Origin of the sequence: Streptomyces sp. cg35, from assembly GCF_050410835.1 — a bacterium.
Taxonomy (GTDB): domain Bacteria; phylum Actinomycetota; class Actinomycetes; order Streptomycetales; family Streptomycetaceae; genus Streptomyces.
This window is the reverse complement of record NZ_CP191268.1, coordinates 3969814-4027484: the sequence shown is the minus strand read 5'-3', so window position 1 is coordinate 4027484 and position 57671 is coordinate 3969814. Positions and strand designations below refer to the sequence as shown.

General features: G+C 70.1%; 46 protein-coding genes and 3 rRNA genes (1 of these 49 running past the window's edge). 37 read left to right on the top strand and 12 right to left on the bottom strand.

Features of this window, described 5'->3' with window-relative positions:
- Positions 1-640, bottom strand: the 5' portion of a protein-coding gene (locus ACQUQD_RS18245; RefSeq protein ID WP_428953159.1) for a phosphatase PAP2 family protein. 26 nt of this gene lie to the left of the window's left edge; only the first 640 of its 666 coding nucleotides appear in the window; the start codon lies at positions 638-640; the stop codon falls past the left edge of the window.
- A 186-nt stretch (positions 641-826) separates the two neighbouring features.
- Between ACQUQD_RS18245 and ACQUQD_RS18240 the strand changes: the two genes are divergently transcribed.
- Positions 827-1633, top strand: coding sequence for a hypothetical protein (locus ACQUQD_RS18240; protein ID WP_428953158.1), 807 nt, complete (start codon positions 827-829; stop codon positions 1631-1633).
- A 95-nt stretch (positions 1634-1728) separates the two neighbouring features.
- On the opposite strand, the gene disA is transcribed toward ACQUQD_RS18240, so the two are convergent.
- Positions 1729-2850 (bottom strand): DNA integrity scanning diadenylate cyclase DisA, encoded by a 1122-nt coding sequence (disA, locus tag ACQUQD_RS18235; RefSeq protein ID WP_428953157.1) that lies wholly within the window; start codon positions 2848-2850, stop codon positions 1729-1731.
- 75 nt (positions 2851-2925) lie between these two features.
- Positions 2926-4335 (bottom strand): DNA repair protein RadA, encoded by a 1410-nt coding sequence (gene radA, locus ACQUQD_RS18230; RefSeq protein ID WP_428953156.1) that lies wholly within the window; start codon positions 4333-4335, stop codon positions 2926-2928.
- Positions 4336-4527: 192 nt separating this feature from the next.
- Between radA and ACQUQD_RS18225 the strand changes: the two genes are divergently transcribed.
- Positions 4528-6261 (top strand): BACON domain-containing protein, encoded by a 1734-nt coding sequence (locus ACQUQD_RS18225; RefSeq protein WP_428953155.1) that lies wholly within the window; start codon positions 4528-4530, stop codon positions 6259-6261.
- Positions 6262-6276: 15 nt separating this feature from the next.
- On the opposite strand, the gene ACQUQD_RS18220 is transcribed toward ACQUQD_RS18225, so the two are convergent.
- Positions 6277-7155, bottom strand: coding sequence for a hypothetical protein (locus ACQUQD_RS18220; protein WP_428953154.1), 879 nt, complete (start codon positions 7153-7155; stop codon positions 6277-6279).
- Positions 7156-7307: 152 nt separating this feature from the next.
- Here ACQUQD_RS18220 and ACQUQD_RS18215 point away from each other — a divergent pair, with 152 nt between their 5' ends.
- The 4 genes from ACQUQD_RS18215 (at position 7308) to ilvD (ending at position 11958) form a co-directional block, all read left to right on the top strand.
- Positions 7308-8240, top strand: coding sequence for a Ppx/GppA family phosphatase (locus ACQUQD_RS18215; protein ID WP_428953153.1), 933 nt, complete (start codon positions 7308-7310; stop codon positions 8238-8240).
- Between the two features lie 318 nt (positions 8241-8558).
- Positions 8559-9383, top strand: a complete 825-nt coding sequence (locus ACQUQD_RS18210; RefSeq protein ID WP_428953152.1) for a sugar phosphate isomerase/epimerase family protein — start codon at positions 8559-8561, stop codon at positions 9381-9383.
- A complete protein-coding gene (locus tag ACQUQD_RS18205; RefSeq protein ID WP_428953151.1) occupies positions 9380-9997 on the top strand; it encodes a TetR family transcriptional regulator in 618 nt (205 codons plus the stop codon). The genes ACQUQD_RS18210 and ACQUQD_RS18205 overlap by 4 nt, the downstream gene beginning before the upstream one ends.
- 107 nt (positions 9998-10104) lie before the next feature.
- Positions 10105-11958, top strand: coding sequence for a dihydroxy-acid dehydratase (ilvD, locus tag ACQUQD_RS18200; protein WP_428953150.1), 1854 nt, complete (start codon positions 10105-10107; stop codon positions 11956-11958).
- A 10-nt stretch (positions 11959-11968) separates the two neighbouring features.
- On the opposite strand, the gene ACQUQD_RS18195 is transcribed toward ilvD, so the two are convergent.
- Positions 11969-14107: a protein kinase domain-containing protein gene (locus ACQUQD_RS18195; protein ID WP_428953149.1), complete on the bottom strand. Its 2139-nt coding sequence runs from the start codon at positions 14105-14107 to the stop codon at positions 11969-11971.
- 162 nt (positions 14108-14269) lie between these two features.
- On the opposite strand from ACQUQD_RS18195, the gene ACQUQD_RS18190 reads away from it, so the two are divergent.
- The 17 genes from ACQUQD_RS18190 (at position 14270) to ACQUQD_RS18110 (ending at position 31676) form a co-directional block, all read left to right on the top strand.
- On the top strand, positions 14270-14569 hold the full coding sequence (locus ACQUQD_RS18190) for a hypothetical protein (RefSeq protein WP_428953148.1): 300 nt from the start codon (positions 14270-14272) through the stop codon (positions 14567-14569).
- Between the two features lie 30 nt (positions 14570-14599).
- Positions 14600-15115, top strand: a complete 516-nt coding sequence (locus tag ACQUQD_RS18185; RefSeq protein WP_428953147.1) for an EamA/RhaT family transporter — start codon at positions 14600-14602, stop codon at positions 15113-15115.
- A 59-nt stretch (positions 15116-15174) separates the two neighbouring features.
- Entirely contained in the window at positions 15175-15948 is a 774-nt protein-coding gene (locus tag ACQUQD_RS18180) for a class I SAM-dependent methyltransferase (protein WP_428953146.1), read from the top strand.
- Between the two features lie 305 nt (positions 15949-16253).
- Positions 16254-17042, top strand: coding sequence for an ABC transporter ATP-binding protein (locus tag ACQUQD_RS18175; protein WP_428953145.1), 789 nt, complete (start codon positions 16254-16256; stop codon positions 17040-17042).
- Positions 17043-17062: 20 nt separating this feature from the next.
- A complete protein-coding gene (locus ACQUQD_RS18170) occupies positions 17063-17800 on the top strand; it encodes an ABC transporter permease (protein ID WP_428953144.1) in 738 nt (245 codons plus the stop codon).
- A gap of 104 nt (positions 17801-17904) precedes the next feature.
- Positions 17905-18744: a pyrroline-5-carboxylate reductase gene (proC, locus tag ACQUQD_RS18165; protein WP_428953143.1), complete on the top strand. Its 840-nt coding sequence runs from the start codon at positions 17905-17907 to the stop codon at positions 18742-18744.
- A gap of 690 nt (positions 18745-19434) precedes the next feature.
- Positions 19435-20960 (top strand): 16S ribosomal RNA (locus ACQUQD_RS18160).
- Between the two features lie 312 nt (positions 20961-21272).
- A 23S ribosomal RNA gene (locus ACQUQD_RS18155) occupies positions 21273-24393 on the top strand.
- Between the two features lie 89 nt (positions 24394-24482).
- Positions 24483-24599: ribosomal RNA gene (gene rrf, locus ACQUQD_RS18150) — 5S ribosomal RNA — on the top strand.
- The 16S, 23S and 5S rRNA genes sit together here, the layout of an rRNA operon.
- A gap of 65 nt (positions 24600-24664) precedes the next feature.
- On the top strand, positions 24665-25309 hold the full coding sequence (locus tag ACQUQD_RS18145) for an HAD family hydrolase (RefSeq protein ID WP_428957594.1): 645 nt from the start codon (positions 24665-24667) through the stop codon (positions 25307-25309).
- A gap of 91 nt (positions 25310-25400) precedes the next feature.
- Entirely contained in the window at positions 25401-26615 is a 1215-nt protein-coding gene (locus ACQUQD_RS18140) for an MFS transporter (RefSeq protein ID WP_428957593.1), read from the top strand.
- Positions 26566-27741, top strand: a complete 1176-nt coding sequence (locus tag ACQUQD_RS18135; protein WP_428953142.1) for an acetoin utilization protein AcuC — start codon at positions 26566-26568, stop codon at positions 27739-27741. Before ACQUQD_RS18140 ends, ACQUQD_RS18135 begins: the two co-directional genes overlap by 50 nt.
- Positions 27742-27845: 104 nt before the next feature.
- Positions 27846-28661, top strand: a complete 816-nt coding sequence (locus ACQUQD_RS18130; protein WP_428953141.1) for a phosphatase — start codon at positions 27846-27848, stop codon at positions 28659-28661.
- Between the two features lie 128 nt (positions 28662-28789).
- Positions 28790-29002, top strand: coding sequence for a helix-turn-helix domain-containing protein (locus ACQUQD_RS18125; protein ID WP_428953140.1), 213 nt, complete (start codon positions 28790-28792; stop codon positions 29000-29002).
- A 172-nt stretch (positions 29003-29174) separates the two neighbouring features.
- The gene (locus ACQUQD_RS18120; RefSeq protein WP_236538798.1) at positions 29175-29273 is read left to right on the top strand and encodes a 30S ribosomal protein bS22; all 99 of its coding nucleotides are present in this window, start codon (positions 29175-29177) and stop codon (positions 29271-29273) included.
- Between the two features lie 268 nt (positions 29274-29541).
- A complete protein-coding gene (locus ACQUQD_RS18115; protein ID WP_428953139.1) occupies positions 29542-30612 on the top strand; it encodes an NAD-dependent epimerase/dehydratase family protein in 1071 nt (356 codons plus the stop codon).
- A 14-nt stretch (positions 30613-30626) separates the two neighbouring features.
- On the top strand, positions 30627-31676 hold the full coding sequence (locus tag ACQUQD_RS18110) for a lysophospholipid acyltransferase family protein (RefSeq protein WP_428953138.1): 1050 nt from the start codon (positions 30627-30629) through the stop codon (positions 31674-31676).
- Between the two features lie 92 nt (positions 31677-31768).
- Here the strand turns inward: ACQUQD_RS18110 and ACQUQD_RS18105 are convergent, their stop codons facing one another.
- From ACQUQD_RS18105 to ACQUQD_RS18095, 3 genes are all read right to left on the bottom strand, one after another.
- Positions 31769-32995, bottom strand: coding sequence for a DUF5667 domain-containing protein (locus ACQUQD_RS18105; protein ID WP_428953137.1), 1227 nt, complete (start codon positions 32993-32995; stop codon positions 31769-31771).
- A 251-nt stretch (positions 32996-33246) separates the two neighbouring features.
- Entirely contained in the window at positions 33247-34041 is a 795-nt protein-coding gene (locus tag ACQUQD_RS18100; RefSeq protein WP_428953136.1) for an ECF subfamily RNA polymerase sigma factor, BldN family, read from the bottom strand.
- Positions 34042-34356: 315 nt separating this feature from the next.
- Complete coding sequence (locus ACQUQD_RS18095) at positions 34357-35337, bottom strand: HAD family hydrolase (RefSeq protein WP_428953135.1); 981 nt, start codon at positions 35335-35337, stop codon at positions 34357-34359.
- Positions 35338-35454: 117 nt separating this feature from the next.
- Between ACQUQD_RS18095 and ACQUQD_RS18090 the strand changes: the two genes are divergently transcribed.
- From ACQUQD_RS18090 to ACQUQD_RS18060, 7 genes are all read left to right on the top strand, one after another.
- The gene (locus ACQUQD_RS18090) at positions 35455-35733 is read left to right on the top strand and encodes a glutaredoxin family protein (RefSeq protein ID WP_428953134.1); all 279 of its coding nucleotides are present in this window, start codon (positions 35455-35457) and stop codon (positions 35731-35733) included.
- Positions 35734-36065: 332 nt separating this feature from the next.
- Positions 36066-36851, top strand: a complete 786-nt coding sequence (locus tag ACQUQD_RS18085; RefSeq protein ID WP_428953133.1) for a redox-sensing transcriptional repressor Rex — start codon at positions 36066-36068, stop codon at positions 36849-36851.
- Positions 36848-38491, top strand: a complete 1644-nt coding sequence (locus ACQUQD_RS18080) for a glutamyl-tRNA reductase (RefSeq protein ID WP_428953132.1) — start codon at positions 36848-36850, stop codon at positions 38489-38491. Before ACQUQD_RS18085 ends, ACQUQD_RS18080 begins: the two co-directional genes overlap by 4 nt.
- On the top strand, positions 38488-39453 hold the full coding sequence (hemC, locus tag ACQUQD_RS18075; RefSeq protein ID WP_428953131.1) for a hydroxymethylbilane synthase: 966 nt from the start codon (positions 38488-38490) through the stop codon (positions 39451-39453). The genes ACQUQD_RS18080 and hemC overlap by 4 nt, the downstream gene beginning before the upstream one ends.
- Positions 39450-41126 carry a uroporphyrinogen-III synthase gene (locus ACQUQD_RS18070; RefSeq protein ID WP_428953130.1) on the top strand — a complete coding sequence of 559 codons (1677 nt, stop codon included), beginning with the start codon at positions 39450-39452 and terminating at the stop codon, positions 41124-41126. The genes hemC and ACQUQD_RS18070 overlap by 4 nt, the downstream gene beginning before the upstream one ends.
- Positions 41127-41216: 90 nt before the next feature.
- Entirely contained in the window at positions 41217-42206 is a 990-nt protein-coding gene (gene hemB, locus ACQUQD_RS18065) for a porphobilinogen synthase (protein WP_428953129.1), read from the top strand.
- Between the two features lie 33 nt (positions 42207-42239).
- Entirely contained in the window at positions 42240-43409 is a 1170-nt protein-coding gene (locus tag ACQUQD_RS18060) for a winged helix DNA-binding domain-containing protein (protein WP_428953128.1), read from the top strand.
- Positions 43410-43483: 74 nt separating this feature from the next.
- Here the strand turns inward: ACQUQD_RS18060 and ACQUQD_RS18055 are convergent, their stop codons facing one another.
- The 3 genes from ACQUQD_RS18055 to ACQUQD_RS18045 form a co-directional block, all read right to left on the bottom strand.
- A complete protein-coding gene (locus tag ACQUQD_RS18055) occupies positions 43484-43840 on the bottom strand; it encodes a hypothetical protein (protein ID WP_428953127.1) in 357 nt (118 codons plus the stop codon).
- Positions 43841-44045: 205 nt separating this feature from the next.
- Positions 44046-44234, bottom strand: a complete 189-nt coding sequence (locus tag ACQUQD_RS18050; RefSeq protein WP_428953126.1) for a hypothetical protein — start codon at positions 44232-44234, stop codon at positions 44046-44048.
- A gap of 213 nt (positions 44235-44447) precedes the next feature.
- Positions 44448-47432, bottom strand: a complete 2985-nt coding sequence (locus tag ACQUQD_RS18045; protein WP_428953125.1) for a BTAD domain-containing putative transcriptional regulator — start codon at positions 47430-47432, stop codon at positions 44448-44450.
- A gap of 234 nt (positions 47433-47666) precedes the next feature.
- On the opposite strand from ACQUQD_RS18045, the gene ACQUQD_RS18040 reads away from it, so the two are divergent.
- The 7 genes from ACQUQD_RS18040 (at position 47667) to ACQUQD_RS18010 (ending at position 57243) form a co-directional block, all read left to right on the top strand.
- Complete coding sequence (locus ACQUQD_RS18040; RefSeq protein WP_428953124.1) at positions 47667-48926, top strand: amidohydrolase family protein; 1260 nt, start codon at positions 47667-47669, stop codon at positions 48924-48926.
- A gap of 233 nt (positions 48927-49159) precedes the next feature.
- On the top strand, positions 49160-50086 hold the full coding sequence (locus ACQUQD_RS18035; protein WP_428953123.1) for an LLM class F420-dependent oxidoreductase: 927 nt from the start codon (positions 49160-49162) through the stop codon (positions 50084-50086).
- A gap of 12 nt (positions 50087-50098) precedes the next feature.
- Complete coding sequence (locus ACQUQD_RS18030; protein WP_428953122.1) at positions 50099-50881, top strand: SDR family NAD(P)-dependent oxidoreductase; 783 nt, start codon at positions 50099-50101, stop codon at positions 50879-50881.
- 108 nt (positions 50882-50989) lie between these two features.
- Positions 50990-52111 (top strand): LLM class flavin-dependent oxidoreductase, encoded by a 1122-nt coding sequence (locus ACQUQD_RS18025; RefSeq protein ID WP_428953121.1) that lies wholly within the window; start codon positions 50990-50992, stop codon positions 52109-52111.
- A gap of 150 nt (positions 52112-52261) precedes the next feature.
- Positions 52262-54001: an N-acyl-D-amino-acid deacylase family protein gene (locus tag ACQUQD_RS18020; RefSeq protein WP_428953120.1), complete on the top strand. Its 1740-nt coding sequence runs from the start codon at positions 52262-52264 to the stop codon at positions 53999-54001.
- A complete protein-coding gene (locus ACQUQD_RS18015) occupies positions 53998-55458 on the top strand; it encodes an aldehyde dehydrogenase family protein (RefSeq protein WP_428953119.1) in 1461 nt (486 codons plus the stop codon). The genes ACQUQD_RS18020 and ACQUQD_RS18015 overlap by 4 nt, the downstream gene beginning before the upstream one ends.
- Positions 55459-55686: 228 nt before the next feature.
- Positions 55687-57243, top strand: coding sequence for an APC family permease (locus ACQUQD_RS18010; protein ID WP_428953118.1), 1557 nt, complete (start codon positions 55687-55689; stop codon positions 57241-57243).
- Between the two features lie 2 nt (positions 57244-57245).
- On the opposite strand, the gene ACQUQD_RS18005 is transcribed toward ACQUQD_RS18010, so the two are convergent.
- The gene (locus ACQUQD_RS18005; protein WP_428953117.1) at positions 57246-57659 is read right to left on the bottom strand and encodes a hypothetical protein; all 414 of its coding nucleotides are present in this window, start codon (positions 57657-57659) and stop codon (positions 57246-57248) included.
- Positions 57660-57671: the final 12 nt, after the last annotated feature.

Genomic DNA, 57671 nt, shown 5'->3' with positions numbered 1-57671 from the left:
GCCGCCCGTCGTGCGCCGACGCGTATCCGCCACCGGCCGGCCCCGGGCCCGCGAACCACCGCACGAGCCCGTTCCCGGACCCGCGCATCGCCTCGGTCACCCGCGCCCCCGGACGCGTGACGAGCCGGACGACGAGCAGCGCGACCAGGGTGCCGAGCAGCAGGCCCACCGCGACGTCGTGCGGGTAGTGCACGCCCACGAAGACCCGGGAGAACGCCATGAGGATCGCCATCGGCACGGTCAGCCAGCCGATCTTCGGCCAGGCCAGCGCGAGCCCGACGGCCGCCGCGGCGGCGATCGTGGCGTGGTTGCTGGGGAACGACCAGTCGCCGTAGACCGGGCAGTCCACCAACGACGGCAAGGCACCCGCGACGGCCCGGCACGGCCGCTCCTCGTCGACCCCCGACTTGATCAACTCGCTGCACACATAGGCCACGGCGGTGGCCAGCGGCGCGAGCACCGCGACGGCGAAGGCTCGCGGGTCACCGCGCCGCGCCCGCCACCAGGCGACGACGAACAGCACGGCGAACAGCAGCAGGCCCAGTTCCGTCCACACCTCCATCAGGTGCTGAAACCACGAAGGAGTGTCGTGGGCGAATTCGGTGATGTCGCGATAGAGATCGGAGTCGATGGTTCCCATGGTGACGGACAGTACGCAATGACCGGGTGCTGTCACATCTTGCGATGGTCGCGGACCGCACCTGACGAAAGACAGGGGTCGGGGACCCCGCCGGACGGCCGCGCATGATGATGATCCGGAAAACTTGATGTGCGGGGCGGCGGGTGGGCGCGGGACAACGGCCGGATCTCTCGTAAGGTTTGGGTCGTGGGATCACTGCGCAATCCGATCGGGCCGCTTCCCTCCTCCATCTACTGGCGCCGGAGGGTCGTACTGGCGTCTGTCCTCGCGCTGCTCGCGCTGCTGGTCGTGTGGGTCGTGAACCTCGGCGGCGGCGGCGCGAACAACGGCGCGGACGGGTCCAACGGCAAGCATCCGACCGATGCCATCACGCCAGGACCGTCCGGTACCGGGCCCGCGATCAGCGAACACCCGGGCGGGCGCGACGAGTCGGGCGGTTCCGGGTCGGGCGACGGCTCCGGTTCCGGTGACGGCTCGGGTGACTCCGCGGGCTCCGGGGGCGGCTCCGACGACGCGGCGGGCGGCGACAAGGGCGACGGCGGCGACGGCGGTTCGGCCGCCGGCGGCCAGGCGGCGGCGGTCGTCGGCCTGCCCGACTGCACCGCGGGCGGCACGTCGCTGGCGGTGCGCAGCATCCACAACTCGTACGCCCCCGGGGAGAAGCCGAAGCTCGAACTCGTCGCCAAGAACACGACGGACAAGGCCTGCAAGGTCGACCTCGGTCCGAAGACGGCGGTCGTCACGATCACCAAGGCGGACGGCGACACGAAGTACTGGTCGTCCGGGGACTGCCCGGCCGGTCCCGGCAGCCGGGTGCTCCGCGTGCCGGCGGGCGGCAAGGTCACCCAGTCGCTGACCTGGGACCGCAAGCCGAGCGTCCCGCAGTGCGCCACGCCTCCGGCGGGGTCCGCGGGCGCCGGTACGTATCTGGTCGAGGTCAAGGGGGCCCAACTGACCGGGACCCGGACGTCGTTCGTGCTGAAGGCCGACTGAGTTCCGGGCGTCATCGGCGGGTGGGCGTCACGGGGCTCCGCCCCGGACCCCGCTCCTCAAGCGCCAAAGCCGCTTGATGTGCCCAGCGGCTCGAGCTAGACGTACCGCTCCAGGATCGACGACTCCGCCAGGCGCGACAGGCCCTCGCGCACGCTGCGCGCCCTGGCCTCGCCGACGCCGTCCACCGTCTGCAGGTCGTCGACGCTGGCGGCGAGCAGCTTCTGCAGGCCGCCGAAGTGCTCCACCAGGCGGTCGATGATCGCCCCGGGCAGGCGCGGCACCTTCGCCAGCAGCCGGAAGCCGCGCGGTGACACCGCCGAGTCCAGCGCCTCCGGCGAACCGGTGTAGCCCAACGCCCGCGCCACGATGGGCAGTTCGAGCAGCTCGCCGTGGTGCAGGGAGTCCAGCTCGGACAGCGCCTCGTCGACCGTGCGCGAGCGCTTGGCCGTCGGCTCGGGCACATAGTCCCGTACGACCAGCTCGCGCTCGGGCTCGACGCCCGCGATCAGCTCGTCCAGCTGCAGCGCCAGCAGCCGGCCGTCCGTGCCCAGCTCGACGACGTACTCGGCGATCTCGGTCGCGATACGGCGCACCATCTCCAGGCGCTGGGCGACCGCGACGACGTCCCGGACCGTGACCAGGTCCTCGATCTCCAGCGCGGAGAGCGTGCCCGCGACCTCGTCGAGACGCAGCTTGTAGCGCTCCAGGGTCGCGAGGGCCTGGTTGGCGCGGGACAGGATCGCCGCCGAGTCCTCCAGGACGCGGCGCTGACCGTCCACGTACAGGGCGATCAGGCGCATCGACTGGGAGACCGAGACGACCGGGAAGCCGACCTGCTTGCTGACGCGGTCGGCGGTGCGGTGCCGGGTGCCCGTCTCCTCGGTCGGGATCGTCGGATCCGGCACCAGCTGCACACCGGCCCGCAGGATCTTGTCGAGGTTCGAGGAGAGCACGATGCCGCCGTCGAGCTTGCACAGCTCACGCAGGCGCGTGGCCGAGAACTCGACGTCGAGGACGAAGCCGCCCGTGCACATCGACTCGACCGTCTTGTCGGAGCCGAGGACGATGAGCCCGCCGGTGTTGCCACGGAGGATCCGCTCCAGACCGTCCCGCAGGCCGGTGCCGGGCGCCACCGCGCTCAGCGAGGCGCGCATCAGACCGTCCGTACCGGAACTCCCGGACTTGCCGGGAGCTGCCGCCCGGTCATTGGCTGCCACTGCACTCCTCCGGATCGCAGACTCTCTTGGGAGGCCCTGTCGCGTTCGTACGCACGGGCGAGACCAGGGCAAAGTCTACCGGCGCTCCTCCGTCTCCCGCGGGGCCTCTCGGCGACGGCTCTTCGGCAGCACCCGCAGCGCGTCCCCTATATCGGCGACTTCCAGGACCTTCATACCGGGCGGGATCTTTCCGGGATCGGCCGGCACGAGGGCGTGCGTGAACCCGAGACGGTGTGCTTCGGCCAGCCTGCGCTGCACGCCCGTGACCCGTCTGACCTCGCCCGCGAGGCCTACTTCTCCGATCGCCACCAGGTTCTTGGGCAGCGGGGTGTCGCTCGCGGCGGAGGCGAGGGCGAGCGCGATGGCCAGGTCCGCGGCCGGCTCGGAGAGCTTCACGCCGCCGACCGTCGCGGAGTAGATGTCCCTTTTGCCCAAGGCGCTGATCCGGCCACGCTGTTCGAGTACCGCCAGCATCATCGAGACGCGGGACGTCTCCAGGCCGGACGTGGTGCGGCGGGGCGAGGGGATCTGGGAGTCGACCGTCAGTGCCTGGACCTCGGCGACCAGCGGGCGGCGGCCCTCCAGGGTCACCGTCAGACAGGTGCCGGGGACCGGCTCGTCGCGGCGGGTCAGGAACAGGCCGGACGGGTCGGCGAGCCCGGTGATGCCCTCGTCGTGCAGCTCGAAGCAGCCGACCTCGTCCGTCGTCCCGTACCGGTTCTTCACGCCGCGGACCAGGCGCAGGCGCGCGTGCCGGTCGCCCTCGAAGTTCAGCACGACGTCGACCAGGTGCTCCAGCAGGCGCGGGCCCGCGATCGCGCCCTCCTTCGTGACATGGCCCACGAGCAGGGTCGACATGCCGCGCTCCTTGGACGCGCGGATCAGCGCCCCGGCCACCTCGCGGACCTGCGCCATGCCGCCCGGCGCCCCGTCGATCTCCGGCGACGCCACCGTCTGCACCGAGTCCATGATCAGCAGCGAGGGCTTCACCGCGTCCAAGTGACCGAGGACCGCGGAGAGATCGGTCTCCGCCGCCAGGTACAGATGGTCGTCGATCGCCTTGATGCGGTCGGCGCGCAGGCGGACCTGGGACGCCGACTCCTCGCCCGTCACATAGAGGGTCCGGTGCTCCTCGTCGGCGGCCTTGGCCGCCACGTCCAGGAGCAGCGTGGACTTGCCGACGCCGGGCTCACCCGCGAGCAGGACCACCGCACCCGGTACGAGTCCGCCGCCGAGCACCCGGTCCAGCTCCGGCACCCCGGTGCTGCGGGCCGTGGCCTGCTTGCCGTCCACCTGGCCGATGGGCACGGCGGATGTCGTGACGCGGCCGGGGGCGGTCGTGCGCACGGCGGGCGCGCCGTACTCCTCGATCGTCCCCCACGCCTGGCACTCGGCGCAGCGGCCCAGCCACTTGGCCGTCTGCCAGCCGCATTCGGTGCAGCGGTAGGACGGACGGTCCTTCGCGGATTTCGTACGGGCAGCCATGCACGAAACCGTAGCGGGCCCCACTGACATCGCCGACATCGGCGGTATTGCCCCTGTCGGTTGCCCCGCGTAGCCGTGCTGGCCACGGAATATGGGCTTCCTGTCCCCTTTTGAGGGATCGTTTCACCCGTAAGGATTAAAAGTGCTCAAGGGGCCGGAAGGGCCCCGCGCGCGCCGCCTACGGTCGCACGGGTGATGAGCAGCAGGCCGGAAACCCCCACGCACACCACCGGCGCACACCGGGCGCACCGCCCCGGGGCGAGGCGGCCGGTGCCGCGCGCTGTTCCGCAGCGCCCGCCCGCTCGCTACGAGCCGTGTCTGGACGGCTTGTTCACCTACTGCCTCTCCGTGCTCTGCGACCACGAAGAGGCGACCGCCGCCCTCGGTGACGCCCTCGCGCTCGCCGAGCGCCGCGGCTCGCGCGCCCCGGCCGCCGACTCCGAGGCCGACCGCAGGGCCTGGCTGTACGCGCTCGCCCGCTGGGCCTGTCTGCGCCGTCTCGCCGAGGCCAAGCGCAGGCGGCAGGGCGCGCACGCCACGGGCAAGCGCCCGCCCGAGCCCGCCGAGAAGGGCCCCTCCGAAGACGTCCTCCTCCAGGAGGAGCGCCGCCGCCAACTCGCGCTGCTCGCCTGGCCGGAGGCAGCCGGCACCACCCCCGAGCAGCGCGAGGCGCTCGAACTGGCCGTGCGGCACCAGCTGTCGCCGCGCGAGGTCGCGGCCGTCCTCGGCACCGACCCCGGCGTCACCCGCGAGCTGCTCGCGGCCGCCGCCTGCGAGGTCGAGCGCACCCGCGCCGCGCTCGCCGTCGTGGAGACCGGCACCTGCCCCAGCGTCGCCCGCCTCACCGGCGACAACCAAGTGCTCCTGTCCGCCGCCCTGCGCCGCGAGCTCGTCCGGCACGTCGACGACTGCCCGCGCTGCCGCCGCACCGCCGAGCGCGCCGCCCCCGGCAGCTGGCCCGGCACCTCCGTGACGCCCGCCGCGCTGCCCCTCGTCGAGGCCCCGCGCCCCGCCCTGCACCGCGCGATGCACGCCCCGCACCCCGGCGGCGCGCCCCGCTTCGACCGGCGCGGGTTCCCCATGGATCCCAAGGACCGGGCGGCACGGCGGGACCGGCTGCGCTCGCGCGCGGTCACGACGACCGTGGTCGCCACCGTGGTGGCCGCTCCCGTACTCGCCCTGTGGGCCGCCTACCGCGGAGCCCCGCTCACCGGCGAGGGCACCGACGGCCGCTCCATCAGCGCCAGCGAGGCGGGCGGACCCGACGGGCTGAGCGGCGAGCGCACGGACGACACGTACGAGAACGCGGGCAACGCCAGCACCACCCCCGACCCCCGCTTCACCGCGGGCAGCCGCTCGCCCGACGTCTCCGTCGAGGTCATCTCGCCGCGCGCGGGCACCGGCCCCGGGCGGCTGACCGTCGAGGCCCAGCCCAGCGGCGCCTCGACGCTCATCACCCTGACGGCGTCCGGGAGTTCGGCCGTCCACTGGTCCGCGCACACCGGGGCGTCCTGGCTGTATCTGAGCCAGGCGTCGGGGACGCTGCGGCCGGGCGAGTCGTTCACGATCCGGGTGTACGTCGATCATGACCGGGAGCCGTCCGGGCACTGGAGCGCCCGCATCGGCATCGATCCGTCCGGCGCCGTCATCTCCCTCGACGGGTACGGGAGTTCCGGCGGTGCCCGGCCCACCCCCGGGCCGGGCACCAGCGGGCCCGGCACCGGCGGGCCGGACCCCACGCCGTCCGACCCCTCGCCCTCCGAGCCCTCGTCGGGGCCGAGCGATCCCTCGCCCTCGGACCCCGACCCGAGCTCGCCGGACCCGGACCCCACGACCTCGGAGCCCGACCCGACGCCGACCGGCTCGTCGCCCGCGCCCTCCGACCCGTCGAGCCCCGGGGACTCGACGTCGCCGCAGTCCCCGTAGGCACTTCCCGTGTCGCTACGCCGGGTCCGGGTCCGCCGGGTGCGGGGCGAGCAGCGGCAGGCCCTTCGGGGCGGACGCCAGCCGCTCCTCGCAGAGCTCGACCAGCTTGTCGTAACCGGCCTTGCCCATCAGCTCGGTGAGCTCCGGGCGGTACGAGACGTACACCGGGTCGCCCGCGCCGTGCGCCGAGGTCGCCGAGGTGCACCACCAGTGCAGGTCGTGGCCGCCCGGGCCCCAGCCGCGCCGGTCGTACTCACCGATCGAGACCTGGAGCACCCGGGTGTCGTCGGGGCGGTCGATCCACTCGTAGGTACGGCGGACCGGCAGCTGCCAGCACACATCCGGCTTCGTCTCCAGCGGCTCGCGGCCCTCCTTGATCGCCAGGATGTGCAGCGAGCAGCCGGCGCCGCCCTCGAAGCCCGGGCGGTTCTGGAAGATGCACGAGCCCTTGTACGGGCGGGTCTGGCGCTCGCCGTCCTCGTCCTTGGAGACCCAGCCGGTCTCCGTACCGACGTCGTGGTGCTGCCAGATGTCCGGCGTGAGGCGCGCGACGTAGCCCGCCACGCGCTTCTCGTCGTCCTCGTCCGAGAAGTGCGCGCCCAGCGTGCAGCAGCCGTCGTCCGCGCGGCCCGCCTGGATGCCCTGGCAGCCGCTGCCGAAGATGCAGGTCCAACGAGAGGTCAGCCATGTCAGATCGCACCGGAAGATCTGCTCGTCGTCCGCCGGATCCGGGAACTCGACCCAGGCGCGCGGGAAGTCGATTCCCTTCTCGTCCGGCTGGGCCGCCTTCGGCTGCTGCTTCGGCTTCTGCTTCTGCTTCGGCTCCAGGTCTGGAGTCGCCGACTTCGTCTTCTTGTCGCTCTTGTCGGCCTTGGCCTTTTTCGTCTTTGGCACGGCTCCAGAGTAAGGGCGTCGTGGAGGTGGGCGAGACTCCCGCTTCCACGACGGTCCAGGGGCCGGCTCGGCTCCCCGCTCAGGTCACGGGTCGGGTCTCGGCAGGGGCCTTGGCGGACGGAGCGCGGGGTCGGCGCAGTAGCGTTCCGTATATGAGACTCGGTGTCCTCGACGTGGGTTCGAATACGGTTCATCTGCTCGTGGTGGACGCGCACAGGGGTGCCCGCCCGCTGCCCGCGCACTCGCACAAGGCCGATCTGCGGCTCGCCCAACTCCTCGACGAGCGGGGCGCGATCGGGGCCGACGGGGTGGAACAGCTGGTCGGCACGGTCAGAGGGGCCCTGGAGGCCGCCGAGGACAAGGGTGTCGAGGACCTGCTGCCCTTCGCCACGTCGGCCGTGCGCGAGGCGAGCAACGCCGATGAGGTGCTGGCGCGGGTGAAGGACGAGACCGGGGTCGAGCTGCGGGTGCTCACCGGGGCGGAGGAGGCGCGGCTCACGTTCCTCGCCGTGCGGCGGTGGTTCGGCTGGTCCGCGGGGAAGCTGCTGGTGCTCGACATCGGTGGCGGGTCGCTGGAGATCGCGTACGGGATCGACGAGGAGCCCGACGCGGCGGTGTCGCTGCCGCTGGGGGCCGGGCGGTTGACGGCCGGGTGGCTGCCCGGGGATCCGGCCGATCCGGCGGACGTGAAGGCGTTGCGGCGGCATGTGCGGGCGCAGATCGCGCGGACCGTGGGGGAGTTCAGCCGGTTCGGGGCGCCGGATCATGTGGTGGCCACGTCGAAGACGTTCAAGCAGTTGGCGCGGCTTGCGGGGGCCGCTCGGTCCACCGAAGGGCTGTACGTACAACGGGACTTGAAGCGGGAGTCGTTGGAGGCGTGGGTGCCGCGGCTCGCCGGGATGACGGTGGCTGAGCGGGCGGAGCTGCCCGGGGTGTCGGAGGGGCGGGCCGGGCAGTTGCTCGCGGGGGCGCTGGTGGCCGAAGGGGCGATGGATCTGTTCGGGGTGGAGACGTTGGAGATCTGTCCCTGGGCGCTGCGGGAGGGTGTCATCCTGCGGCGGCTGGATCATCTGGCCTCGCCCTGAGTGGTCTGAACGGCCTGAACCGCCTGAAGGGAGGGTGGCCGTCTGGGCTTCGGTTGGCGGCTTTCCGTTTCGATCCGACAGGTGTGTGGGTGGGTACGGGGCCGCCCTGGGCATGTCCGTGCTCGCCATCTTGATGGCCTCGCCGGTTGCTTCGCGCTTCGTCACCGCGTGGTCTGTGCTGCGCGCGCACATACCCAGACCGGCCCCTCCCGTCTCGTACGCGAGTGATCGCCGGTGGATCCATGTCAAGGATCCGTCGGCACGGGGACGATTCACCCGGCCTCCCCGCGGGATCGCGAGGGCCCGTACTCTGTCCCCGTGGCAGAACCAGTGGTGCGCATCCCGGATGCGAAGGTCGCCCTGTCGACCGCCTCGGTGTATCCGGAGTCGACGGCGACGGCCTTCGAGATCGCCGCACGCCTGGGCTACGACGGCGTCGAGGTCATGGTGTGGACCGACCCCGTCAGCCAGGACATCGAGGCGCTGCGGCGGCTCAGCGACTATCACCGGATCCCGATTCTGGCCGTGCACGCACCATGTCTGCTGATCACGCAGCGGGTCTGGTCGACGGACCCATGGGTGAAGCTGCAGCGGGCGAAGGCCGCGGCGGAGAAGCTCGGGGCCTCGACCGTCGTGGTGCATCCGCCCTTCCGGTGGCAGCGGCAGTACGCCCGGGACTTCGTCAGCGGCATCTGGCGGATGGCCGGCGAGACCGATGTGCGGTTCGCCGTCGAAAACATGTACCCGTGGCGCTACCGGGACCGGGAGATGCTCGCGTACGCCCCCGACTGGGACGTCACGAAGGACGACTACCGGCACTTCACCGTCGACCTGAGCCACACCGCCACGGCCCGGACCGACGCGATGCAGATGATCGACCGGATGGGAGACCGGCTGGGGCACGTGCACCTGGCCGACGGGAACGGGTCCAACAAGGACGAGCACCTGGTGCCGGGGCGCGGCACGCAGCCCTGTGCCGAGCTGCTGGAGCGGCTGGCCGTCAGCGGGTTCGACGGGCATGTGGTCATCGAGGTCAATACGCGGCGCGCGATGTCCAGCGCCGAGCGTGAGGCCGACCTCGCCGAGGCGCTCGCCTTCACACGGCTGCATCTGGCGTCCGCGATGCGGGTGCCGCGTTCATGAGCGAATCCGCGCGGCGCCGGGGACGGCCCTCGCGTACGGCGGGCGGGGACGGGCCCGGGACGCGTGAGCGGATCCTCGCCGCGGCGCGCGAGGAGTTCGCCGAGCGGGGGTACGACAAGACCTCCGTGCGGGGGATCGCCAAGGCGGCCGGGGTCGACTCGGCGCTGGTGCACCACTACTTCGGCACCAAGGAGCAGGTGTTCGCCGCCTCCGTCGAGATGGCCTTCGCGCCCGCCCTGGAGGCTCCGGCCGCCGTGGAGGACGGGCCGCTGGACGGGGTCGGCGAGCGGCTGACCCGGTTCATCTTCGGCGTGTGGGAGAACCCGGCGACGCGGGCACCGCTGCTCGCCATCGTGCGCTCCGCCGTCAACAACGAGGTGGCCGCGGGTGTCTTCCGGCGGCTCATCGCCGCCCAGCTGCTGTCGCGCATCGGGCGGCGCCTCGACCTGCCGGAGCAGGAGGCCGAGCTGCGGGCCTCGCTGGCCGCGGCCCAGCTGGTGGGGACCGCGATGCTCCGGTACGTGATCAAGGTGGAGCCGCTGGCCTCGGCGGACGTCGAGGTCCTCGTGGCCCGGCTCGCGCCCGTCGTGCAGGGACATCTGACCGGCTCCTGACCCGGGACCATGAGACGGGCGTCCCGGTATCTGGACAGGGTGTCCGGATCTTGGAGGGGCGGCGTAGGCTCGTACGCAGTCTTTTCTGCCTGAAGGAGCGAGCGACGATGCCCGAGCTGAGGTCCCGCACAGTCACCCACGGCCGCAACATGGCGGGCGCACGCGCCCTTATGCGCGCCTCCGGTGTACCCGGTGCGGACATCGGCCGGAAGCCGATCATCGCCGTGGCCAACTCGTTCACCGAGTTCGTGCCCGGGCACACCCACCTGGCCCCGGTCGGCCGCATCGTCAGCGACGCCATCACGGCCGCCGGCGGCATCCCCCGGGAGTTCAACACCATCGCCGTCGACGACGGCATCGCCATGGGGCACGGCGGCATGCTGTACAGCCTGCCGTCGCGCGATCTGATCGCCGACTCGGTCGAGTACATGGTCGAGGCGCACTGCGCGGACGCCCTGGTGTGCATCTCGAACTGCGACAAGATCACCCCGGGCATGCTGATGGCCGCGCTGCGCCTCAACATCCCGACGGTCTTCGTCTCCGGCGGCCCGATGGAGTCCGGCCGGGCCACCCTCGTCGACGGCACGGTCCGCACGCTCGACCTGGTCGACGCGATGTCCGAGGCCGTGAACGAGAAGATCTCCGACGAGGACATCCTCCGTATCGAGGAGAACGCCTGCCCGACCTGCGGCTCGTGTTCCGGCATGTTCACCGCCAACTCGATGAACTGCCTGACCGAGGCCATCGGTCTGTCCCTGCCGGGCAACGGCTCGGTCCTCGCCACGCACACCGCCCGCAAGGCGCTGTACGAGCGCGCGGGCGCGACCGTCGTCGAGCTGACCAAGCGCTACTACGGCGAGGACGACGCCTCGGTCCTGCCGCGCAACATCGCCACCCACGCCGCCTTCGAGAACGCGATGGCGCTCGACATCGCCATGGGCGGCTCCACGAACACGATCCTGCACCTGCTGGCCGCCGCGCAGGAGGCCGAGGTCGACTACAACCTCGACCACATCAACGCCGTCTCGCGCCGCGTCCCCTGCCTGGCCAAGGTCGCGCCGAACGTCGCGGGCTCGAAGACGTACTACATGGAGGACGTGCACCGCGCCGGCGGCATCCCCGCCCTCCTCGGCGAGCTGTACCGCGGCGGTCTCCTCAACGAGGACGTGCACACGGTCCACTCGCCCTCCATCAAGGAGTGGCTGGACGCCTGGGACGTCCGTTCCGGCGCCGCGTCCGACGAGGCCGTCGAGCTGTGGCACGCGGCCCCCGGCTGCAAGCGCTCCGCCGAGGCCTTCTCGCAGTCCGAGCGCTGGGACACCCTCGACACGGACGCGGCGAACGGCTGCATCCGCGACGTCGCCCACGCCTACTCCAAGGACGGCGGCCTCGCGGTCCTGAAGGGCAACCTGGCCGAGGACGGCTGCGTCGTGAAGACCGCCGGTGTCGACGAGTCCATCTGGGTCTTCGAGGGCCCGGCCGTGGTCTGCGAGTCGCAGGAGGAGGCCGTCGAGAAGATCCTGCTCAAGCAGGTCAAGGAGGGCGACGTCGTCGTCATCCGCTACGAGGGCCCCAAGGGCGGCCCCGGCATGCAGGAGATGCTCTACCCGACCTCGTACCTGAAGGGCCGCGGTCTCGGAAAGGTCTGCGCGCTCGTCACGGACGGCCGCTTCTCCGGCGGTACGTCGGGCCTGTCCATCGGCCACGCCTCGCCCGAGGCGGCCGCCGGCGGCGCCATCGCCCTCGTCGAGGACGGCGACCGCGTCCGCATCGACATCCCGAACCGGTCCATCGAACTGCTCGTCTCCGACGAGGAGTTGGCCGCGCGCCGCGAGGTCCTCGGCGGCGTCTACGCCCCCAAGGCGCGCGAGCGCAAGGTCTCCGCGGCCCTGCGCGCGTACGCGGCGATGGCGACCAGCGCCGACAAGGGCGCGGTCCGCGACGTCTCCAAGCTCGGCTGACCCCGCTGCTTCACCAGTCCTCGGGGTGACGTCCGTCCACCCCGAAGACCGTGCCGTCCGGCGCACTCCCGTACACCCGGCCCCCGACCACGACCGGCTCCGCCAGCTCGGCGACGACGCGGTCGGGGCGGGCGGCGGAGCGGGGGCGGGTCTGGCCCAGGGGAGCGCCGGTACGGGCATCCGTGGCGAGGAGACGGCCGTCGGGCGCCGTGAAACAGAGCCGTCCCTCGGCGGCCACCGGACGGGACGGGCGGCTCACCGCGGTGTCCTGCTGCCAGCGCACGGCGTCCGCCGCCTTCGTCGTGGGACGCGTGTCGACCGCGAGAAGCATGCCGCCGGCCCCGTAGACGAACACGGTTCCGGCGCTCTCCGTGGCCTCCGCCTGATCGATCCGCAGGGGTAGCGGGACGCGGTGCGCCGACCTGGTCCGGGTGTCGAGGCGGACCACCGCGTCGGTCAGCTGGTCCGCGTTCAGGGACAAGAGGTGCAGCGCGTCGTCCCCGGCGGCGACGGGGCGGAGATCTCCGTCCGCCCGGGCTGACCACAGGGAGCGCCCGTCGTCCGCCGCCACCGCCCGGATCGTGGTGGCGGAACCGTCCGGAGCCGGCGTGACGGCATAGAGGGTCCGCTGGTCACCGGCCACCCACTGGGTGCCGACCCCGCCGACGCCGCGCTCCCACAGCTTTCGTCCGGTCGCGCTGTCCAGCGCCCGGACCGCCCCTTCGGAACCGACGAGCAGGGTGGTCCCCGCGGAGTGCCGGACCGCGGAGCTGCCCGCGGTGTCCGCGCTCCACCGCGCCGCACCGGTACCGAGGTCGAGCGCCTGCAGGCGGTGGCCGGTGACGAGGTGCAGCAGGCCACCGGAGACCGTCGGCGGCGCACCGGACGGCCGGCCCAGGGCGCGGCGCCACACGACAGCGCCGTCCGCGGGGTCGAGGCGGGCCGTGAGGCCCGTCCCGGTGACGCAGTACAAGGCGTCCGCGGTGGCCGTGCACGCGGGCGGCGTGCCGCTCCCGGTTCCGAGGCGGGTGGCCCATGGCGTGAAGTCGGCCCGGCCGGAGGGCTGCCGGTGCGCCGCGGGCCGCTCGTCGTCCGGGAACAGGGTGCCCGTGGCGAGGGCCGCGCCCGTCGCGATCAGCAACGTACCGACGGCGGCCGCCAGGACCAGCCGGGAGCGCCTGCCGCGCCGTGGCGCGACGGTGCCGCCGGACGCCGTACCGGGCTCGGGACGTGACACGGGGCGGGCGGCGTCCGCCGGAGAGGAGTGCTCCGGGATCCGCTCACGGCGGTCGGGCTCACGCTGGGCCGGTATCAGCGGCGCCGTCGCCGGCTGGCGCAGCATCTCCATGACCTCGGCGGGGGAGGGCCGTTCGTCCGGATCCTTGGTCAGGCAGCGGCGGACCACGGGCAACAGCTCGTCCGGCACGCCGGTCAGGTCCGGTTCGTTGTGCACCACTTGATAGGCGACGAGGTACGGGCTGTCGGAGTCGAACGGACCGCGACCCGTTGCCGCGTGGGCGAGCACCGCGCCCATCGCGAACACGTCCGCGGCCGGCCCCACTTCGCGCGGCCGCTGGAACTGCTCCGGAGCCATGTACGGCGGCGACCCGATCAGCCTGCCGGTCTCCGTGCGCAGATCGCTGTCCACCGGACGGGAGATGCCGAAGTCGATGACCTTGGGCCCGTCGGCCGCGAGCAGCACATTGCTCGGCTTCAGATCGCGGTGGACGACTCCCGCGCGATGGATGTCGCGCAGCGCCTCGGCCAGTCCCGCCCCGAGGCGGCGTACTTCCGCGACCGTCAGCGCGCCGTTCCGCTTCACCCGTTCCGACAGGGTGTCACCGGGGATGAACAGTGTGGCCATCCAGGGCAGTCCGGCATCCGGGTCCGCGTCGACGACGGGCGCCGTGAAGGCACCGCTGACCCGGCGCGCGGCGCTGACCTCCTGCCGGAAACGCGCCCTGAATTCAGGATCCGTGGCGATCGAGGCATGCACGATCTTGATCGCGAGCCGCAACCCCGAAGCGGACGTGGCCAGATGGACCACCCCCATGCCGCCGGAACCGAGACATTCCTCGAGCCGATAGCGACCGGCGTACCCCGGACGTTCCGCTTCCGGCCCGGGTCCGGTGCTGCGCAGCGGCGGCATCGCCCACCCCCGTGTTCTGAGTCCGCAAGCGCGACGCACGGAGCCTAGTCGATGGTGCGTGCGATACCGGAGGGGCTTGCTAGCCTGCGCGAGTCGCACGGGGCGATGCCGGTGCCGGACACACACCGACGGCATCGGACGACATCAACGGGGGAGGCCTCCATGGCTGTTGAGGAAACATCGGGCGCGGTCGAGGGCATAGCCGCCGCGGCGGCGACCCGTTACGCGGTCGCACCCGGAATCCGGCTCAAGGTGCGCAGCGGCCCGGGAACCCAGTACGCGTTGGTCCGGGTGCTGCCGCTCGGCGCGAGCGTGCCGATCAACTGCCAGAAGCCCGGCGAGTGGGTCACCGGCACCTACGGCACGACGAACATCTGGGACAGCATCGGCAACGGCCAGTACGTCTCGGACGCGTACGTGAAGACGGGCAGCGACGGATACGTGGCACCACGCTGCGCCTGACCCACCCCGGTCCCCGGTGATAATCGAACCGTGAGCGACGAAACCGGCACCGGCACCCCCAGCACCTCCCCGGCCCCCGGCCCCCGTCCCGAGGAGATCCGTTTCTTCGGGACGAGCTGGGTCGACCACAGCGGCACCTACCTGCTGCGCCGCGCCGCCGTCGGCGTGGGCGCGCTCCTCGCCGCGGCGGCCGGCTGCTTCGTGCTGCGCTTCGCCTACGAGGGTCTGGCCGTCGCGGACGTCGGCGCGTTCGTGAACATCCTGGTCGTCGCCATGTTCGCCATCTGCAGCGCCTTCGCCTTCAACCGCACCTGGAGCGGCTTCTCCCAGCGCCACGACCCCGAGCGCCAGGCGTCCCTGCGCGGCTTCCTGACGATCGGCTTCGTCGGCGTCCTCGTCGCCCACGCCCTGCGCTGCCTGACCGAGGCCCCGGGTGAGAAGCTCCGCAGGCAGGAGTACGAGACCGCCCGCGAGCAGTACGAACGCCGCACCACCCGCCGCACCCGCAACCCCGCGAAGAAGTCCTCGGGGAAGAAGAAGAGCTGAGCCGGGACGAAGCCGCGCCGAGCCTGGCAGGCCGGCCCCCGCACGGCCAGGATGAACCCATGACGGAGCAGCCCCCGGGCGCCGAGTTCGCGCTCTCCTTCGACACGGTCGCCGCCCAGTACGCCTCGGCCCGCCCCGGTTACCCGCCCGAACTCTTCGACACCGTCGAGCGACTGGCGGCCCTCGGCCCCGGCGGCCTGCGCGGCACCCGCGTCCTCGACGTGGGCGCGGGCACCGGTATCGCCACCCGCCTGCTGCGCGAGCGCGGCGGCCGCGTCATCGCCGTCGAGCCGGGCCCCGGCATGGGCGCCGAGCTCCGCCGGACCCTCCCCGACGTCCCGCTCGTGCGCGCCGTCGGCGACGCCCTGCCGTTCGCGGACGCCTCCGTCGACCTGGTCACGTACGCCCAGTCCTGGCACTGGACCGACCCGGCCCGCTCGGTCCCCGAGGCGCTGCGCGTCCTGCGGCCGGGCGGCGCGCTCGCCCTGTGGTGGAACGTCCCGGATCCGGACGTCGAATGGACCCGCGCCCAGGAGACCCGCCTCCAGGCCCGGCTGCCCGGCTACCACCGCCACGGCGTCGCCGCCGACGCCCCCGGCATCATCACCGCCCTCGGCCCGACCCCGGCCTTCCGCCGCCTCCACTGGACCCGCCGCATCCCGGTCGACCTGCACCTGGCCCACCTCGGCAGCCGCTCCTACTTCGCGGTCATGGGCCCCGAACGCTCCGCCCCGGTCCTGGCGGACGAGCGCGCGCACCTGCTGCGCCACTTCCCCGACGGCATGGTGGAGGACGCCTACGCCCTGGACCTCACGATCGTCCGCCGCGCCTGAATCGCCGGCGGGGCTCGATCTGCGCAGCCCCCACCGGCGTCCGGTCGCGTACGAGACGGGAGGGGCCGGTCTGGGTATGTGCGCGCGCAGCACAGCTCACGCGGTAGCGAGGCCCGAAGCAACCAGGGACGCCATCAAGATGGCGAGCACGGACATGCCCAGGGCGGCCCCGTACCCGACCCGACACCTGTCGGAGACGAGGGAAAGCCGCCAAGACAACCCCCGACGGCCACCCTCCCTTCAGGCGAGGCCCCCGCCACGCTCCTTGACGCCGTCAACCCCCCCGGAGCAATATTCATCATGTGATGAATAAAACCTCGGACTCTCCCGGCCCCGCCCCCCGAGAACCCGTCACCCCCGCCGTCCACGCCACAGCCCTCACCGTCACCCGCGGCCCCCGCAGCGTCCTCCACGGCCTCGACTTCACCGTCCCCCGCGGCCAGATCACCGGCCTGCTGGGCCCCTCCGGCTGCGGCAAGTCGACCCTGATGCGCGCCCTCGTCGGCACCCAGGCCAAGGTCTCCGGCACCCTCCAGGTCCTGGGCCGCCCCGCCGGCCACCCGTCCCTGCGCTCCCGCGTCGGCTACGTGACCCAGGCCCCGTCCGTCTACCTCGATCTGACAGTGCGCCAGAACCTGGGCTACTTCGCCGCGGTACTCCTCCCGGGCCGCGCCGCGGCCCACCGGCGCGCCACGGACGTCGACCGCGTCCTCACCGACGTGGACCTCACCTCCCACGCCGACGCCCTCGCCGGAAACCTCTCCGGCGGCCAACTCGGCCGCGTCTCCCTCGCCGTCGCCCTCCTCGGCACCCCCGAACTCCTCGTCCTCGACGAACCCACCGTCGGCCTGGACCCGGTCCTGCGCCGCGACCTCTGGAACCTCTTCCATGACCTCGCGGCCGGCCGCGGCACCACGATCCTGGTCTCCTCCCACGTCATGGACGAGGCCGAGCGCTGCCACCGCCTCCTCCTCATGCGCGACGGCGAACTCCTGGCCGACGACACCCCCGACGCCCTGCGCACGGCCACCGCCAGCCCCACCGTCGAACAGGCCTTCCTCCACCTGGTCGACGCCGCGAACGCCGCCCCCTGACCACCCCGGACGGACCCGCCATGAACACGTACCGCACCACCGCCACCGCGACCCGCGTCCTGCGCCAGCTCCGCCACGACCCGCGCTCCATCGCGCTCATGCTGCTCGTCCCGTGCGTGATGCTGTTCCTGCTCCGCTACGTCTTCGACGGCAGCCCCGGCACCTTCAACTCCATCGGCGCCTCGCTCCTCGGCATCTTCCCGCTCATCACGATGTTCCTGGTGACCTCCATCGCCACCCTGCGCGAACGCACCAGCGGCACCCTGGAACGCCTCCTGGCCATGCCCCTCGGCAAGGGCGACCTCATCGCCGGTTACGCGCTCGCCTTCGGCGCCCTGGCGGTCGTCCAGTCGGCCCTGGCCACCGGCCTCGCCCTCTGGGTCCTCGACCTGAACGTCACGGGGTCGGCCTGGCTGCTCCTCCTGGTGGCCCTCCTGGACGCCCTGCTCGGCACCGCCCTCGGCCTGTTCGTCTCGGCCTTCGCGGCATCCGAGTTCCAGGCGGTCCAGTTCATGCCAGCGGTGATCTTCCCCCAGCTCCTCCTCTGTGGCCTGTTCACCCCGCGCGACAAGATGCAGCCGGTCCTGGAAGCGATCTCGAACGTCCTCCCCATGTCCTACGCGGTCGACGGCATGAACGAGGTCCTCCGCCACACGGACCTCACCGCCACCTACGTACGCGACGCCCTGATCGTGGCGGGCTGCGCCGCGCTGGTCCTGGCCCTGGGCGCGGCGACCCTGCGCCGTCGCACGGCCTGACCGCGCCGCCCGGACCGTCCGTCCACCGGACAACCCCCTGGCGCGCGGCCCGCCCGATGCGAGGATGCGTCCGGACGACGACGCACACGGAAGGCCCGAGCCACATGAGCCAGACGCCCCAGAGCCAGACCCCGCGCCACAAGGTCGCCGTACTCGGCACGGGCAAGATCGGCGAAGCCCTGCTCAGCGGCATGATCCGCGGCGGCTGGGACCCCGCCGACCTCATGGTCACGGCCCGCCGCCCCGAGCGCGCCGAGGAACTGCGCACCCGCTACGGCGTCACCCCGGTCACCAACCAGGAAGCCGCGAAGCAGGCCGACATCCTGATCCTCACGGTCAAACCCCAGGACATGGGCACGCTCCTCACGGAACTGGCCCCGCACCTCCCGCAGGACCGCCTGGTCATCAGCGGCGCGGCAGGCATCCCCACCACCTTCTTCGAGGAGAAGCTGGAGCCCGGCACCCCGGTGGTCCGCGTCATGACGAACACTCCGGCCCTCGTGGACGAGGCCATGTCCGTCATCTCCGCGGGCACGCACGCGACCGCCGCCCACCTCACCCACGCCGAGGACATCTTCGGCTCGGTGGGCAAGACCCTCCGCGTCCCGGAATCACAGCAGGACGCCTGCACGGCCCTCTCCGGCTCGGGCCCTGCCTACTTCTTCTACCTGGTCGAAGCGATGACGGACGCCGGCATCCTCCTCGGCCTGCCCCGCGACAAGGCCCATGACCTCATCGTCCAGTCCGCCATCGGCGCGGCCACGATGCTCCGCGACAGCGGCGAGCACCCGGTGAAGCTGCGCGAGAACGTCACGTCCCCGGCAGGTACGACCATCAACGCGATCCGCGAACTCGAGAACCACGGCGTCCGCGCGGCCCTCATCGCGGCCCTCGAAGCGGCCCGCGACCGCAGCCGCGAACTGGCCTCCGGCAACAACAACTGACCGTCGCACGGCCCGGGGCACGAAGTTGACACGCCCCGGGCCGATACGTAGTGTTCTCCGAGTTGTCCGACGTGAGCGCCGACCCCGGTCGGTCCCCGGACAACCATTCCGCAAGACCCACTCAACAGCCCGACGGCAGATTTCTTCCGTCGTCGTGTCGTTTGTGCGCGCTTTTGCGAAATGAGGAATCCACGTTCGAAAGAGCGGGACCCCGATTAGGTCGGGGGCCAGGAATCCGCTAATGTCTCACTCGTCGGAACGGCCCAACAGCCGCGAAGACAAACCCGGTTGACAGGGAATCAGGCCCGAAAGGATCTGATAGAGTCAACACCGCCGGAAGGCCGAAAGGCCGGAAAGCGGAGCACGACCCCGAGGAAGTCGGCCGGTGAAACGGTCTGATAGAGTCGGAAACACGCAGTAACATTAAAAAGAAGTACCGAAGGGAAGCGCCCGGAGGAAAGCCCGAGAGGGTGAGTACAAAGGAAGCGTCCGTTCCTTGAGAACTCAACAGCGTGCCAAAAATCAACGCCAGATATGTTGATACCCCGACTCACTTCGGTGAGTTGAGGTTCCTTTGAAAAAGTCCTGCCGGTCACTGACCGGTAGGCGCACAGCGAGGACGCTGTGAACAGGGGGATTATTCCTCTCCTTGTTCCGCTCTCGTGGTGTCACCCCGAGTACGGGGAAGCATTCACGGAGAGTTTGATCCTGGCTCAGGACGAACGCTGGCGGCGTGCTTAACACATGCAAGTCGAACGATGAAGCCCTTCGGGGTGGATTAGTGGCGAACGGGTGAGTAACACGTGGGCAATCTGCCCTGCACTCTGGGACAAGCCCTGGAAACGGGGTCTAATACCGGATGACACTCCTTCAGGCATCTGAGGGGGTTGAAAGCTCCGGCGGTGCAGGATGAGCCCGCGGCCTATCAGCTTGTTGGTGAGGTAGTGGCTCACCAAGGCGACGACGGGTAGCCGGCCTGAGAGGGCGACCGGCCACACTGGGACTGAGACACGGCCCAGACTCCTACGGGAGGCAGCAGTGGGGAATATTGCACAATGGGCGAAAGCCTGATGCAGCGACGCCGCGTGAGGGATGACGGCCTTCGGGTTGTAAACCTCTTTCAGCAGGGAAGAAGCGAAAGTGACGGTACCTGCAGAAGAAGCGCCGGCTAACTACGTGCCAGCAGCCGCGGTAATACGTAGGGCGCAAGCGTTGTCCGGAATTATTGGGCGTAAAGAGCTCGTAGGCGGCTTGTCGCGTCGGTTGTGAAAGCCCGGGGCTTAACCCCGGGTCTGCAGTCGATACGGGCAGGCTAGAGTTCGGTAGGGGAGATCGGAATTCCTGGTGTAGCGGTGAAATGCGCAGATATCAGGAGGAACACCGGTGGCGAAGGCGGATCTCTGGGCCGATACTGACGCTGAGGAGCGAAAGCGTGGGGAGCGAACAGGATTAGATACCCTGGTAGTCCACGCCGTAAACGGTGGGCACTAGGTGTGGGCAACATTCCACGTTGTCCGTGCCGCAGCTAACGCATTAAGTGCCCCGCCTGGGGAGTACGGCCGCAAGGCTAAAACTCAAAGGAATTGACGGGGGCCCGCACAAGCAGCGGAGCATGTGGCTTAATTCGACGCAACGCGAAGAACCTTACCAAGGCTTGACATACACCGGAAAGCATTAGAGATAGTGCCCCCCTTGTGGTCGGTGTACAGGTGGTGCATGGCTGTCGTCAGCTCGTGTCGTGAGATGTTGGGTTAAGTCCCGCAACGAGCGCAACCCTTGTTCTGTGTTGCCAGCATGCCCTTCGGGGTGATGGGGACTCACAGGAGACCGCCGGGGTCAACTCGGAGGAAGGTGGGGACGACGTCAAGTCATCATGCCCCTTATGTCTTGGGCTGCACACGTGCTACAATGGCAGGTACAATGAGCTGCGATACCGCGAGGTGGAGCGAATCTCAAAAAGCCTGTCTCAGTTCGGATTGGGGTCTGCAACTCGACCCCATGAAGTTGGAGTTGCTAGTAATCGCAGATCAGCATTGCTGCGGTGAATACGTTCCCGGGCCTTGTACACACCGCCCGTCACGTCACGAAAGTCGGTAACACCCGAAGCCGGTGGCCCAACCCCTTGTGGGAGGGAGCTGTCGAAGGTGGGACTGGCGATTGGGACGAAGTCGTAACAAGGTAGCCGTACCGGAAGGTGCGGCTGGATCACCTCCTTTCTAAGGAGCATCTAGGCCGCCGGGCTTGCTCGGTGGTCCAGGGCCATTACGTCGGCAAACGTTCGACGGTGGTTGCTCATGGGTGGAACGTTGATTATTCGGCACCGTCAGTCAACTCGGGCTGCAAGTACTGCTCTTCGGAGCGTGGAACGCAGACCACGAGGGGCGAGGGTGTCGGGCACGCTGTTGGGTATCTGAGGGTACGGACTTGTTCCCGACCTCAATGCCGGCCCCGGTAAAAATCTGCTTCGGTGGGTTGTGACGGGTGGTTGGTCGTTGTTTGAGAACTGCACAGTGGACGCGAGCATCTGTGGCCAAGTTTTTAAGGGCGCACGGTGGATGCCTTGGCACCAGGAACCGATGAAGGACGTGGGAGGCCACGATAGTCCCCGGGGAGTCGTCAACCAGGCTTTGATCCGGGGGTTTCCGAATGGGGAAACCCGGCAGTCGTCATGGGCTGTCACCCGCTGCTGAACACATAGGCAGTGTGGAGGGAACGCGGGGAAGTGAAACATCTCAGTACCCGCAGGAAGAGAAAACAACCGTGATTCCGGGAGTAGTGGCGAGCGAAACTGGATGAGGCCAAACCTACGACGTGTGAGACCCGGCAGGGGTTGCGTCGTGGGGGTTGTGGGATCTCTTTTCTACGGTCTGCCGGCCGTGGGACGAGTCAGAAACCGTTGATGTAGGCGAAGGACATGCGAAAGGTCCGGCGTAGAGGGTAAGACCCCCGTAGTCGAAACGTCAGCGGCTCGTTTAAGAGACACCCAAGTAGCACGGGGCCCGAGAAATCCCGTGTGAATCTGGCGGGACCACCCGTTAAGCCTAAATATTCCCTGGTGACCGATAGCGGATAGTACCGTGAGGGAATGGTGAAAAGTACCGCGGGAGCGGAGTGAAATAGTACCTGAAACCGTGTGCCTACAAGCCGTGGGAGCGTCGGATATGTGCTTGCACATATCTCGTGACTGCGTGCCTTTTGAAGAATGAGCCTGCGAGTTTGCGGTGTGTTGCGAGGTTAACCCGTGTGGGGAAGCCGTAGCGAAAGCGAGTCCGAATAGGGCGATTCAGTAGCGCGCTCAAGACCCGAAGCGGAGTGATCTAGCCATGGGCAGGTTGAAGCGGAGGTAAGACTTCGTGGAGGACCGAACCCACCAGGGTTGAAAACCTGGGGGATGACCTGTGGTTAGGGGTGAAAGGCCAATCAAACTCCGTGATAGCTGGTTCTCCCCGAAATGCATTTAGGTGCAGCGTCGTGTGTTTCTTGCCGGAGGTAGAGCACTGGATAGGCGATGGGCCCTACCGGGTTACTGACCTTAGCCAAACTCCGAATGCCGGTAAGTGAGAGCGCGGCAGTGAGACTGTGGGGGATAAGCTCCATGGTCGAGAGGGAAACAGCCCAGAGCATCGACTAAGGCCCCTAAGCGTACGCTAAGTGGGAAAGGATGTGGAGTCGCAGAGACAACCAGGAGGTTGGCTTAGAAGCAGCCACCCTTGAAAGAGTGCGTAATAGCTCACTGGTCTAGTGATTCCGCGCCGACAATGTAGCGGGGCTCAAGCGTACCGCCGAAGTCGTGTCATTGCAGCAAGAGGGCTAACGCCTGCTGTGATGGGTAGGGGAGCGTCGTGTGCCGGGTGAAGCTGCAGCGGAAGCTAGTGGTGGACGGTTCACGAGTGAGAATGCAGGCATGAGTAGCGATACACACGTGAGAAACGTGTGCGCCGATTGACTAAGGGTTCCTGGGTCAAGCTGATCTGCCCAGGGTAAGTCGGGACCTAAGGCGAGGCCGACAGGCGTAGTCGATGGATAACCGGTTGATATTCCGGTACCCGCTGTGAAGCGTCAAACATCGAATCCAGTGATGCTAAGGCCGTGAAGCCGTTCCGGACCCTTCGGGGAATGGAAAGTGGTGGAGCCGCCGGCCCAAGTTGGTAGTAGGTGAGTGATGGGGTGACGCAGGAAGGTAGTCCAGCCCGGGCGGTGGTTGTCCCGGGGTAAGGGTGTAGGACGTGATCCAGGTAAATCCGGTTCACATGAGTCTGAGACCTGATGCCGAGCCGATTGTGGTGAAGTGGATGATCCTATGCTGTCGAGAAAAGCCTCTAGCGAGTTTCATGGCGGCCCGTACCCTAAACCGACTCAGGTGGTCAGGTAGAGAATACCGAGGCGTTCGGGTGAACTATGGTTAAGGAACTCGGCAAAATGCCCCCGTAACTTCGGGAGAAGGGGGGCCATTCCTGGTGATGAGTCTTGCACTCTGAGCTGGGGGTGGCCGCAGAGACCAGCGAGAAGCGACTGTTTACTAAAAACACAGGTCCGTGCGAAGCCGTAAGGCGATGTATACGGACTGACGCCTGCCCGGTGCTGGAACGTTAAGGGGACCGGTTAGTCAAGATTCGTCTTGGCGAAGCTGAGAACTTAAGCGCCAGTAAACGGCGGTGGTAACTATAACCATCCTAAGGTAGCGAAATTCCTTGTCGGGTAAGTTCCGACCTGCACGAATGGCGTAACGACTTCTCGACTGTCTCAACCATAGGCCCGGTGAAATTGCACTACGAGTAAAGATGCTCGTTTCGCGCAGCAGGACGGAAAGACCCCGGGACCTTTACTACAGTTTGATATTGGTGTTCGGTTCGGCTTGTGTAGGATAGGTGGGAGACTGTGAACTCTGGACGCCAGTTCAGGGGGAGTCGTCGTTGAAATACCACTCTGGTCGTGCTGGATGTCTAACCTGGGTCCGTGATCCGGATCAGGGACAGTGTCTGATGGGTAGTTTAACTGGGGCGGTTGCCTCCCAAAGGGTAACGGAGGCGCCCAAAGGTTCCCTCAGCCTGGTTGGTAATCAGGTGTTGAGTGTAAGTGCACAAGGGAGCTTGACTGTGAGACCGACGGGTCGAGCAGGGACGAAAGTCGGGACTAGTGATCCGGCGGTGGCTTGTGGAAGCGCCGTCGCTCAACGGATAAAAGGTACCCCGGGGATAACAGGCTGATCTTCCCCAAGAGTCCATATCGACGGGATGGTTTGGCACCTCGATGTCGGCTCGTCGCATCCTGGGGCTGGAGTCGGTCCCAAGGGTTGGGCTGTTCGCCCATTAAAGCGGTACGCGAGCTGGGTTTAGAACGTCGTGAGACAGTTCGGTCCCTATCCGCTGTGCGCGTAGGAGTCTTGAGAAGGGCTGTCCCTAGTACGAGAGGACCGGGACGGACGAACCTCTGGTGTGCCAGTTGTCCTGCCAAGGGCATGGCTGGTTGGCTACGTTCGGAAAGGATAACCGCTGAAAGCATCTAAGCGGGAAGCCTGCTTCAAGATGAGGACTCCCACCCCCTTTGAGGGGTTAAGGCTCCCAGTAGACGACTGGGTTGATAGGCCAGATCTGGAAGCACCGTAAGGTGTGGAGGTGACTGGTACTAATAGGCCGAGGGCTTGTCCTCAGTTGCTCGCGTCCACTGTGTTGGTTCTGAAACCACGAACAACCGTCGAAGCCGATTGGCTACGGCTCCGGTTGACAGTTTCATAGTGTTTCGGTGGTCATAGCGTGAGGGAAACGCCCGGTTACATTCCGAACCCGGAAGCTAAGCCTTACAGCGCCGATGGTACTGCAGGGGGGACCCTGTGGGAGAGTAGGACGCCGCCGAACTATTGTTGAGAAAAGCCCCGGACCGGGATACGGTCCGGGGCTTTTCTGCGTTTAGGGTCATGACTATGCGCTATGACCTCGTCATCTTCGACAACGACGGCGTGCTCGTCGACAGTGAGCCGATCTCCAATACGCTGCTGGCCGGCTATCTCACCGAGCTGGGGCACCCGACGTCGTACGAGGACTCCCTGCGGGACTACATGGGCGCCGCCATGCACCGCGTACACGACCTTGTGTACGAGAGGACGGGAGAGCGGCTGCCCGCGGATTTCGACGACGTGTTTCATCAGCGGGTGTTCGCCGCGTTCGAGCGGGAGCTGAAGCCCGTGCCTGGCATCGTCGACGTCCTGGAGCAGCTGACCGCCGACGGGGTCCCCTACTGCGTCGCGTCGTCCGGAAGCCATGAGCGGATCCGGGTCGGGCATCGGACGACGGGGCTCGACGCATGGTTCGACGACCGGCGGATCTTCAGTTCGCAGGATGTCGGGCGGGGCAAGCCGGCGCCCGATCTGTTTCTGTACGCCGCCGAGCAGATGGGCGTCCCGCCCGAGAAGTGCGTGGTCGTCGAGGACAGTCCGCTCGGGGTGCAGGCCGCTCGCGCCGCGGGGATGGCCGTGTACGGGTTCACGGCGATGACGCCCGCCGACCGGCTGCGGGGGACCGACGGACTCTTCGCCGACATGCGGGAACTGCCGGGCCTGCTCGGCTGAGGTCACGGTCGTCTTTTGCTTTCGAGATCCATCTACCCACCGGTAGGGCGGGGCCTTACGCTGTGCCGCCATGAGCGATGGCATAGCAGGGGTGACGGGGGCGCTGCGCCGGGGGCGGAGATCGCTGGGGTTCAGCTTCTTCGCGCAGGGGGCGGCGTTCGCGCTGCTGGTGACGCGGATCCCCGCCATTCAGGACCAGTACGGGATCTCGGACGGGCTGCTGCCCGTGTTCCTCGCCGCCGTACCGATCCTGGCCGGTGCCGGCAGCGTGGGCACCGAGCAGCTGGTGAAGCGGGTGCGGCCCAGCCGGGTGCTGCGGTGGTCGCAGCCCGTCGTGCTCCTGGCGCTGCTCGGCGTCGGCGCGGGGAACACCCTGTGGCAGGTGGCCGTCGCGCTCGGTGCGTTCGGGCTGTCCGTGGGCGCGCTCGACGCCTCCATGAACATGCTCGGGGTGAGCCTCCAGCGGGCGTACGGGCGCAGCATCATGCTCGGGTTCCACGCCGCGTACAGCTTCGGCGGCATCGTCGGCGCCTCGCTCGCGTGGGCCGGGGCGCACTGGGACCTGTCGCTGTTCGTGTCCTATCTGCCGGTGGTCGTCGTGCTGCTGCCCGCGGCGCTGGCCGGGAGCCGGTGGTACGTCGACGGGAGCGTGGGCGCCGAGGAGGAGGCCGCGGCGCAGCAGGCGGGCGGTGTCGTCTTCAAGATGCTGCTACCGCTGTGCCTGGTGATGGCGTTCGCGTACATCGGGGACTCGACCGTCTCCAACTGGAGCGCGAAGTATCTGCAGGACGTGCTGGGCAGCTCCGAGCAGATGTCGACGGTCCCGTACAACGTCTACATGGTGATGACCCTGGTGGGCCGGGCCGTGGGCGATGTGGGCGTGCGGCGGTTCGGGGCGGTGCTCGTGGTGCGGCTGGGGACGCTGGTGGCCGCCGCCGGTTTCGCTGTCGTGGCGGTGGCGCCGGGGCCCTGGGTGGGGATGCTCGGGTTCACGCTGCTCGGGCTCGGGCTCTGTGTGATCGTGCCGCAGACGTTCGCCGCCGCCGGGCGGATGTTCCCCGGTGCCTCGGACGCCGCCGTCGCGCGGCTCAATATCTTCAACTACGTGGGTTTTCTGGTGGGTTCGCCGCTTGTGGGGGCTCTGGGCGATGCGTGGAGCTATCGCTGGGCGATGCTCGTGCCGATGGCGTTGGTGCTGGTGACGCTCGTGTACGCCCCTTCGTTCGGTTCCGGGACGGACCGATACGGTGGCAAGCATGAGCGGCCGCGCGCAGTTGATGTGGGACCCGGCGGTAACGAGCTATGACTTCGGTCCGGGGCATCCGATGGACCCGGTCAGGCTGGACCTGACCCGGCGTCTCGTCGGGGCTTTCGGGCTCGAGCGGGACATCGAGGTCGTCGCGGCCAAGCGGGCGGGCGACTCGACGCTGCGGCTGGTGCACCGCGAGGACTACGTGGAGGCGGTCAGGGCCGCGTCCGCCGACCCGGCCGCCGCCGACCAGGCGTACGGGCTCGGGACCGTGGACGATCCGGCCTTCGCCGGTATGCACGAGGTGTCCGCGCTGATCGCGGGGCAGTCGGTGGGGGCCGCGGAGGCCGTGTGGCGCGGGGACGCCCTGCACGCCGTGAACTTCGCCGGCGGGCTGCACCACGCGATGCCCGGCGCCGCCTCCGGGTTCTGTGTGTACAACGACGCCGCGCTCGCCATCGCCAGGCTGCTGGAGCTCGGCGTGGAGCGGGTCGCGTACGTGGATGTGGACGTGCATCACGGGGACGGGGTGCAGGCCGCGTTCTGGGAGGACCCGCGCGTGCTCACCGTGTCGCTGCACGAGCATCCGCGGACGCTGTTCCCGCAGACCGGGTGGCCCGAGGAGACCGGGGCGGACGGTCCCGCCGAAGGGACGGCCGTCAATGTCGCGCTGCCGGCCGGGACCGGGGACGCGGGATGGGTGCGGGCGTTCCACGCCGTCGTACCGGAGCTGCTCGCCGAGTTCCGGCCGCAGGTGCTGGTGACACAGCACGGGGCCGATACGCACTTCGAGGATCCGCTCGCGCATCTCGCGGTGTCGCTCGACGCGCAGCGGGCCGTGCAGGTGGCCTGTCACGAGCTGGCGCACGAGTACGCCGACGGACGCTGGGTCGCGCTCGGCGGCGGGGGGTACGCCGTGGTGGATGTGGTGCCGCGGTCGTGGACGCACCTGGTCGCCATCGCGGCCGGGCGGGAGATCGCGCCCGAGACCGTGATCCCGGACGGCTGGCGGCAGGAAGTCTTCGCCCGTACCCGGCAGTTGGCGCCCGGGCGGATGACCGACGGGCGCTGGCCCGTCGGGCATCAGGAGTGGGAGTCGGGGTACGACCCCGCGGACCGGCTCGACCAGGCGATCCTGGCCACCCGCAAGGCGGCGTTTCCGCTGCGGGGGCTGCTGCCCTAGGTCGGGTCCGGCGGATCAGGTCGGGTGTCCGGGTATTACTCCAACTGTGGGGTGTTCGGGTGTTTCCGGGGTATTCGGCTGCCCAATGCACCAGCATCACAGGCGTGTTGAGCACCGGCGCCCTGCGTGCGCACCTGTTGGCGGCTCGGCTTGCCGGGCCCGTGGCGACCTCACGTGAGGAGAGTCTGCGCAGTTACCGGCTTTTCGAGGCGCGTGATCCGCGTGTGCTGCTCGGGCTCGATCCCGAATGGGCTTGGGGGCAGCGGGACTTGCTCGCGCTCATGGCCGACAAGTGCGGAGTGTCGGGCGACCCGGCCCACACCTCGGGGCACGACGTCATCGACCCGGAGCGGACCCTGGCGGCGCTCGACGCCTTCGCGGACCGGCTCGGCCGGGCCGCCCACTCGCTCTCCCCGGTCCTCTTCGGGACCGGTCATCCGCACCGACTGCTCGGCTTCTACGCCGCGTTGGCGGACGCTTTGTCGGCGATGGGATGCCCCGTCCTCACCCCGGCGCAGGGCCACAGTGTCGACATAACGACCCGGTTCGGTCTACGTACCTACAACCTTGACTACGTACGAGGAGTCGCGCTGGTGCGGGAACCCGGCGCATGGCCGGCCGGGAGTGAGACCGGCGCGCACAGCCACTCACCACTCCCGGTTCGCACCGCTCTGGCCGCCTGTGCGGAGGCCGGCGGACCGCTTCCGCGCCTTGTCGTGGGGGACCACGGATGGGTCTGCGGTGCAGGTCAGTTGGGGTTCGACGCCATCGGCCTGGCCGATACGGATGATCCCGCACTGTTCGTCGGTGAGGCCGAGGGGCAGGTGTCCGTCGTCGTTCCGCTTGATGACGCTGTGCGGTCTGATTACTACCGACCGCTTACTCGCTATGTACTCAATCGAGCGTGTCTGTCACAGTAGGCGGCCGATCGCTGCTCCTCTTCCCCACTCGCACCACACGCCCCTAGTCTGGGAGTGAGCACGCAACGACGTTGAGTCACCGGAAGGGGAAGCCGGTGACCGTCGAGTGCGGAAGGTTCAGGTGTGTCATGGCTGCTGGTGAAGGTAGGCCTCTGAACGAGGTGCAGTTCCTGACCGTGGCGGAAGTCGCTTCGGTCATGCGAGTGTCCAAGATGACCGTGTACCGCTTGGTGCACAGCGGTCATCTGCCCGCGATCCGGGTGGGGCGGAGCTTCCGCGTTCCGGAGCAAGCGGTTCACGAGTACCTCCGCGAGTCCTACGTGGGGGTGGAAACCGCCTGATCGATACCCCTCGGGAGCTCCCTCGGGAGAGCCCGGGGGCCCTCGATTTCTAGCTCGGCGCCCGGGCGGGGTACGCTGGCCCTCCGTAGGTCGTGTGGGCCCCAATGCAGCCCCGCACCGAGTGATTGTCCCCGCAATGCGGGGGTTGTCCGAGAAGTGAGCGAGGGTAGTCGTGGGCTCTGTTGTCAAGAAGCGGCGTAAGCGGATGGCGAAGAAGAAGCACCGCAAGCTGCTGAAGCGCACCCGCGTGCAGCGTCGCAACAAGAAGTAAGCGATCTGCTGCGCAAGCGCGGTCTGTGGCCCTCTCACCGTTCGGTGGGAGGGCCACAGTTCGTTTACGGGCCGTTTCCCACTCGGTCCCGCCTACCACGCGTGGTCGTGCGACCGGCGGGCAGGAGGCCCAGGTCTGTACGTACGCCTGTGGCTGTCGTCACTTCCTGCATCGTGCGGTCATCACAGCGCAACATCGAACCGCTAACGTGACCTGCAGGCAATGATTGCGGAGCGCGGCGGGCTGGGACGGAAGGTAGGCGCTGATCTTGGGCAAGGTCGTGCTCGTGACCGGGGTGGCCCGTCAGCTGGGGGGCCGTTTCGTACGACGGATCCAGCGGGACCCGGAAGTGGACCGGGTGATCGGCGTGGACGCGGTACCGCCTGCCCATCATCTGGGCGGGGCCGACTTCCTGCAGGCCGACATCCGGCAGCCGGCGATCGCGCGGGTGCTCGCCGAGCACTCCGTGGACACCGTCGTGCACATGGACGTCACCGGGACCCCGCTGGCCAGTGGCGGCCGCGGCTCGGTGAAGGAGACCAACGTCATCGGCACGATGCAGCTCCTCGGCGCGTGCCAGAAGTCGCCGAGCGTGAAGCGGCTCGTGGTGAAGTCGAGTACCAACGTGTACGGGTCCGCGCCGCGTGACCCGGCCGTGTTCACCGAGACGACGCCGCCCAAGTCGCTGCCGAGCGGCGGCTTCGCTAAGGACGCGGTGGAGGTCGAGGGATATGTGCGGGGCTTCGCCCGGCGCCGTCCCGATGTCGCCGTGTGCGTGCTGCGGTTCGCCAACATCCTTGGCCCGACCGCCGATTCACCGCTCGCGGAGTACTTCTCGCTGCCAGTGCTGCCGACGGTGTTCGGCTATGACCCGCGGCTGCAGTTCGTGCACGAGGACGATGTGATCGAGGTGCTGCGGATCGCCTCGCACGATCCCGCGCGCGGCACGCTCAACAGCGGCACCTTCAACGTCGCGGGCGACGGTGTGCTGTTGCTGTCCCAGTGCTCGCGGCGGCTCGGCCGGCCGACCGTCCCCGTACTGCTGCCCGCCGTCACCTGGGTGGGCGGCGCACTGCGTACGCTGGGTGCGACGGACTTCTCGCCCGAGCAGATCAGGCTGCTCACGCACGGGCGGGTGGTGTCGACGGCCCAGCTGCGCGACACCCTGGGGTACCGGCCGAAGTACACGACCGCGGAGACCTTCGCGGACTTCGTCGGCGGCCGGGGCCCCGGGCTGCTGCCGCCGCAGGCACTGTCAGGAGCCGTGGACCGGATCGCGTCGCTGCCGTTCCTGGGCGGGCGGACACCCGGCCACCCCTCGACGCAGAGCGCCAACTGAGGAGCGCAGGAACGATGGCGGATGCCAAGGTCATTCCCTTCGACGACGACCGGTCGCGGGGCGCCACCGGGAAGGGGGCCGCGCGCCGCAGGGGCCCGGGCGGCAGCGCCCGGCGCAAGGGCGAGCCCTCGGCCGCCCGGGACATGCACGAGGTCAAGCCGCTGCCGGTGCAGCAGCCGGAGCCGGCCCCCGAACCGCAGGAGCCGCCGGCGCCCGAGGAGCGCGGCGGCTGGGAACGGCGGATCGCGGGCGGGCTGTCGTTCCTGCGCCGGCGGATCACCGGGGACTACGACGTCGACGAGTTCGGCTACGACAAGGAACTCACCGACCAGGTCCTGATGTCGCTGCTGCGGCCGATCGCGGAGAAGTACTTCCGGGTCGAGGTGAAGGGCGTCGAGAACATTCCGACGGACGGCGGCGCCCTGATCGTCTCCAACCACTCGGGGACGCTGCCGCTGGACGGACTGATGCTCCAGGTCGCCGTGCACGACAACCACCCGACCGGACGCCATCTGCGGCTCCTCGCGGCCGACCTGGTGTTCATGCTGCCGGTCGTCAACGAACTGGCCCGCAAGGCCGGGCACACGCTGGCCTGCGCGGAGGACGCGCAGCGGCTCCTGGAGGGCGGCGAGCTGGTCGGGGTGATGCCGGAGGGCTTCAAAGGCATCGGGAAGCCGTTCAGCGAGCGGTACAAGCTGCAGCGGTTCGGCCGGGGCGGTTTCGTGTCGACCGCACTGCGCGCCGGTACGCCGATCGTGCCGTGCTCGATCGTCGGGGCCGAGGAGATCTACCCGATGATCGGCAACGCGAAGACGCTGGCCCGGGTGCTCGGATTCCCGTACTTCCCGATCACGCCCACGTTCCCCTGGCTGGGACCGCTGGGGGCGGTGCCGCTGCCGACGAAGTGGACCATCCAGTTCGGGGAGCCCATCCCGACGGACGGGTATCCGCCGGAGGCCGCCGAGGACCCGATGCTGATGTTCAACCTGACCGACCAGGTGCGGGAACAGATTCAGCACACCCTGTACAAGCTGCTGGTGCAGCGCAGGTCGGTGTTCTTCTGACGGCCCGACGGCGCACGACGACCGACAAGCGATGAGCGACAGCAGTCAGGGCCCGGAGACTCGCTCCGGGCCCTGACTGCTTCCGCGTGCTGCTACGGGGCGTCCTCGCCGTCGATGCCGAGGCCGGGCAGCAGGCCGGGCAGCAGCGGGGGCAGCGTCACGTCGGGCTTCGCCGAACCCGTGTCGCCGGAACCGGACTTGCCGGCCGACGGGGTCGGGCTCGACTCGTCCTTCGGCGGGTCCAGGAGGCCGCCCGTGGTCTCGCCGAGGAGGCCGTCCTTGTCCTTGCCGCTGCCCGAGCTGGAGGGCTTCGGCTTGGTGGAGCTGTCGCCGCGGTGCTCGGTGCCGGACGAGCCGGACGGCGTCGAACGGTCGGTGCCGGACGCCCCCGGTGACGAACCGCCGCCCTGGCCGGTGCCCGCGGAGCCGCCCGTCGTGGGGGCCTGCGGCAGCAGGGAACGCAGCGGCTCGACCTCTTCGTCTATGGCGGCGAAGACCGAGCTCACCTGGTCCCGGACGTCACCGAGCTGGACCGGGAGCCGGTCGCTCAGGGCGCTCCAGCTCTGCCGATGCGACTCGGAGAACGCCGAGAGCATCTGGATCGGGCCGAGCGAGCCGTCCCGCTTGTACGCCGCGCTGAGCAGCCGGTGGCCCTCGGACGCGTCGTACTGCATGCCGGAGAGCGCGCGCCTGATCTCGCCCAGGGACTCGTGGTCGAGGTGACCGGCGCGGTCGCGCTCCATCAGCCGGCGCGCCTCGTTGAGCCGCGTCGACGCCTGGTCCAGATAGACCTGCCCGCGGTCGGAATCGCCGTCGGCCATACCGAGCTTGAGGTCCTCCATGCCCCGCTTGAGGCCGTAGAGGTGGTCGCCGGGCAGGGCGTCCGAACTGGCGGCGGCCACTCCGCTGAACGCGCCCGCGGCCACACCCACCGTGAGCCCGCCCGCGGCGATGCCCTTGGACAGGCGGGAGCGGGGCCGCAGCTTCCGCAGCGGACTCGCCCGGTGTGCTCCCTTGGCCCGGGACCGCTGCTCCGGTACGGAGGTGCCTGCCGCGCCCTCCTGGAGCATGGCCTCCATGGCGGCGACGAGCTGAGCCCGCTGCACCACCTTGACCTCGGGGTCCATCTCCGGCTTGGGCAGTTCACCGAGGCCTGCGGCCAGGGACAGCAGCGTCCCCTGATCGGTCCGATCGGCCTGGTCGCTCTGCTGAGCGGCCGGATCATCCGGCTGCTGCACCGCCGGGTCCCGGTCGGACTGGTCCTCCAGGGCCTGGGCGAAGGCGTCCGCCCGCCGGTGTGCCGATACGTTCGCGATCACTGGCGGCACCTCCTCTCGTCATGACGGTCGACTCCCATGTCGACTCCCCAAGGGGTCCTGAGGGTTGCACGCCCTGCCGAAGTGCACACGATCGAGTGAGCGAAGCCGGTTCAGGAGTGACCACAGGGAGCCTGCATCCCGCACAACGAGCGGCGCGGCACTTGGGTTACGGACGAAAGATGATCCGACCGCGATCGCATCTCACTTTCACGGAAGGTGAGTTGAGCGTCGCGGGCGGTGACGGAAAACGGTCAGCGGGCGTCGTCCGGGAGCAGCCGGGCGAGAGTGCGCACGGCCCGGTACTGAAGGGTTTTGATCGCCCCCTCGTTCTTGCCCATCACGCGAGCGGTCTCGGCGACGGACAGTCCCTGCAGGAAGCGCAGCGTGACGCACTCCTGCTGCTGCGGGTTCAGCCTGCGCACGGCGTCGAGCAGGGCCGCGTTCGACAGGGACTCCAGGACCGAGTCCTCGGGGGAACGCTCCACCTCGTTCGCGTCGAGCATTTCGCCGGTGGTCACTTCGAGGCGGAAACGGCTCGACTTGAAGTGGTCGGCGACCAGGTTGCGCGCGATCGTGACCAGCCAGGCGCCGAAGTCGCGGCCCTGCCAGGTGAACGTGCCGATGCGGCGCAGGGCGCGCAGGAACGTCTCGCTGGTGAGGTCCTCGGCCGTGGCCTTTCCGCCGACGCGGTAATAGATGTACCGGTACACGGTGTCGCTGTACTGGTCGTAGAGGCGCCCGAAGGCATCGGCCTCGCCGGCCTGGGCACGCTCGACCAGGTCCATCATGCGGGCGCTGTCACTGTCCGCTGCGGGACGGCGGGCAGTGGACGTACCGGCGGCTCCGGAACGTGCGCGTCTGCCGACGGTGGCGGCGCCGCTCTCGGCCATGGCGAAGCAGGCACCGGCGGATCCGGTCGCGGCGGGCGCGGCGACGGCGAGGGCGGGGACGGCGTACGCGGTGGGGACGAAGCCGCGCAAGCGGTCTACGACCGTTGCGCGCAGCGTAGCCAGGCCCGAGGCGTCAACCCCGACGTGTTGAAACACGGGACTCCCAGAGGCAGAGCTTCCATCACGTGCAGTGCGGGACCGTTCACCCGTCGTACTGACGCGTGGGTACCGGAATGCGTCTGAGGAGAATAACGCTTCGTGCAGGGAGCGCTACACCCAGTTGCTCAAATCATCGATTCCGTCACTTCTGTAGCTGATCGACGATGGTTCAAGTACCTGAGAGTGACCACTTGTTGATCGGATTAGGTCATCTTCCGGCTGCGGCGGTGACGCGTTGTGGCCGAGTGGTATCAACGGGACTGGCAGGAGCCGGGGGTGGGTAACACCCCTGGATCGCCGGGCGGGACGCGGTCAGCGACGCCGCCTGTGCAGGGCGATCGCCGCGGCCGTGCCGCCCGCCACGGCGCCCACGCCGGCCGCCGCCGGGATGCCGACCTTCGCGGCCTTGCGGCCGGTGCGGTAGTCACGCAGGCGCCAGTCCCGCTCCCGTGCGTACTTGCGCAGTTTCGCGTCGGGGTTGATCGCGTACGGGTGCCCGACGAGCGAGAGCATCGGGATGTCGTTGTGGGAGTCGCTGTACGCGGCGCAGCGGCCCAGCTCCAGGCCCTCCGCGGACGCCAGCGCCCGGACCGCCTCCGCCTTCGCCGGCCCGTGCAGCGGTTCGCCGACGAGCTTGCCCGTATATACGCCGCCGATGGACTCGGCGACCGTACCGAGGGCGCCGGTCAGGCCGAGGCGGCGGGCGATGACCGTGGCGATCTCCACCGGCGCGGCCGTGACCAGCCAGACCTTCTGGCCCGCGTCCAGGTGGGCCTGGGCGAGGGCGCGGGTGCCCGGCCAGATCCGCTCCGCCATGTACTCGTCGTAGATCTCCTCGCCGATCGACATCAGCTCGGAGACGCGGTGGCCCTTGACGATGGACAGGGCGCTGTCGCGGGCGTCCTGCATGTGCTCGGGGTCCTCGACCCCGGCGATCCGGAACCACGCCTGCTGCCAGGCGAACCGGGTCAGCTCGCGGCGCTGGAAGAACTTCCGCTTGTACAGGCCGCGGCCGAAGTGGAAGATCGCGGCGCCCTGCATCACGGTGTTGTCCAGGTCGAAGAAGGCGGCGGCCTTGTCGTCGCCGACGACCGGGAAGTCCGGTTCGGCGTCGTCGACGGGCGGTGCCTGATCCTCCAGTTCCTGGGAGGACTTGCGGGCGGCCTCGGCCGAGGCCTCGCCTGCCAGCACGCTGCGCGCGGTGGCGGAGCGCCTACGGGGTGTGAGCCATCCAATTCCAAGCGGCACGAAGTGCCTCCTACCGAGGTGGTGGTCGGGAGACGGGCGGGCCATGCGGCGAGCATAGCCAGTCTGTTCGGTGGTTCCGGAGTCGAGCGGATTTCGGGAAGCTGTCGTCCGGTGAAATCCCGGCGTCGTACGAGGTTCGGAGGCGGGGCCAGAATGGCCGGTATGAGTCCTATTTTTCGCCGAGGCGAGAAGAAGAAGCCACAGGAGCGCGTCGTCACGCTGATCGGGAAGCCGGGGTGTCATCTGTGCGATGACGCACAGGCGGTGATCGAGAAGGTGTGCGCCGAGGTCGGCGCGTCCTGGGAGAAGAAGGACATCAATGAGGACGAGGAGCTGTACCGCAAGTACTGGGAGCAGATCCCGGTCGTTCTCGTCGACGGAGCGCAGCACGACTTCTGGCGGGTGAAGGAGGAACGACTGCGGCGTGCACTCACGCAGTAGCGGTGTGCACACAGGAGCCCCTCGCGGTCACACACGTCACTGACCGACGAGTCCAAATCGCGCCCGAAGTCGCTTAGGATCGGGGGCGGTTTTGGTCTCGGGGGCGTGGATCGTAAGGAGTGTGTGCGGTTTTGCCCCCCACAGGTGAGCAACGAAGCTGCCTGCGCGCCGGTTCCACCGCAGCGCGCCGGGGGCGCGTGACCCCGGTCACGTTGGCCGGGCAAATCGGACACCATCTTTGTGCACGCGTTCACAAAGACATAGCCTGCATTCGACGGGGCGGTCCAGTAACGCAGAGCCGCCCGCAGCCCCGCTCTACCCGCAGGAGCACCGTGGCAACTGGCCGAACTCACCGACCGGCGACCCGCAGCCGAGGAATTCCCGAGGCCACCGTCGCCCGTCTCCCGCTGTACCTCCGAGCCCTCACCGCTCTGTCGGAGCGCTCGGTGCCCACGGTCTCCTCCGAGGAGCTCGCGGCCGCGGCGGGGGTCAACTCCGCGAAGCTGCGCAAGGACTTCTCGTACCTCGGTTCGTACGGGACCCGGGGCGTCGGCTACGACGTCGAGTACCTCGTCTACCAGATCTCGCGCGAGCTGGGTCTCACGCAGGACTGGCCGATCGTCATGGTCGGTATCGGTAACCTCGGTGCGGCGCTGGCCAATTACGGCGGGTTCGCCTCCCGCGGCTTCCGAGTCGCTGCCCTCATCGACGCCGACCCGGCGATGGCCGGAAAGTCCGTCGCGGGCATGACCGTGCAGCACGCCGACGACCTCGAGAAGATCATCGACGACAACGGCGTCTCCATCGGCGTCATCGCGACCCCGGCCGGTGCCGCGCAGCAGGTCTGCGACCGGCTCGTCGCCGCCGGTGTCACCTCCATCCTGAACTTCGCGCCGACCGTGCTGTCCGTCCCGGACGGCGTCGACGTGCGCAAGGTCGACCTCTCCATCGAGCTGCAGATCCTCGCCTTCCACGAGCAGCGCAAGGCCGGCGAGGGCGCGGTCGACGCGGCCGAGGGCGCCGTGGGCGTCGAGGGGCCCGCCGCCAAGGTCACCAAGCCTTCCGAGCGCGACCGCAAGGGACCCGACGGGGACGTGCCCGCCGTGATGCCGGCATGAGCCTCCTCGTCGTAGGGCTGAGTCACCGCAGCGCTCCGGTCAGCGTCCTGGAGCGGGCCGCGCTGCACCCGGACGCCCAGGCCAAGCTGCTGCTGGACGCGCTCGCCGCCGAGCCGGCCGCCGAGGCCGCCCTGCTCGCGACCTGCAACCGCATCGAGCTGTACGCGGACGTGGACAAGTTCCACGCCGGTGTCGCCGAGCTGTCGACGCTGCTCGCCCAGCACAGTGGCGTCGGACTCGACGAGCTCACTCCTTATCTCTATGTGCACTACGAGGACCGGGCGGTGCACCACCTGTTCTCGGTGGCGTGCGGGCTCGACTCGATGGTGGTCGGCGAGGGCCAGATCCTCGGCCAGATCAAGGACACGCTCGCCCGGGCGCAGGAGCTGCACTCCGCGGGCAAGCTGCTCAACGACCTCTTCCAGCAGGCGCTGCGGGTCGGCAAGCGGGCGCACTCGGAGACCGGGATCGACCGGGCCGGTCAGTCCCTGGTCACCTTCGGTCTGGAACAGCTCGCCGTCGGACAGCCGGTGGCCGAGTGGGCGCAGGGCAAGCGGGCGCTCGTCATCGGCGCGGGATCGATGTCGTCGCTGGCCGCGGCGACGCTGTCGCGGGCCGGGGTGGCCGAGGTCGTCGTCGCCAACCGGACGCTGGAGCGCGCCGAGCGTCTCGTGGAGATCCTGGGCGAGGCCGGTACCGCGGCCCGCGCCGTCGCCATGGACGCCGTGGCGGACGAACTGACACGTGCCGACGTGGCCGTCTCCTGCACCGGCGCGACCGGACTCGTCCTGACCGCCGACGCGGTGCGCGCGGCCGTCGCCGGACGCACGCCGACCGCCGGCGGTGACGTGCCCGCCTCGGCTCCCGTCGCGGGCAAGCCCGTTGCCGACAGCTGCCCGGTCGACGCGGTGCGCGGCGGGTTCTCCGTCGAGGGCGAGGCCGCCGTCGCCGGATTCGACGCGGCCGCCCTGGAACAGCACGGCGCCTGGGTCGACAACGCTCCCGGTGAGCGCGTCCGCCCCGCCGAGCTGTCCGAGGCCGAGGCCATCGCCGCGCTGGCCGTCGCGGGCCGGGTGCCCGAGATGCGCCGCGAGCGCGTCCCCGAGCCCGTCCGTCCCGTGGCGCTCGCGCTCCTCGACCTGGCGATGCCGCGCGACATCGACGCGGCCGCGCACCGGATCGACGGGATCCGCCTCGTCGACATCGAGTCCCTCGCCGACGCCTCCGCCGACGCCCCGATGGCCGCCGACGTGGGCCAGGTGCGGGCGATCGTGGCCGAGGAGGTCGCCGCGTTCGGCGCCGCCCAGCGGGCCGCGCACATCACGCCGACCGTCGTCGCGCTGCGCGCGATGGCCGCGGACGTGGTGGCGGGCGAGATCGCCCGCCTCGACGGCCGGCTGCCCGGCCTCGACGAGCGGCAGCGCGCGGAGATCACCCAGACCGTGCGGCGCGTGGTGGACAAACTGCTGCACGCGCCGACCGTACGGGTCAAGCAGTTGGCGGCCGAGCCCGGCGGTGCCGGGTACGCGGACGCGCTGCGGACCCTGTTCGACCTGGACCAGGAGACGGTGGCGTCCGTCTCCCGGGCCACCCCCCAAGACCGTGAAGACGCGGTAGGCAAGAATCGAGGCCCGGCATGACCGCCGCCGACAAAGCACTGAGGCTGGGGACCCGGCGCAGCAAGCTGGCCATGTCCCAGTCCGGGCATGTCGCCGAAGCCGTACGCCAGTTGACCGGCCGTGAGGTCGAGCTGGTGGAGATCACCACGTACGGGGACACGTCCCGTGAGCACCTGGCGCAGATCGGCGGGACCGGTGTCTTCGTGACCGCCCTGCGTGACGCGCTGGTACGCGGCGAGGTCGACTTCGCCGTGCACTCCCTCAAGGACCTGCCGACCGCGCAGCCCGAGGACCTCGCGCTGGCCGCCGTGCCGCTGCGCGAGGACCCGCGGGACGTGCTGATCGCGCGTGACGGCCTGAAGTTCACCGAGCTGCCCGCGGGCGCCCGGGTGGGCACCGGTTCGCCGCGCCGCATGGCCCAGCTCAACGCGTACGCGCTGAGCCACGGCATGCGCATCGAGACCGTGCCGATCCGCGGGAACATCGACACCCGCATCGGCTACGTCGAGAAGGGGGAGCTGGACGCCGTGGTTCTCGCGGCGGCCGGACTCAGCCGCATCGGCCGCACCGAGGAGGTCACCGACTTCCTCGCGACCGACATCATCCTGCCCGCCCCCGGTCAGGGGGCACTGGCAGTCGAGTGCACCGCTACCAATGGTGAACTCGTCGCCGCGCTCGCCGAGTTGGACGACCCGCTCACCCGGGCCGCCGTGACCGCCGAGCGAGCCCTGCTCGCCGCCCTGGAGGCCGGCTGCAGCGCACCTGTGGGTGCGCTGGCCGACCTGCTGGCCGACGGGCAGATTGTCAAGGAAATGCGCCTGCGCGGCGTCGTCGGCACCACCGACGGCACCGAGCTGGTGCAGCTGTCCACCACCGGTCCCGTGCCCTCGTCCGAGGACGAGGCGCTGGCTCTCGGGCGGGAACTCGCCGCCGAGATGCTGGCCAAGGGTGCGGCCGGTCTGATGGGGGAGCGAGCACATTGAGCCCCACCACCGCTGAATCGACCGCCTGCGCACTGGGGCACGTCACCTTCCTGGGTGCCGGTCCCGGTGACCCAGGACTGCTGACACTACGGGCCGTGGAGGCCCTGACCCGAGCGGATGTGCTGATCGCCGAGCCCGAAGTGCTCGACGTGGTACGGACGCACGCCAGGGCGGGCGTGACCGTGCTCGACGCGGACGCGTCGGGGCGTACGGGGGCCGCTGACGAGGCGTCAACTGCCGTCGCGGTCCCGGCTCTGAGGGACTGGGCCAATCTTGTCATGGAGGCCGCGCGGGGCGGCAAGCGGGTCGTGCGTGCGGTCACCGGAGACCCCGGACTCGACACGTACGCGGCCGAGGAGATGCTCGCCTGCGCCTCCGAGGGCATCGACTTCGAGGTCGTCCCCGGCGTCGCCGCGGCCGTGGGCGTGCCCGCGTACGCCGGTGTCCCGCTGCGGGACGCGCAGGGCGCGGACGTCCGCTTCGTCGACGCCCGCACCGCCTCCGAGCGCTGCTGGACCGAGGTCGGCGCGTCCGACGGCACGGTCGTCGTGTCCACGACGCTGGACTCGGTGGCCGCGGCCGCGGGTGAGCTGGTCGCGGCCGGCCGCAAGCCGGACACCCCGCTGTCCGTGACCGTCGCCGGTACGACGACGCGCCAGAAGACCTGGACGGCGACGCTCGGCACGATCGCGCAGACGCTGAAGCAGGCCAAGGTGCTGCCGTCGCCGGAGGGCAACCGTCCGGTGATAGCCGTGGTCGGTGAGCGTTCCGCCGCCGCCCAGCGCGACCAGCTGTCGTGGTTCGAGTCCAAGCCGCTGTTCGGCTGGAAGGTGCTCGTGCCGCGGACGAAGGAGCAGGCGGCGTCGCTCTCCGACCAGCTCAGGTCGTACGGCGCGGTGCCGCACGAGGTTCCGACGATCGCCGTCGAGCCGCCGCGCACCCCGCAGCAGATGGAGCGCGCGGTCAAGGGTCTGGTCACGGGCCGCTACGAGTGGATCGCCTTCACCTCGGTGAACGCGGTCAAGGCCGTGCGCGAGAAGTTCGAGGAGTACGGGCTCGACGCCCGGGCCTTCGCCGGGATCAAGGTCGCCGCGGTCGGCGAGCAGACGGCGAACGCGCTGATCGCCTTCGGTGTGAAGCCGGACCTGGTGCCCAGCGGGGAGCAGTCGGCCGCCGGTCTCCTGGAGGACTGGCCGCCGTACGACCCGGTCTTCGACCCGATCGACCGTGTCTTCCTGCCCAGAGCCGACATCGCCACGGAGACCCTGGTCGCCGGGCTCATCGAGCTGGGCTGGGAGGTCGACGACGTCACGGCGTACCGGACGGTGCGCGCCTCGCCGCCGCCGGCCGAGACGCGTGAGGCGATCAAGGGCGGCGGTTTCGACGCCGTGCTCTTCACGTCCTCGTCGACGGTGCGCAACCTGGTCGGTATCGCGGGCAAGCCGCACAACGTGACGGTCATCGCCTGTATCGGTCCGGCCACGGCGAAGACCGCCGAGGAGCACGGGCTGCGGGTCGACGTGATGGCTCCGGAGCCGTCGGTGCACAAGCTGGCCGCGGCGCTGGCCGACTTCGGCGCGCGGCGCCGTGACGCGGCCGTCGAGGCCGGTGATCCGGTGACCCGGCCGAGCGAGCGGCGCCCCGGGGCGCGGCGTCGTCGGGCCGCGCCGTAGGGCAGAGTTGAGGGGCGGGTGCCCGGCTTCGGCCGGATGCCCGCCCCGCTTCATTTTCATAGGTACGTGTAGGTACGAGGTGACAGTCCAGTGACTCGGTACGGCTCCTTCCCCGGTTCGCGGCCCCGGCGGCTGCGGACGACTCCCGCCATGCGGCGCATGGTCGCCGAGACGCGGCTGCATCCGGCCGACCTGATCCTGCCCGCGTTCGTGCGCGAGGGGATCGACAGCCCGGTGGAGATCGGCTCGATGCCGGGCGTGTTCCAGCACACCCGTGACTCCCTGAAGAAGGCGGCGGTCGAGGCCGTCGAGGCGGGCGTCTCCGGGATCATGCTGTTCGGCGTGCCGCTGGACGAGAAGAAGGACGGGGCCGGGACGGTGGGCACCGACCCCGACGGGATCCTCCAGGTGGCGCTGCGCGACGTGCGCGCCGAGGTCGGCGACGACCTGATCGTCATGTCCGACCTGTGCCTCGACGAGTTCACCGATCACGGGCACTGCGGCGTCCTGGACGAGCAGGGCCGGGTCGACAACGACGCGACGCTCGAGCGGTACGCCGAGATGGCGCAGGTGCAGGCGGACGCGGGCGCCCATGTGGTGGGCCCCAGCGGCATGATGGACGGTCAGATCGGCGTCGTCCGCGACGCGTTGGACCAGATCGGGCGCGAGGACGTGGCCGTGCTCGCGTACACGGCCAAGTACTCGTCCGCCTTCTACGGCCCGTTCCGCGAGGCCGTCGGCTCGTCGCTGCGGGGGGACCGCAAGACGTACCAGCAGGACCCGGCGAACGCGCGGGAGTCCCTGCGGGAGCTGGCGCTCGACCTCGAAGAGGGCGCCGACATGGTGATGGTGAAGCCGGCCGGTCCCTACCTCGACATTCTGGCGAAGGTCGCGGACGCGGTGGACGTGCCGGTCGCCGCGTACCAGATCAGCGGTGAGTACGCGATGATCGAGGCGGCGGCGCAGCGCGGCTGGATCGAGCGGGACCGGGCGATCATGGAGGCGCTGACCGGGATCAAGCGGGCCGGCGCCAACATGATCCTCACGTACTGGGCCACCGAGGTGGCGCGGCAGCTGTAGTTCGGCGGGGTCCGCTGGGCGAGAATGCCCGGCATGACGATCAGCGCGCTGGCCCTCAACCGGGCGACTCTGGCACGGCAGTTGTTGTTGGAGCGCTCGGCGGGCGGCGTGGAGGATGCGGTACGGCGGGTTGTCGCGCTTCAGGCGCAGCAGCCCGCTTCGCCGTACGTGGCCCTGTGGAACCGGGTGGCGGGGTTCGGGCCGGACGATCTGGACGCGGTCGTGGGCGGCTTCCGGGTGGTGAAGTCGACGCTGATGCGGATCACGCTGCACGCGGTGCACGTCGACGACTACCGGTCCTTCCGGGCGGCGGTGGAGCCGACGGTGCGGGGTGCGCGGCTGCGGGATCCGCGGTTCCGGGCGTCGGGGCTGACGGAGGCGGATGCGGCCGCGCTGTTGCCGGAGTTGCTGTCGCTGGCCGAACAGCCGTGTGGTGCGGCCGAGTTGGGCGAGTGGCTGGCCGGACGGGCCGGGGTGGACGGGGCGCTGGCGCGTCCGGCGTGGCGGATGCTGCGGCAGTGGGCGCCGCTCTGGCACGCGCCGGTGGCGGGGGTCCCGTGGGCGTTCCCGGCGGGCGGCCGGCAGGCGTTCGTGGCGGCGGACGGCCGGTGCCGCCCCGACCTGGGGGACCCGGCTGAGGCGGCGGCGGGGCTCCGGGTGCTGATCCGCCGCTATCTGGCGGGGTTCGGTCCCGCCTCGGTGGCGGACATGGCGCAGTTCGGGCTCGTGCAGAAGGGGCGGGTGCGGGACGCGCTTCGTGAACTGGGCTCGGAGGTCGAGGAGTTGGCGGGGCCGGGCGGTGAGGTGCTGTACGACGTGCCCGGGGCGCCCCGGCCCGGCGCGGAGGTGCCGGCGCCGCCGCGGCTGATGGCGATGTGGGACAGCGTGCTCCTCGCGTACGCCGACCGGGGCCGGGTCCTGCCGCCCGAGTACCGCAAGCACGTGACCCGGGTGAACGGGGATGTGCTGCCGACGCTGCTGGTCGACGGCTACGTGGCCGGGGTGTGGCGGGTGACACCGGACGGCGAGGGCATCGAGGCGGGGGCGTTCCGGCCGCTGCCGGAGGGGGCGTGGGAGGAGTTGGCGGGGGAGGCGCGGGGGTTGCTGCGGATGTTGGGGGAGCGGGACGTGGCGGCGTATCGGCGCTATGACCACTGGTGGGTGAAGGGGGTGCCGGTGGTGGAGGCGCGGGTGCTGGCCTGAGCGGTCTGTGGGCCGCGGTCAGCCGGGGGTGCGGTGGTGCACGACGTGCGGGGCGCCCCTGATGCTGGTGACCGTCAGCTCGTGACAGCCCTGCGGATCTTGCGTACGAGGCGGACGAGGCCCCAGATGACGGCACCTCCGAGACCGAGCAGAAACAGGATCGCCTGCCACAGGGGCATCTTCTGCTTCCCGGTCGTGCCGGTGGACGAGTTCTGCCGGCCGTAGTGGGACGAGTAGCCGCCGCCCCGAGACGTCTTGCTGCCGCTGCTGCCGCCGGTGCTCTTGCCGATGCCGGTGCCGAGGCTGTTGGCGGCTCGTTGTGACGACTGCGCGGTGTACGAGACGGAGCCGGCCGTCGGCGCGGCCTGGGCCGTTGCGGGCGCCGCTCCGAACAGGACACAGGTCAGGACGAGTGCGGCAGCCAGGCGCATGAGGGATCCCCGTGGTGGTGCGTCGGATGGAGAGAGACCGCGCCGGGGCGCGGCGTTGCACCCTAGGGCATGAACGGGTGCGGCCGAAACCGCCACCCGTCCCTCTCGCCGTGCCCGCTCGGTCCGCACCCGGGACCGGACATACGTCGGCCGCGGCGGCTCCCCCTCCGCGCCGCCGCGGCCGATGTCCCCCGTCAGGAGTGGTTCATGCGGTCTCGCCGGACGCATGGTTGTCGAGGGGCTTGAGGTCGGCGCCGGACGCGTGGTTGTCCAGGGGCTTGAGGTCGCCGCCGGACGCGTGGTTGTCCAGCGTCGTGAGGGTCTCCTCCTCGACGTCGGACGCGTGGTTGTCCTGCGGCTTTATGTCGCCGACTACCTTCTTGGCGTCGCTCATGACCATCAACTCCCGTGATTCGGCTGGTGCGTACGGTGGAACGAGGCGCCCGCCCTGCAACTCCCCCGAGGGTCGCAGGACGGGCGCCTCGAGGCCGTTCACCTTAATGGCGTGGCCTCTCGCACAATCCGTCTGCCCCCCGACGCGACGGATCGGTAGGAGTAAGAGTGCCGAGCGGCGATAAACGAACGATGAACGCGGCGAACCGACAGGTCACGCCGCGACGGGCGCCAGCAGCCGGCGCACCTCGGCGGCCTCGCTCGAACCCAGTTGTTCGTAGATGGCGAGGGCGTCCTGCCAGCAGGCTCGCGCGCGGTCCGTCTGTCCCATGCTGTCCAGCGCCTTGCCGAGAACGGTGAGCACCGTACCGCGCCGCCACTCACCGCCGATTCCGCGCAGCGCGATGGCCTGCTCCGCGTGGCCGGCGGCGAGGGTCGGCCTGCGTGCCGCGAGGTGCACCTCCGCGATACGGAAATGCGTCACGCCCTCCCACAGGGGCTGACGGTTGTCGTGGAACAACACCAGCGCCTCGGTCAGCTGGTCCAGTGCCTCGGGGAGCCGACGCGCCTGCGTGAGGGCGATGCCCAGCGCGTAGCGTCCGTTCGCCAGGCGCAGCGTCAGGCCCATCCGGTCGTAGATGTCGATGCCCTGCTGCGCCAGCTCGATCGCACTGGCGGTGTGGCCCATCGCCACGTGGATACGGGAGAGGTTGCACAGGGCGCTCGCCTCGCCCACGTCGTTCCCGTCGGCCCGGAAGTTGCTGATCGCCTGCTGCAGATACTGCTCGCCGTCGGCGTGCCGATTCTGGTAGATGGCGATGATCCCGCGGTCGTTGGGAGCCCAGCAGCTGGGCAGCGGGTCGTTCGCCTCGGCCGCGAGTTCCATGGCGAGCCGTGCTTCCGCGTCGGCCTCCTCGAACCGGCCCGCCACGAGGTGGGTGTTGGTCAGCGTGGTGCGCGCCCGGCCCTCGGCCCGCGCGTCACCCCGTTCGTGCGCGGCGACGCGGACCGTCTGCGCCGCGAGCTCGTACGACCGGGAGTTGGCACCGGACTCGGCGAGATCCTTGGCCGCCCACAGCAGGTCCACCGACCGCCTCAGCCGACTGCCGTCCACCGACTGCCGCACACACGCGATGAGGCAGTTCGCCTCCGAGTAGAGCCAGTCCTGGGCATCACGGGAACCGGTGAACGTGAGGCCCGCATGGGCGGTCGGCTCGAGGTGGTCCACCAGCCGGTCACCCGGCCGCTCGATCGCATAGACCCGCGTCGCCGTGGCCAGATAGAAGTCCAGCAGCCGCGACATCGCCGCCTCCCGCTCCGCCGGTGGCAGTTCGTCCCGCTCCGCGCACGCACGCGCGTAGAGCCGGACCAGGTCGTGGTAGCGGTACCGGCCCGGTGCCGCCGATTCGACCAGTGAGGTGTCGACCAGGGACTCCAGCAGGTCCTCGGTCTCCTCGACGCCGAGGTCCAGTACGGCCGCGGCCGCCGCCAGGGAGATGTCGGGGCCGTCGGCCAGGCCCAGCAGGCGGAACGCGCGGGCCTGGGCGGGCTCCAGCTGGCCGTAGCCCAGTTCGAAGGTGGCCTTCACCGCGAGGTCGCCGGCCTGGAGTTCGTCGAGGCGGCGGCGCTCGTCCGCGAGCTTCGCCGCGAGGACCGAGACCGTCCAGGTGCGGCGGGCCGCCAGGCGGGACGCCGCGATGCGGATCGCCAGAGGGAGGAAGCCGCACGCCGCCACCACGTCCAGCGCCGCCTCCCGCTCCGCCGCGACCCGCTCCTCGCCCACGATGCGGGTGAAGAGCAGGAGCGCCTCCTCGGGAGACATCACGTCCAGGTCCACCAGGTGCGCGCCCGCCAGGTCGACCATCCGGACACGGCCCGTGATCAGCGCCGCGCAGCCCTCCGTGCCGGGGAGCAGGGGGCGGACCTGCGCGGCGTCGCGGGCGTTGTCCAGCAGGACCAGGACGCGGCGGCCGTCCAGCGTCGAGCGGTACAGCGCCGCCCGCTCCTCCAGGGAGTCCGGGATCGCCGAGTCGGCCGTGCCCAGCGCCCGCAGGAACGAGCCGAGGACCGTCTCCGGTTCCGCCGCCCGCGCGCCCGCGCCCTGCAGATCCACGTACAACTGGCCGTCGGGGAAGGCGGACCGGGACGCGTGGGCCACGTGGACCGCCAGCGTCGTCTTGCCCACGCCGCCGATCCCGGCGACCGCCGAGACCGCCATCACCGAGCCCGTTCCGGTCTCGGAGGAGGCCGAGGCGAGTACGTCGCTCAGTTCCGTGACGAAGGAGGCTCTGCCGGTGAAGTCCGGCACGGTCGCCGGGAGCTGGGCGGGGCGGACCGGGGCCGGGGCCGGTTCGGCCGCCGGGGCCGAGGGCTCGGCCAGCGCCGGGTCCGCCTGGAGGATGCGGCGCTGGAGCTCGGCGAGTCCCGGGCGCGGGTCCACGCCCAGCTCGTCGGCGAGCAGGCGGCGGGTGTCCGCGTAGACCGCAAGGGCCTCCGCCTGGCGGCCGGAGCGGTACAGCGCCAGCATCAGGAGCTCGCGCAGGCGCTCGCGGAGGGGGTGGGCCGCGGTGAGTGCCGTGAGCTCCGAGACCGCCTCCGCGTGGCAGCCCTGTTCCAGGTCCATGTCCAGGCGGGCCTCCAGGAGTTGCAGGCGCCACTCCTCCAGGCGGGCGCGCTGCGTCTCCGCGTACGGGCCGGGGACGTTGGCCAGCGGTTCGCCGTCCCACAGGCCCAGGGCCTTGGTCACCAGGGCCCGCGCCAGGCACAGGTCGGCGGAGTGCCGGGCCTTCTCCGCGTCCGCCCAGAGCTCCTCCGCCGCGGTCAGGTCCAGCGCGTCCCGGCGGGCCAGCCGCAGCGCGTAACCGCCGGACTCGCTGACCAGGACGCCGGGGGCCAGCACCTTCCGCAGCCGTGACGCGTACGTGCGGATCGCCGCCAGGGCCTGCTGCGGGGACTCCTCGCCCCAGACCGCGTCGATCAGCTCGCCCGCCGTGGCCGTGCGGCCCTCGCGGAGCAGCAGCGCCGCGAGGAGCGCCCGCTGCTGCGGGGAACCCGTCGCCAGCGGTTCGCCGCCGCGCCAGGCCCGCACCGGGCCGAGCACGCTGAAGCGCAGGTCGGAGGCGTGGTCCGGGTCCGGGACGCCGGTGTCCCCGGGCATGCCGGACTGCCGCTGCTCCGGTACCCGCGGTCCGCCGTCCATCGTCGCTGCCCCCCCTGCCGCCGCACCAGCACCAGTCCGTCACGTTCGAAGTGTTGCGTCGTCGTCCAGTCGGCGCGCCGTGGTGCGTGTGCGCCGACGAGGGCAACCCCGCCAGTTTGCCTTGTTCATGGCGGATACGTCAGCCGTGGGAGACAGCCATCACAGAGACCTCACGTGTACGAACCTCAACTCCTACTAGCTGACGGGTCGTCAGATCGGCGCTACCGTGAGCCCATGGAGACCACGGAGACCGGAAACACTCAAAACGCCCTGGAATCTACCGACTTCCCGCGGATCATTTCCGTCGACGACCACACCGTGGAGCCGCCGACCGTCTGGTCCGACCGGCTCCCGAAGAAGTACCTCGACGCCGGGCCCCGCATCGTCCGCGCCCCCCTGAAGGAAATGACCTTCCTGGGCGGCAAGTTCGCCCCCGTCATGGGGCAGCCCGGTGACGACGGCCCGATCGGCGACTGGTGGGTCTACGAGGACCTGCACCGGCCGCTCACCCGGCTCGACACCGCCGTCGGCTACGACCGGGACGAGATCAAGCTGGAGGTCATCACCTACGAGCAGATGCGGAAGGGGTCCTACGACGTCCCCGCCCGCCTCGCCGACATGGACGTCAACCACGTCCAGTCCGCCCTCTGCTTCCCCACTTTCCCGCGCTTTTGCGGACAGACCTTCACCGAGGCCCCGGACCGGGAGCTGGGGCTCCTCGGCGTACGCGCCTACAACGACTGGATGGTGGAGGAGTGGTGCGGCCCGCAGGCGCAGGGGCGGCTCATACCGCTGACCCTCGTCCCCCTCTGGGACGCCGAGCTCGCCGCCGCCGAGGTGCGCCGCAATGCCGCGCGCGGGGTGCGGGCCGTCGCGTTCTCCGAGATCCCGCCGCACCTCGGGCTGCCCAGCATCCACGGTGACGACTGGGACCCGTTCCTCGCCGCCTGCGACGAGACCGGCACCGTCATCGCCATGCACATCGGGTCCAGCAGCAAGATGCCGTCCACGTCGGCCGACGCGCCGCCCGCGGTCGGGTCCACCATCACCTTCGCCAACTGCTGTTTCTCGATGGTGGACTGGCTGATGAGCGGGAAGTTCGAGCGGTTCCCGAACCTGAAGATCATGTACGCCGAGGGCCAGATCGGCTGGATCCCCTACATCCTCGAACGCGCCGACGTGGTGTGGGAGGAGAACCGCGGCTGGGGCGGCGTCGCCGACAAGGTCAGGAAGCCGCCGAGCGAGTACTTCACCGAGCACGTCTTCGGCTGCTTCTTCGACGACGCCTTCGGCCTCAGGAACCTCGACTCCATCGGCGTCGGCAACGTCCTGTACGAGACCGACTACCCGCACTCCGACTCCACGTGGCCGAAGTCGAAGGAGGTCGGTGAGGCGCAGATGGGGCACCTGGACGCGGACGTCGTCGACCGGATCGTGCGGGGGAACGCGATCGAGCTGCTCGGGCTCACGGCCGACGGGCTGTGGCGGCCGTAGGCGCCCGGGGCGCTCGTCCGTGCGCGCCCGTGTCCGTGCGGGAGCGGCGTCCGCCGGCGCCGCCCCCGGTGACCCGGACCGCGACCGGGCGCCGCTGACCGCCGGGATTCCGGCCCCCGGGACGGACCCCCGCCGATGCGTCCGCAGTCGTGCACCACCCTTGTCTGACGGTCCGTCAGGTACGAGGATGGCCCCAGTCCATAATTGACGGTCCGTCAGGTAGGGGTCAGGGTATGACGCGGCTCGCGTACGGGATACAGCTCCCGATCCAGTCCCAGAGCACCATCTACGCCGAACCCTGGGAGGCCGGCGCGGGGGCCGAGGACCTCGCCGAGATCGCCCGTGCCGCCGACCGGGGCGGCTTCGACTACATCGCCTGCTGTGATCACGTGGCCATCCCGCGACGGCTCGCCGAGGCCATGTCGACGACCTGGTACGACCCGGTCGCCACCCTCGCGTTCCTGGCCGGGGTCACCGAACGGGCGCGGCTGCTCAGCCATGTCGCCATCGTCGGGCTGCGGCATCCGCTGCTGTCCGCCAAGCAGTACGCCACGCTGGACCACCTGAGCGGCGGGCGGCTGATCCTCGGGGTCGGGGCCGGGCACGTGGAGGAGGAGTTCGAGATCCTCGGGGTGGATTTCGCCCGGCGCGGGGCCGTGCTCGACGAGAGCGTCGACGCGCTGAAGGCCGCCCTCGGGCCCGAGGAGTTCCCCTCCTTCAAGGGGGAGCTGTTCGCCTTCGAGGGGCTCGGGCAGTTGCCCAGGCCCGCTCAGGCGCGGGTGCCCGTGTGGGTCGGCGGGTCCTCGGCACCCGCCGTGCGGCGGGCCGCGCTCAAGGGGGACGGCTGGCTGCCGCAGGGCGACCCGCGGGACCGGCTGCCGGAGAAGATCGCGACGCTGAAGCGGCTGCGCGCCGAGGCGGGGATCGAGGCGCCCCTCACCATCGGCGCCATCACCGAGCCGCTGTACGTGGGCGCGCCGTCCTGGGACGTCGGGCGGCGCACCGTCTCCGGTGAGCCGGCCGCCGTCGCCGAGTCGCTGCGCGCGTACGCCGCCATGGGCGTCCACCAGATCCAGGTCCGCTTCCGCAGCCGCGGCCGGGCCGAGCTCGTCGACCAGATCGCGGCCTTCGCCGCTGATGTCGCACCCCAACTCACCTGAGGAGCAAGGACCATGGGAAAGCTCGACGGGCGTGTCGTCCTCGTCACGGGGGCCGCGCGCGGCCAGGGGGAGCAGGAGGCGCGGCTGTTCGCCGCCGAGGGGGCGCGGGTCGTCGTGGCCGATGTGCTCGACGACCAGGGAGAGGCCGTCGCCAAGGAGATCGGGAACGCCGCGTACGTGCATCTCGACGTCAGCAAGGAGGCGGACTGGACGGCCGCCGTCGCCGCCGCCAAGGCCGCCTTCGGGAAGGTCGACGGGCTCGTCAACAACGCGGGGATCCTGCGCTTCAACGAGCTGGTCTCCACGCCCCTGGAGGAGTTCCAGCAGATCGTGAACGTGAACCAGGTGGGCGCGTTCCTCGGCATCAGGTCCGTGGCCCCGGAGATCGCCGCCGCCGGGGGCGGGACCATCGTCAACACGTCCTCCTTCACGGGACTCACGGGGATGGCGTACGTCGGCGCGTACGCCGCGAGCAAGCACGCCATCGTCGGGCTGACGCGGGTCGCCGCCCTGGAGCTGGCGGCCAAGGGGATCCGGGTCAACGCGATCTGCCCCGGCTCCATCGACACGGCCATGAGCAACCCCGCCCAGCTCGACCCGGAGGCGGACGCGCAGGCGGGCTCGGAGGCCCTCGACGAGCTGTACCGCAAGCTCGTGCCGCTGGGCCGGGTCGGCAAGGCGGAGGAGGTCGCGCGGCTCGCGCTCTTCCTCTCCGCCGAAGAGGACTCGGCGTACATCACCGGGCAGCCGTTCGTGATCGACGGGGGCTGGCTGGCCGGGGTCTCGGTGCTCTGACCCGCTGCCTGACGCTGCGTCAGGTATTGACGCTCCAGGCGTGCGGTGGAACAGTCGGTCCATCCAATCTGACGATCCGTCAGAAACTGACGAGGACGGTGAACCTCCTTGGAATTCGGGCTCTTTGTACAGGGATATGTGGGCAAGCAGGCGCTGACGGACCCGACGGCCGAGCACCGCGCGCTCATGAACGAGACCGAGTACGTCATCCAGGCGGACAAGTCCGGCTTCAAGTACGCCTGGGCGTCCGAGCACCACTTCCTGGAGGAGTACTCGCATCTGTCGGCCAACGATGTGTACCTCGGGTATCTCGCGCACGCGACCGAGCGCATCCACCTCGGGTCGGGCATCTTCAACCCGCTCGCCCAGGTCAACCACCCGGTCAAGGTCGCCGAGAAGGTCGCCATGCTCGACCACCTCAGCGAGGGGCGGTTCGAGTTCGGCAGCGGGCGCGGGGCCGGCTCGCACGAGATCCTCGGGTTCATCCCTGGTGTGACGGACATGAACTACACCAAGGAGATCTGGGAAGAGACCATCGCCGAGTTCCCGAAGATGTGGCTCCAGGACGAGTACGTCGGGTTCCAGGGCAAGCACTGGTCGCTGCCGCCGCGCAAGATCTTCCCCAAGCCGTACGGGAAGTCCCACCCGGCCATGTGGTACGCCGCCGGGTCGCCGCCCTCGTACGCGATGGCCGCCCGCAAGGGCCTCGGGGTGCTCGGGTTCTCCGTGCAGAAGGTCTCCGACATGGAGTGGGTCCTGGAGCAGTACAAGACCGCCATCCAGGACGCGGAGCCCATCGGCGACTTCGTCAACGACAACGTCATGGTGACGTCGACGGCGATCTGCGCCGAGACGCACGACAAGGCCGTCGAGATCGCCGTGAACGGCGGGCTCAACTACCTGCAGTCGCTGGTGTTCCGCTACCACGACACCTTCCCACGACCCGAGGGCATCCCCGAGTGGCCGGAGATCCTGCCGGAGTACAGCGCCGAGATCATCGAACTCCTCATCGCCGAGGAGCTGATGATCTGCGGTGACCCGGACGAGGTGCTCCAGCAGTGCAAGCGGTGGGAGCAGGCGGGTGCCGACCAGCTGTCGTTCGGGCTGCCGATCGGGATCTCGCACGACGACACGCTGAACTCGATCCGGCTGATCGGGGAGCACGTCATTCCGAAGATCGACACGGATCCGGTCCACCGGACGACGCGGTTCAGGTCGTCCGGGGCCTGATTCGTCCTGCGCTGCCCCGGTTCTCCTCCTCCCGGACAGGGGAGCCGGGGCCCTGTTCATGTTGCCGTCGCGGGGCTCTGCCCCGGACCCCGCTCCTCGATCGCCGGAGGGGCTTGATCCAGCGGGGCTTGATTCTGGGGGTTCACCTTCATGCTCGATCACCTCATCACGGGCGCCACCGTCGTCGACGGGACCGGTGCCCCCGCCTTCGTCGCCGACGTCGGGATCCGGGACGGCCGGATCGCCGTCGTCGCCGAGGCCGGTGCCGTCACCGAAGAGGCCCGGACCAGCGAGGACGCCTCGGGGCTCGTGCTCGCGCCCGGGTTCGTCGATCCGCACACGCACTACGACGCCCAGCTGTTCTGGGACCCGTACGCGACCCCCTCGCTCAACCACGGGGTGACCACCGTCGCCGGCGGCAACTGCGGCTTCACGCTCGCCCCGCTGAACCCGGAGCGGCCCGAGGACGCCGACTACACGCGGCGGATGATGTCCAAGGTCGAGGGGATGTCGCTGGTCGCGCTGGAGGAAGGGGCGCCCTGGACCTGGAACTCGTTCGCGGAGTACCTCGACGCCCTGGACGGGCGGATCGCCGTCAACGCGGGCTTCATGGTGGGGCACTGCGCGCTGCGCCGGTACGTGATGGGGGCGGACGCCGTCGGCGGGCAGCCGTCGCCGGAGCAACTGGAGGCCATGCTCGGCCTGTTCCACGAAGCCATGGAGGCAGGGGCCTGGGGGCTCTCCACCACCCAGTCGTCCACGCACTCGGACGGGGACGGCGAGCCCGTCGCCTCGCGGCACGCGCAGCCCGCCGAACTCATCGCGCTCAGCAAGGCGGTCGGGGAGCACGAGGGCACCCAGATCGAGGCCATCGTCGCCGGCTGCCTCGACCAGTTCAGCGACGACGAGATCGACCTGTTCGTGGAGATGAGCTCCGCCGCCGGGCGGCCGCTGAACTGGAACGTGCTGACCGTCGACGCCGCCGTGCCCGAGCGGGTGCCCCGGCAGCTCACGGCGAGCGAGCGGGCGCGGAAGGCGGGCGGCCGGATCGTCGCCCTGACGATGCCCATCCTGACGCCGATGAACATGTCGCTCGGCACGTTCTGCGCGCTCAACCTGATCCCCGGCTGGGGCGACGTCCTCGGGCTGCCCGTCGACGAGCGGATCGCGAAGCTGCGGGACCCGGACGTGCGCGCCGAGATGCTGCGCCGCGCCGACAGCAAGGAGGCCGGCGTCTTCCGGCGGCTCGCGAACTTCGGGCGCTACGTCATCGGGGACACCTACTCGGAGGCGAACGAGGGGCTCACCGGCCGCGTCGTGCGGGACATCGCCGCCGAGCGCGGACAGGAGCCCTTCGAGTGCCTCGTCGAGATCTGCGCCAACGACCGGCTGCGCACGGTCCTGTGGCCGATGCCGACCGACAACGACCCGGACTCCTGGGCGCTGCGCGCCGAGACCTGGCAGCACGAGGACGTCATGCTCGGCGGCTCCGACGCGGGCGCCCACCTGGACCGGATGTGCGGGGCGCCGTACACGACGCGGTTCCTCGGCGACTGTCTGCGCGGGCGCGGCCTCATGGGGCTGGAGGCGGCCGTGAAGATGCTGACCGACGACCCCGCCCAGCTGTTCGGGCTGCGTGAGCGGGGGCGGGTCCGCGAGGGCTGGCACGCCGACCTCGTGCTGTTCGACCCGGAGACGATCGACGCCGGGAAGGCCACGCTCGTGCACGACCTGCCGGGCGACAGCCCGCGCCTGGACTCGAAGGCCATCGGCATCGAGGCCGTCTGGGTCAACGGGGTCGAGGCCATCCGCGGCGACGTGGTCAGCGGCGCGGTGCCCGGCAAGGTGCTCCGCTCCGGCCAGGACACACGGACGGTGAGCACCCGGTGAGCGGCTCCCGGAAACTGTTCGTCGGCGGCGAGTGGATCGAGCCGGACGGCGGTCACTACGAGGTCGTCGACCCGGCGAGCGAGGACGTCGTCGGCCTGGCGCCCGAGGCGTCCCGGCAGCAGGTGCACGACGCCGCGCGCGCCGCCCGCGACGCCTTCGAGGGATGGTCGCGGACGACACCGCGGGAGCGCGCCGCGGTCCTCGACCGGGCCGCGGACCTCATGCAGCGGGACTTCGCCGCGAACGCGGAGCTGGCGCAGGCCGAGAGCGGCGCCACCAGCGGCACCGCCCGCGGCATGCAGGTCGCCGTCGGTGTCGCCCGCTTCCGGCGGTACGCCCGGGGGGCCCTGGAGCCCGTGGAGGAAGGGCTGCCGCCGCAGATCAACGAGGCCGGGCCGATGGGCAAGGCGGGTGTGCTGGGCGCGCTGGCCGTCCGCCAGCCCGTCGGGGTCGTCACCTGCATCACCTCGTACAACAACCCCTGGGCCAACCCGGCCGGCAAGGTCGCCCCGGCCCTCGCCATGGGCAACACCGTCGTCGTGAAGCCCGCGCCGCAGGACCCGCTCTCCGTGTACCGGATGGCGGCCGCACTGGAGGAGGCGGGGGCGCCGCCCGGGGTGGTGAACGTCGTCAGCGGGGCCCGCGTCGACGTGGGCGAGGCCGCCGTCGACTCACCGGACGTCGACATGGTCAGCTTCACCGGGTCGACGTCCGTCGGGCAGCGCATCGGCGAGGTGTGCGGGCGGTCCATGAAACGGCAGCTGATGGAGCTGGGCGGGAAGGGCGCCGCCGTCGTCTTCGGCGACGCCGACCTCGACTCGGCCGTGGCGGGGATCGGGACGACGTACGCCTTCTACAGCGGGCAGATCTGCACGGCGCCGACGCGGGTGATCGTGCACCGGTCCGTCCACGACGCGTTCGTCGAGAAGCTCACCGCGTACATCGGCTTCATGAAGGTCGGCGATCCGCGGGCGCAGGGGACCGTCGTCGGACCCGTCATCTCCGCCGCGCACCGCGACCGGGTCGAGTCGTACGTGGAGCTGGGCCGGAAGGAAGGGGCCACCGTCGTCGCGGGCGGCGAGCGGCCGGCGTTCGAGAAGGGGTTCTACGTGGCGCCGACCCTCCTCGCCGACTGCACCAACGACATGCGCGTCGTGCGCGAGGAGATCTTCGGTCCGGTGGTCGCCGTGGTGCCCTTCGACGGGGACGAGGACGAGGCCGTCGCCCTCGCCAACGACTCCGACTACGGGCTCATCGACTACGTGTGGTCCGGCGACGTCGCCCGCGCCTTCCGGGTCGCGCGACGGCTGCGGGCCGGCGGCGTCGGCGTGAACACCGTCGGGCGGAACATGGAGGCGCCGTTCGGCGGGTTCAAGAAGAGCGGGGTGGGCCGGGACGTCGGCTCGTACGCGCTGCACGCGTACAGCGAGCTCCAGTCGATCGTCTGGCCCGGGTGACGAAGTCCACGAAACCTGCACGGGAAAATTTGGAACCAGGTCAAATCGGACCCGGCTGCGATTACCGAATATCGGACGCCGGGCCGATCGCCTTGCAATGCATGGATGTAATCGGCATTCTTCTGGGGAAGTCGAAAGCGGCTGCCCGAATTGCCCATGGATCATTAAGTGGCGAAGTCCTGATGAATCCCGCCAGATGTGGAAACCGCAGGATTTAACGTCCTGTTCATGACTCAGCTGGACGCACGGCCCTCGACGGGGCGGGCCGCAGACACCCCCGACGGGGGAGGCAAGGGCCTGGGCGGGAACTCCGTCGGGCTGCTCGGCAGCGCCGTCATCGGCGTCTCCACGGTCGCGCCCGTCTACTGCCTGACCTCCACGCTCGGCTCCACGGCCGGCGAGGTCGGCCTCCAGATGCCCGCCGTGTTCCTCGCGGGCTTCCTGCCGATGCTGCTCGTCGCCTTCGCGTACCGCGAGCTCAACAAGGTGATGCCGGACTGCGGCACCTCGTTCACCTGGACCGTGAAGGCCTTCGGGCCGCGCGTGGGCTGGATGTGCGGCTGGGGCCTGGTGATCGCCACGATCATCGTGCTGTCGAACCTCGCCGGGGTCGCCACCTCGTACTTCTGGCTGCTCGCCGGGGAGATCACGGGCAGCGACTCCGTCGCCGCGCTCGACGGCAACAAGGCCGTCCACATCGTCACCTGCCTCGTGCTCATCGCGGCGGCCACGGCGATCAGCTACCGCGGCATGACCGCGACGAAGGGCGTGCAGTACACGCTGGTCGGACTCCAGCTGGTGGTGCTCGCCGTCTTCGTCGTGCTGGCCGTGGCCAAGGCGGGCCCGGGGTCCGTGGACTTCCCGACGTCGACGCCGTTCTCCTGGTCGTGGCTGAACCCGTTCGCGGTGCAGTCGTTCGGCGCGTTCACCGCCGGCCTGTCCCTGTCGATCTTCATGTACTGGGGCTGGGACACCTGCCTCACCGCCAACGAGGAGACCATCGGCAGCGACCGGACGCCCGGCCGCGCCGCGCTCATCGCGATGGTCGTGCTGGTCGGCTCGTACCTGGCCACGGGCGTCGCCGCGCAGATGATCGTCGGCTCCGGCGACCAGGGCCTCGGCCTCGCGAACCCGGAGACCTCCGACAACGTGTTCGCCGCGCTCGCCGGCCCGGTCATGGGCCCCACCCTCGGCATCCTGCTGTTCCTCGCGGTCCTCGCCTCGGCCGCCGCCAGCCTCCAGACGACCTTCATCCCGGTCGCCCGCACGGTGCTCGCCATGTCGACGTACGAGGCGCTCCCCGCCTCCTACGCCCGCGTCCACCCGCGCTTCAGGACCCCCGGCCGCGCCACGGTCACCGCGGGCGTCGCCACGGCCGTCTTCTACACGGTCATGACGCTGGTCTCCGAGCACGTCCTCGTCGACACGATCTACGCGCTCGGCCTCATGATCTGCTTCTACTACGCGCTCACGGCGTTCGCCTGCGCCTGGTACTTCCGCGCCGAGCTCACCCGCTCCGTCCGGGACTTCGCCTTCAAGGGGCTGTTCCCGCTGCTCGGCGGGGTCCTCCTGGCGGCCGTCTTCGTCAAGACGCTCGTCGACATGTGGAACCCGGCCTACGGCAGCGGCTCCTCGGTGTTCGGCATCGGCTCGGTGTTCGTGATCGGCGTGGGGCTGCTGCTCGTCGGCGTCGTGATCATGCTGGTGATGGGGCGGCGCAGCCCGGCGTTCTTCCGCGGCGAGGTCCTCGACCGGGACACGGCGGTGCTGGTCGTCGCCGAGTAGCCCTACGCGGGACGCGGCACCACGACGATCTGCACCTCGTCCTCGTAGACCACCCGGCCCGGATCGGCCGAGCGCACCAGATCGCAGTCCACGCCGTGCGCGGCCAGGATCTCCAGATAGCCGGGGACCCGGTCGAGCAGATGCGTGGCCGACGGCTTGAACCAGGCCGCGGCGCCCGGGTTGACCTCCTGGTCGTAGACCGTGGGGTCGACGGTGGAGGGGTCCGTGTACGCGGCGTCGTACCAGTCGTTGCCCGCGCGCCGGAAGGACTCCTGCTCGGCCGTGAGCCGTCCCTCCCGGGCCAGGTTGTTGACCAGCCCGAACAGGCCGGTGAACTGGCCCCGCCCGTTCCGGTGCGGCGACTGGAAGCGGATGTATCCGGTCGCCGTGTCGTCGGCGGGGCCCTGCGTCGTCATGCCTGGTCCTTC

Coding starts and splice junctions, on each gene's coding strand:
- ACQUQD_RS18055 (WP_428953127.1), bottom strand. CDS start 43,840: ATGCGCCTGGCTGCCGCACTCGTCCTGACCTGTGTCCTGTTCGGAGCG.
- ACQUQD_RS18030 (WP_428953122.1), top strand. CDS start 50,099: ATGGGAAAGCTCGACGGGCGTGTCGTCCTCGTCACGGGGGCCGCGCGC.
- ACQUQD_RS18010 (WP_428953118.1), top strand. CDS start 55,687: ATGACTCAGCTGGACGCACGGCCCTCGACGGGGCGGGCCGCAGACACC.
- ACQUQD_RS18110 (WP_428953138.1), top strand. CDS start 30,627: ATGGCGGATGCCAAGGTCATTCCCTTCGACGACGACCGGTCGCGGGGC.
- ACQUQD_RS18145 (WP_428957594.1), top strand. CDS start 24,665: ATGCGCTATGACCTCGTCATCTTCGACAACGACGGCGTGCTCGTCGAC.
- ACQUQD_RS18095 (WP_428953135.1), bottom strand. CDS start 35,337: ATGGCCCGCCCGTCTCCCGACCACCACCTCGGTAGGAGGCACTTCGTG.
- hemC (WP_428953131.1), top strand. CDS start 38,488: ATGACCGCCGCCGACAAAGCACTGAGGCTGGGGACCCGGCGCAGCAAG.
- ACQUQD_RS18190 (WP_428953148.1), top strand. CDS start 14,270: ATGGCTGTTGAGGAAACATCGGGCGCGGTCGAGGGCATAGCCGCCGCG.
- ACQUQD_RS18205 (WP_428953151.1), top strand. CDS start 9,380: ATGAGCGAATCCGCGCGGCGCCGGGGACGGCCCTCGCGTACGGCGGGC.
- ACQUQD_RS18135 (WP_428953142.1), top strand. CDS start 26,566: ATGAGCGGCCGCGCGCAGTTGATGTGGGACCCGGCGGTAACGAGCTAT.
- ilvD (WP_428953150.1), top strand. CDS start 10,105: ATGCCCGAGCTGAGGTCCCGCACAGTCACCCACGGCCGCAACATGGCG.
- ACQUQD_RS18040 (WP_428953124.1), top strand. CDS start 47,667: ATGGAGACCACGGAGACCGGAAACACTCAAAACGCCCTGGAATCTACC.
- ACQUQD_RS18215 (WP_428953153.1), top strand. CDS start 7,308: ATGAGACTCGGTGTCCTCGACGTGGGTTCGAATACGGTTCATCTGCTC.
- proC (WP_428953143.1), top strand. CDS start 17,905: ATGAGCCAGACGCCCCAGAGCCAGACCCCGCGCCACAAGGTCGCCGTA.
- ACQUQD_RS18170 (WP_428953144.1), top strand. CDS start 17,063: ATGAACACGTACCGCACCACCGCCACCGCGACCCGCGTCCTGCGCCAG.
- ACQUQD_RS18080 (WP_428953132.1), top strand. CDS start 36,848: ATGAGCCTCCTCGTCGTAGGGCTGAGTCACCGCAGCGCTCCGGTCAGC.
- ACQUQD_RS18035 (WP_428953123.1), top strand. CDS start 49,160: ATGACGCGGCTCGCGTACGGGATACAGCTCCCGATCCAGTCCCAGAGC.
- ACQUQD_RS18180 (WP_428953146.1), top strand. CDS start 15,175: ATGACGGAGCAGCCCCCGGGCGCCGAGTTCGCGCTCTCCTTCGACACG.
- ACQUQD_RS18175 (WP_428953145.1), top strand. CDS start 16,254: ATGAATAAAACCTCGGACTCTCCCGGCCCCGCCCCCCGAGAACCCGTC.
- ACQUQD_RS18125 (WP_428953140.1), top strand. CDS start 28,790: ATGGCTGCTGGTGAAGGTAGGCCTCTGAACGAGGTGCAGTTCCTGACC.
- radA (WP_428953156.1), bottom strand. CDS start 4,335: ATGGCTGCCCGTACGAAATCCGCGAAGGACCGTCCGTCCTACCGCTGC.
- ACQUQD_RS18020 (WP_428953120.1), top strand. CDS start 52,262: ATGCTCGATCACCTCATCACGGGCGCCACCGTCGTCGACGGGACCGGT.
- ACQUQD_RS18005 (WP_428953117.1), bottom strand. CDS start 57,659: ATGACGACGCAGGGCCCCGCCGACGACACGGCGACCGGATACATCCGC.
- ACQUQD_RS18090 (WP_428953134.1), top strand. CDS start 35,455: ATGAGTCCTATTTTTCGCCGAGGCGAGAAGAAGAAGCCACAGGAGCGC.
- ACQUQD_RS18195 (WP_428953149.1), bottom strand. CDS start 14,107: ATGCCGCCGCTGCGCAGCACCGGACCCGGGCCGGAAGCGGAACGTCCG.
- ACQUQD_RS18060 (WP_428953128.1), top strand. CDS start 42,240: ATGACGATCAGCGCGCTGGCCCTCAACCGGGCGACTCTGGCACGGCAG.
- ACQUQD_RS18050 (WP_428953126.1), bottom strand. CDS start 44,234: ATGAGCGACGCCAAGAAGGTAGTCGGCGACATAAAGCCGCAGGACAAC.
- ACQUQD_RS18045 (WP_428953125.1), bottom strand. CDS start 47,432: ATGGACGGCGGACCGCGGGTACCGGAGCAGCGGCAGTCCGGCATGCCC.